This is a genomic window from Aeromonas sp. R1-2, from assembly GCF_040908505.1.
Classification (GTDB): domain Bacteria; phylum Pseudomonadota; class Gammaproteobacteria; order Enterobacterales; family Aeromonadaceae; genus Aeromonas; species Aeromonas veronii.
Window position 1 is genome coordinate 26,527 of the sequence record NZ_JBFODU010000008.1, and the last position, 45,922, is coordinate 72,448.

Annotated in this window: 45 protein-coding genes; 19 read left to right on the forward strand and 26 right to left on the reverse strand. The window is 60.4% G+C overall.

Annotated features, from left to right (window positions below; translation table 11 throughout):
* Together AB5Y76_RS01370 and AB5Y76_RS01375 are read left to right on the forward strand one after the other, a co-directional pair.
* Positions 1-566 (forward strand): Gfo/Idh/MocA family oxidoreductase (locus AB5Y76_RS01370; protein WP_368177652.1); only part of this gene is annotated, 566 nt, incomplete at its 5' end.
* 309 nt (positions 567-875) lie between these two features.
* A complete protein-coding gene (locus AB5Y76_RS01375; RefSeq protein WP_005340533.1) occupies positions 876-1,124 on the forward strand; it encodes a hypothetical protein in 249 nt (82 codons plus the stop codon).
* Positions 1,125-1,186: 62 nt separating this feature from the next.
* Here the strand turns inward: AB5Y76_RS01375 and rimJ are convergent, their stop codons facing one another.
* Together rimJ and AB5Y76_RS01385 are read right to left on the reverse strand one after the other, a co-directional pair.
* Positions 1,187-1,738, reverse strand: a complete 552-nt coding sequence (rimJ, locus tag AB5Y76_RS01380) for a ribosomal protein S5-alanine N-acetyltransferase (protein ID WP_107683760.1) — start codon at positions 1,736-1,738, stop codon at positions 1,187-1,189.
* Positions 1,738-2,292, reverse strand: a complete 555-nt coding sequence (locus tag AB5Y76_RS01385) for a GNAT family N-acetyltransferase (RefSeq protein WP_115522024.1) — start codon at positions 2,290-2,292, stop codon at positions 1,738-1,740. Before AB5Y76_RS01385 ends, rimJ begins: the two co-directional genes overlap by 1 nt.
* A 346-nt stretch (positions 2,293-2,638) precedes the next feature.
* On the opposite strand from AB5Y76_RS01385, the gene AB5Y76_RS01390 reads away from it, so the two are divergent.
* Positions 2,639-4,414, forward strand: coding sequence for a M4 family metallopeptidase (locus AB5Y76_RS01390; protein ID WP_263718842.1), 1,776 nt, complete (start codon positions 2,639-2,641; stop codon positions 4,412-4,414).
* A gap of 32 nt (positions 4,415-4,446) precedes the next feature.
* On the opposite strand, the gene AB5Y76_RS01395 is transcribed toward AB5Y76_RS01390, so the two are convergent.
* On the reverse strand, positions 4,447-5,340 hold the full coding sequence (locus tag AB5Y76_RS01395) for a LysR family transcriptional regulator (protein WP_236341687.1): 894 nt from the start codon (positions 5,338-5,340) through the stop codon (positions 4,447-4,449).
* A gap of 92 nt (positions 5,341-5,432) precedes the next feature.
* Between AB5Y76_RS01395 and mdtH the strand changes: the two genes are divergently transcribed.
* Positions 5,433-6,629 (forward strand): multidrug efflux MFS transporter MdtH, encoded by a 1,197-nt coding sequence (mdtH, locus tag AB5Y76_RS01400; protein ID WP_005340523.1) that lies wholly within the window; start codon positions 5,433-5,435, stop codon positions 6,627-6,629.
* 139 nt (positions 6,630-6,768) lie between these two features.
* On the forward strand, positions 6,769-7,683 hold the full coding sequence (locus AB5Y76_RS01405) for a bifunctional helix-turn-helix transcriptional regulator/GNAT family N-acetyltransferase (RefSeq protein WP_263718841.1): 915 nt from the start codon (positions 6,769-6,771) through the stop codon (positions 7,681-7,683).
* Positions 7,684-7,726: 43 nt separating this feature from the next.
* Here the strand turns inward: AB5Y76_RS01405 and AB5Y76_RS01410 are convergent, their stop codons facing one another.
* A complete protein-coding gene (locus tag AB5Y76_RS01410) occupies positions 7,727-8,203 on the reverse strand; it encodes an ASCH domain-containing protein (protein ID WP_263718840.1) in 477 nt (158 codons plus the stop codon).
* A gap of 57 nt (positions 8,204-8,260) precedes the next feature.
* Positions 8,261-9,850 (reverse strand): peptide chain release factor 3, encoded by a 1,590-nt coding sequence (gene prfC / locus AB5Y76_RS01415; protein WP_085942998.1) that lies wholly within the window; start codon positions 9,848-9,850, stop codon positions 8,261-8,263.
* Between the two features lie 429 nt (positions 9,851-10,279).
* Between prfC and AB5Y76_RS01420 the strand changes: the two genes are divergently transcribed.
* On the forward strand, positions 10,280-11,002 hold the full coding sequence (locus AB5Y76_RS01420; RefSeq protein ID WP_139741603.1) for an SDR family oxidoreductase: 723 nt from the start codon (positions 10,280-10,282) through the stop codon (positions 11,000-11,002).
* A 141-nt stretch (positions 11,003-11,143) separates the two neighbouring features.
* On the opposite strand, the gene AB5Y76_RS01425 is transcribed toward AB5Y76_RS01420, so the two are convergent.
* The 3 genes from AB5Y76_RS01425 to AB5Y76_RS01435 all read right to left on the reverse strand — a co-directional run bounded on the left by AB5Y76_RS01425 (position 11,144) and on the right by AB5Y76_RS01435 (position 16,295).
* Positions 11,144-12,991 (reverse strand): diguanylate cyclase, encoded by a 1,848-nt coding sequence (locus tag AB5Y76_RS01425; protein WP_263718839.1) that lies wholly within the window; start codon positions 12,989-12,991, stop codon positions 11,144-11,146.
* Positions 12,992-13,217: 226 nt separating this feature from the next.
* A complete protein-coding gene (gene viaA, locus AB5Y76_RS01430) occupies positions 13,218-14,672 on the reverse strand; it encodes an ATPase RavA stimulator ViaA (RefSeq protein WP_263718838.1) in 1,455 nt (484 codons plus the stop codon).
* 9 nt (positions 14,673-14,681) lie between these two features.
* Positions 14,682-16,295 carry an ATPase RavA domain-containing protein gene (locus AB5Y76_RS01435; RefSeq protein ID WP_129504730.1) on the reverse strand — a complete coding sequence of 538 codons (1,614 nt, stop codon included), beginning with the start codon at positions 16,293-16,295 and terminating at the stop codon, positions 14,682-14,684.
* Positions 16,296-16,609: 314 nt separating this feature from the next.
* Here AB5Y76_RS01435 and AB5Y76_RS01440 point away from each other — a divergent pair, with 314 nt between their 5' ends.
* Positions 16,610-17,044 carry a DNA polymerase III subunit psi gene (locus AB5Y76_RS01440; RefSeq protein ID WP_263718837.1) on the forward strand — a complete coding sequence of 145 codons (435 nt, stop codon included), beginning with the start codon at positions 16,610-16,612 and terminating at the stop codon, positions 17,042-17,044.
* 118 nt (positions 17,045-17,162) lie between these two features.
* A complete protein-coding gene (gene rimI, locus AB5Y76_RS01445) occupies positions 17,163-17,612 on the forward strand; it encodes a ribosomal protein S18-alanine N-acetyltransferase (RefSeq protein ID WP_263718836.1) in 450 nt (149 codons plus the stop codon).
* Positions 17,613-17,649: 37 nt separating this feature from the next.
* Here the strand turns inward: rimI and AB5Y76_RS01450 are convergent, their stop codons facing one another.
* Positions 17,650-18,195 (reverse strand): hypothetical protein, encoded by a 546-nt coding sequence (locus AB5Y76_RS01450; RefSeq protein ID WP_069554415.1) that lies wholly within the window; start codon positions 18,193-18,195, stop codon positions 17,650-17,652.
* Positions 18,196-18,380: 185 nt separating this feature from the next.
* Between AB5Y76_RS01450 and AB5Y76_RS01455 the strand changes: the two genes are divergently transcribed.
* Positions 18,381-20,171 (forward strand): long-chain fatty acid--CoA ligase, encoded by a 1,791-nt coding sequence (locus AB5Y76_RS01455; RefSeq protein WP_263718831.1) that lies wholly within the window; start codon positions 18,381-18,383, stop codon positions 20,169-20,171.
* 81 nt (positions 20,172-20,252) lie between these two features.
* Here the strand turns inward: AB5Y76_RS01455 and gshA are convergent, their stop codons facing one another.
* The 4 genes from gshA to AB5Y76_RS01475 all read right to left on the reverse strand — a co-directional run bounded on the left by gshA (position 20,253) and on the right by AB5Y76_RS01475 (position 26,165).
* The gene (gshA, locus tag AB5Y76_RS01460; protein ID WP_263718829.1) at positions 20,253-21,851 is read right to left on the reverse strand and encodes a glutamate--cysteine ligase; all 1,599 of its coding nucleotides are present in this window, start codon (positions 21,849-21,851) and stop codon (positions 20,253-20,255) included.
* A gap of 61 nt (positions 21,852-21,912) precedes the next feature.
* Complete coding sequence (locus AB5Y76_RS01465) at positions 21,913-24,726, reverse strand: pitrilysin family protein (RefSeq protein ID WP_263718827.1); 2,814 nt, start codon at positions 24,724-24,726, stop codon at positions 21,913-21,915.
* A 27-nt stretch (positions 24,727-24,753) separates the two neighbouring features.
* Entirely contained in the window at positions 24,754-25,191 is a 438-nt protein-coding gene (locus tag AB5Y76_RS01470; protein ID WP_005348990.1) for a YqaA family protein, read from the reverse strand.
* On the reverse strand, positions 25,188-26,165 hold the full coding sequence (locus AB5Y76_RS01475; protein WP_263718826.1) for an NADP-dependent oxidoreductase: 978 nt from the start codon (positions 26,163-26,165) through the stop codon (positions 25,188-25,190). The genes AB5Y76_RS01470 and AB5Y76_RS01475 overlap by 4 nt, the downstream gene beginning before the upstream one ends.
* Positions 26,166-26,221: 56 nt before the next feature.
* Here AB5Y76_RS01475 and AB5Y76_RS01480 point away from each other — a divergent pair, with 56 nt between their 5' ends.
* Entirely contained in the window at positions 26,222-26,389 is a 168-nt protein-coding gene (locus AB5Y76_RS01480; RefSeq protein WP_005308905.1) for a hypothetical protein, read from the forward strand.
* 54 nt (positions 26,390-26,443) lie between these two features.
* Here the strand turns inward: AB5Y76_RS01480 and AB5Y76_RS01485 are convergent, their stop codons facing one another.
* Positions 26,444-27,454 (reverse strand): Preprotein translocase subunit SecY, encoded by a 1,011-nt coding sequence (locus AB5Y76_RS01485; RefSeq protein WP_263718824.1) that lies wholly within the window; start codon positions 27,452-27,454, stop codon positions 26,444-26,446.
* A gap of 255 nt (positions 27,455-27,709) precedes the next feature.
* Between AB5Y76_RS01485 and AB5Y76_RS01490 the strand changes: the two genes are divergently transcribed.
* Positions 27,710-28,006, forward strand: coding sequence for a hypothetical protein (locus tag AB5Y76_RS01490; protein WP_021229026.1), 297 nt, complete (start codon positions 27,710-27,712; stop codon positions 28,004-28,006).
* A gap of 21 nt (positions 28,007-28,027) precedes the next feature.
* Complete coding sequence (locus AB5Y76_RS01495; RefSeq protein WP_190973210.1) at positions 28,028-28,378, forward strand: hypothetical protein; 351 nt, start codon at positions 28,028-28,030, stop codon at positions 28,376-28,378.
* A gap of 49 nt (positions 28,379-28,427) precedes the next feature.
* On the opposite strand, the gene AB5Y76_RS01500 is transcribed toward AB5Y76_RS01495, so the two are convergent.
* From AB5Y76_RS01500 to rpsF, 4 genes are all read right to left on the reverse strand, one after another.
* Entirely contained in the window at positions 28,428-29,168 is a 741-nt protein-coding gene (locus AB5Y76_RS01500) for a ferredoxin--NADP reductase (protein WP_263718820.1), read from the reverse strand.
* A 101-nt stretch (positions 29,169-29,269) separates the two neighbouring features.
* Complete coding sequence (rplI, locus tag AB5Y76_RS01505; RefSeq protein ID WP_005340490.1) at positions 29,270-29,716, reverse strand: 50S ribosomal protein L9; 447 nt, start codon at positions 29,714-29,716, stop codon at positions 29,270-29,272.
* A gap of 52 nt (positions 29,717-29,768) precedes the next feature.
* On the reverse strand, positions 29,769-29,999 hold the full coding sequence (rpsR, locus tag AB5Y76_RS01510; protein WP_005308890.1) for a 30S ribosomal protein S18: 231 nt from the start codon (positions 29,997-29,999) through the stop codon (positions 29,769-29,771).
* Positions 30,000-30,029: 30 nt separating this feature from the next.
* Positions 30,030-30,416 (reverse strand): 30S ribosomal protein S6, encoded by a 387-nt coding sequence (rpsF, locus tag AB5Y76_RS01515; protein WP_005308887.1) that lies wholly within the window; start codon positions 30,414-30,416, stop codon positions 30,030-30,032.
* A gap of 237 nt (positions 30,417-30,653) precedes the next feature.
* Here rpsF and AB5Y76_RS01520 point away from each other — a divergent pair, with 237 nt between their 5' ends.
* The 3 genes from AB5Y76_RS01520 (at position 30,654) to AB5Y76_RS01530 (ending at position 33,451) form a co-directional block, all read left to right on the forward strand.
* On the forward strand, positions 30,654-31,877 hold the full coding sequence (locus AB5Y76_RS01520; protein ID WP_005340487.1) for an Nramp family divalent metal transporter: 1,224 nt from the start codon (positions 30,654-30,656) through the stop codon (positions 31,875-31,877).
* A gap of 110 nt (positions 31,878-31,987) precedes the next feature.
* Positions 31,988-32,845: a hypothetical protein gene (locus AB5Y76_RS01525; RefSeq protein ID WP_263718816.1), complete on the forward strand. Its 858-nt coding sequence runs from the start codon at positions 31,988-31,990 to the stop codon at positions 32,843-32,845.
* 162 nt (positions 32,846-33,007) lie between these two features.
* Positions 33,008-33,451 carry a PACE efflux transporter gene (locus AB5Y76_RS01530; RefSeq protein ID WP_005358045.1) on the forward strand — a complete coding sequence of 148 codons (444 nt, stop codon included), beginning with the start codon at positions 33,008-33,010 and terminating at the stop codon, positions 33,449-33,451.
* 127 nt (positions 33,452-33,578) lie between these two features.
* On the opposite strand, the gene hupA is transcribed toward AB5Y76_RS01530, so the two are convergent.
* Positions 33,579-33,851 (reverse strand): nucleoid-associated protein HU-alpha, encoded by a 273-nt coding sequence (gene hupA, locus AB5Y76_RS01535; protein WP_005340484.1) that lies wholly within the window; start codon positions 33,849-33,851, stop codon positions 33,579-33,581.
* A gap of 337 nt (positions 33,852-34,188) precedes the next feature.
* Here hupA and AB5Y76_RS01540 point away from each other — a divergent pair, with 337 nt between their 5' ends.
* A complete protein-coding gene (locus tag AB5Y76_RS01540; RefSeq protein ID WP_005348975.1) occupies positions 34,189-34,671 on the forward strand; it encodes an Rsd/AlgQ family anti-sigma factor in 483 nt (160 codons plus the stop codon).
* A gap of 100 nt (positions 34,672-34,771) precedes the next feature.
* On the forward strand, positions 34,772-35,152 hold the full coding sequence (locus AB5Y76_RS01545) for a PilZ domain-containing protein (RefSeq protein WP_263718813.1): 381 nt from the start codon (positions 34,772-34,774) through the stop codon (positions 35,150-35,152).
* A gap of 80 nt (positions 35,153-35,232) precedes the next feature.
* On the opposite strand, the gene radA is transcribed toward AB5Y76_RS01545, so the two are convergent.
* Complete coding sequence (gene radA, locus AB5Y76_RS01550; RefSeq protein WP_005340481.1) at positions 35,233-36,600, reverse strand: DNA repair protein RadA; 1,368 nt, start codon at positions 36,598-36,600, stop codon at positions 35,233-35,235.
* Positions 36,601-36,700: 100 nt separating this feature from the next.
* On the opposite strand from radA, the gene AB5Y76_RS01555 reads away from it, so the two are divergent.
* Entirely contained in the window at positions 36,701-39,079 is a 2,379-nt protein-coding gene (locus tag AB5Y76_RS01555) for a PilZ domain-containing protein (RefSeq protein WP_263718808.1), read from the forward strand.
* Between the two features lie 54 nt (positions 39,080-39,133).
* Here the strand turns inward: AB5Y76_RS01555 and AB5Y76_RS01560 are convergent, their stop codons facing one another.
* The gene (locus AB5Y76_RS01560; protein WP_201906422.1) at positions 39,134-40,039 is read right to left on the reverse strand and encodes an alpha/beta fold hydrolase; all 906 of its coding nucleotides are present in this window, start codon (positions 40,037-40,039) and stop codon (positions 39,134-39,136) included.
* Between the two features lie 28 nt (positions 40,040-40,067).
* Complete coding sequence (serB, locus tag AB5Y76_RS01565) at positions 40,068-41,078, reverse strand: phosphoserine phosphatase SerB (protein ID WP_263718804.1); 1,011 nt, start codon at positions 41,076-41,078, stop codon at positions 40,068-40,070.
* A 120-nt stretch (positions 41,079-41,198) separates the two neighbouring features.
* Here serB and AB5Y76_RS01570 point away from each other — a divergent pair, with 120 nt between their 5' ends.
* Complete coding sequence (locus AB5Y76_RS01570) at positions 41,199-41,819, forward strand: YtjB family periplasmic protein (RefSeq protein ID WP_005348965.1); 621 nt, start codon at positions 41,199-41,201, stop codon at positions 41,817-41,819.
* A 67-nt stretch (positions 41,820-41,886) separates the two neighbouring features.
* On the opposite strand, the gene deoD is transcribed toward AB5Y76_RS01570, so the two are convergent.
* From deoD to deoC, 4 genes are all read right to left on the reverse strand, one after another.
* Positions 41,887-42,603, reverse strand: coding sequence for a purine-nucleoside phosphorylase (gene deoD / locus AB5Y76_RS01575; protein WP_005340471.1), 717 nt, complete (start codon positions 42,601-42,603; stop codon positions 41,887-41,889).
* A 76-nt stretch (positions 42,604-42,679) separates the two neighbouring features.
* Complete coding sequence (locus AB5Y76_RS01580) at positions 42,680-43,888, reverse strand: phosphopentomutase (protein WP_021230981.1); 1,209 nt, start codon at positions 43,886-43,888, stop codon at positions 42,680-42,682.
* A 14-nt stretch (positions 43,889-43,902) separates the two neighbouring features.
* A complete protein-coding gene (deoA, locus tag AB5Y76_RS01585; protein ID WP_368177653.1) occupies positions 43,903-45,234 on the reverse strand; it encodes a thymidine phosphorylase in 1,332 nt (443 codons plus the stop codon).
* A gap of 109 nt (positions 45,235-45,343) precedes the next feature.
* A partial coding sequence (gene deoC, locus AB5Y76_RS01590) for a deoxyribose-phosphate aldolase (RefSeq protein ID WP_263719296.1) occupies positions 45,344-45,922 on the reverse strand: 579 nt, incomplete at its 5' end.

Here is a 45,922-nt window from a genome sequence, read left to right on the forward strand (position 1 = left end):
GGCGCGAAGCGGGTGGCCCGGGTTCCGGCCTCTGGTTCGATCTCGGCCCCCACGTGCTGGATCAGGCACTGCAGCTGTTCGGCCAGCCGGACTGGTTGCAGGCCGATCTGGCCGAGCAGCGCCCCGACGCACTGGCGGACGACTACTTCCATGTGGTGCTGGGTTACGGTGCTCTGCGGGTTATTCTGCATGGCAGCTGTCTGGTCTCGGCCACCATGCCGCGTTTCATCGTCCACGGCAGCCAGGGCTCGTTCGTGAAATTCGGTATGGATGTGCAGGAAGATCAACTCAAGCAGGGCTTGCGGCCGCCGGCGGCGGATTGGGGCATGGATAGCGAACCCGGTCAGCTCAGCCGCATTGTCGATGGTCAGTTGCAGCAGCAGAGCGTGGTGGGTGAGGCGGGGGATTATGGCGCCTACTATCGCGGTGTTTGCGCCGCCATCAAGGGCGAGGGAAGCAACCCGGTGCCAGCAAGTGAAGCGCTGGCGGTGATGGCGCTGCTGGATCTGGCCCGTCAGAGCCACCTTGAGGGAAAACGGCTGCCCTGTCAGAAGCTGTCTGACTAAGGTGCGGGTCATAGGCCGCGCTTGACCAACCTTGACCTTGTTAAACCGCCACAAGATGGCAGCAAAGCGGTGTTTTATTGTGCAATCAGCGCTATTTGACGGCATCTTGTATTGATATCAGTCGTTGCAGTGGAGCTTTTTATCAACGGCACGAAAAAATGTCATTGTGATATCCGTTTTCATCGGTAACTAATGGGGCTATATTGCGCCCGCCTGCTGCCTCCCGGCTTCTTGTTTCAATACCGGGCAACGGTGGGCGCTGTGATGGTTGCACAGACCATCTCTCCATATTTATTTGAGGGAATGCACATGAACAAAGTACTGGTAGCCGGTATCCTGGGTCTGATGTTGACTGCTTGCGGTCAGAAAGAAGAAAAAGCTGCCGCTCCTGCTGCTGCTCCGGCCGCCGAAGTTGCTGCCACTGTAGAAAAAGCCGCTAGCGAAGCCACCTCTACCGTAGAGAAGGCCACCTCCGAAGCGACTGCAACCGTAGAAAAAGCTGCTACCGAAGCGGCTACCAAGGTTGAAGCTGCAGTGAGCGATGCCAAGGCCAACTAAGCCTGCACCTCATTCGAAGACGGGTCCGAAGGCAACTTCGGGCCCGTTTTTTTATCTGTCGTTCAGGGGGCCGGATTAATCAGCGAGGTGAGGATGTGATCCTCCCAGCGACCATTGATCATCAGATACGCCCGCGCGAATCCCTCCCGCTCGAAGCCGAGCCGCTCCAGCAAGGCGCCACTGCGCTGATTGGCTGGCATATAGCAAGCCATGATGCGATGCAGATCGTGCTCCCGAAACAGGTAGTCGATGGCGGCTGACAGCACCTCTCCCATCACCCCCTGCCCCTGATGCTGCTGGTCGATGGCATAGCCCAGATGACACGCCTTGAAGACCCCCATCAGGATATTGCTGAAGTTACAGGTGGCGATCACCCGCTCGCCAGCCGGATCGAGGGCCACCAGATTGACGCCGGTGCCGTTGAAGAACTGGCTGTAGCTGTCCTGCAGCCGGGCATGCCAGTAAGAGAGGGTGTAAAACTGCTCGTCCCGAAGCGGCTCCCAGGGGGCGAGATGGGCGCGGTTGCGCCGGTAGAAGTCGAGCATCATGGGGGCCCGATCCGGCGACAGTATGGTCAGGTGGGTGCGGGCCGTCTTGATATGTGGCAGCGCCATCAGGACTCCCTCTGTCTTAGCCACTCATCGCGCAGCAGGCTGTAGTGGACATGGTCCACAATCCGGTTGCCCAGCCGCTCTGCGCGCCGGGTCACCCCCTCCTGCTGCATCCCGAGCCGTTCACAAACAGCCCTGCTGGGCTCGTTATCGGTGGCGGCGCTGATCTCCACCTTCTCCATCCCCATCTCCTCGAAGGCGTGGTGGATCAGGGCCTGACAGGCCCGGGTGATGATGCCGTTACCCTGCCAGCGCTCCGCCAGCCAGTAGCCGATGACCACCTTGCCAAGGTCGTGATCGATGCTGTTGTAACCTATGACCCCCACCACCTCCCCCTGATACTCGATGGCGGTGGTGAGCCCCTCGCCGCGGGCGAACTTCTCGATGGCACTGCGAATGAAGAGGGCGCTGTCGACGGGGCGCTGGATCAGTGGCGGCCAGGGTAGCCACTGGGAGAGGTACTCCCGGTTGTCATTGCAGAGGGCAAACAGTTCGCTCGCCATATCGGGCTGCAAGAAGAGCAGCGCAAGCTCGTCGTCCAACTGCCATGAAAACATGGGATTCTCCTTTCAAATCAGTGATCAAATCGCGAACCAGCACCCAATGTAGCCAATCGCCACTGGCCGCGCCAGCCACTTTTACGGCCCTCCTCCGGCGGGCTTCGCAGAGGGTGACTGTGCACGTACTCTCCTCCCTCAAAAGAGGAGGGTGGGTGTCTGAAACCGGATAATGCTCTCCACATGGCGCCGACGAATACCCCCAAACGGCACTTTGGCAGATCCTGCTACCCCTTTGTACTGCGCTGTCACTTTTGACAGGGGGCACTTTCCCCCACCGGCACTAGCTTCAAAACGCCCGACCTTCGGTCGGTTTATCAACCTCATCGATTTAAGGAAAGAAGAGATGAATAAAATTTATCTGGCCGTTGCGCTGGCCTGCTGGGGAAGCGCCGCACTGGCGGCACAAGAGGTAGAGATCAACGTAACGGCAAACGGCATCCGGGCCATGACCGGCCTCAGTGCCGCGAGTGGTACCTTGCAGCTGGAAGATGGCGAGTTTCGTCAGGTGCGGGTGGTCAAGCTGCCCAACGGCCAGCAGCGGATCCGCTACGAGCAGGTCTGGAACGGCATCCCGGTAATGGGTCAGGTCATCGTGGCTGACAAGAGCCTGAACGGCCAGCTGCAACAGGCCAGCGGGCGCATGCTGCGCCAGATCGATCAGGATGTGGCAAGCCCGGCCGCCACCCTCTCGCCACAGGATGCCGCCAGCAAGGCCAAAGCGGGCAGCAAGGGGAGCAACGAGCAGGTCAAACTCTACGTGATGCAGGATGAGAATGGGCTGGCTCGGCTGGTTTATCAGGTCTCCTTCATCGCCGAAGGTGACAAGCCAAGCCGCCCCTTCGTCATACTTGATGCCCAGAGCGGTGAGGAGCTCAAACGCTGGGAGGGGATCAACCACAAGGACGCCAGCGGCCCGGGGGGCAACATCAAGACCGGCAAATACTTTTACGGCACCGACTTTGGCCCGCTCATCGTCGATGACAACTGCCGGATGACCAGCCCCAACGTCGATACCATCAACCTCAACCACGCCACCTCAGGCGGTGCCATCCACCAGTTCACCTGCCCGGAGAACCGGGTCAAGGAGATCAACGGCGCCTACTCGCCCCTCAACGACGCCCACTACTTCGGCAACGTGGTGTTCGACATGTACCGCAACTGGTACAACACAGCGCCATTGACCTTCAAGCTGAAGATGCGGGTTCACTACAGCAAGAATTACGAGAACGCCTTCTGGGATGGCAGCCAGATGACCTTCGGTGACGGCGCCACCACCTTCCACCCGCTGGTAAGCCTCGATGTGGCCGCCCACGAGGTGAGCCACGGCTTTACCGAACAGAACTCCGGGCTGGTCTACTCGGGACAATCCGGCGGCATCAACGAGGCCTTCTCCGATATGGCGGGGGAAGCGGCCGAGTTCTACATGAAGGGGAGCAACGACTGGCTGGTCGGCGCCCAGATCTTCAAGGGCAACGGCTCCCTGCGCTACTTCGAGGATCCGACCCGGGATGGCAGATCCATCGGCCATGCCGCGGATTATCAGGAGGGGATGGATGTACACCACAGCTCCGGGGTCTACAACCGCGCCTTCTACCTGCTTGCCACCAGCAGCGGCTGGAACACCCGCAAAGCATTTGAAGTGTTCTTGCTGGCCAACCGCCTCTACTGGGGCGCCAACACCAACTACCAGCAAGGGGCCTGCGGCGTCAGCCGGGCGACCGCCGACCTGGGTTACAGTCAGGCGGATGTGGCACGGGCCTTCCAGACCGTCGGGGTCGATGCCAGCTGCGGCACCACGCCGCCACCAAGCGACAACGTGCTGCAAAACGGCGTGCCGGTGAGCAACCTCGCCGCCAGCAAGGGTGGCAAGCTCAACTACACCCTGAACGTACCGGCTGGCACCAGGTCGCTGCAGATCAGCAGCAGCGGCGGTACCGGTGATGCCGACCTCTACGTCCGCTTTGGCAGCGCCCCCACCAGCAGCAGTTATGACTGCCGTCCCTACAAGGGTGGCAATAACGAAAGCTGCTCGTTCACCAATCCCAAGGCGGGCACCTGGCATGTGCAGCTGTCAGGGTTTGCAGCGTTCAGCGGTGTGACCCTCAAGGCCAGCTACTGATCCACCCGATGCGGGCCTTGTCCCGCATCGCTCTACTCATTGCGCCACCGTTTCGCCAGCGTGCGGGCGGTGGCCAACACAGTTTCCCTGGCCGGGTTGGGCCGCTTGCCACCACGCCACGCCATCATCACATCCCAATGCTCCTGCGGCAGATTGCGCACATCGAGCCTGACCAGCCGCCCCACCTCCAGATCCCGCTTGATGGCCAGCTCCGGCATCAGGGTGATAAACCCGTGTTCCAGCGCCAGATCCCGCGCTGCACTGGCGGGTTGCACCGCATGCAGGGGGCTGGCGGCCCGCCGCAGCCGCCGCAACTGCTGGATAAAGACGTCACACCCCGGCCCCCACACCTGAGGTGCCAGCCGCTGGTCGGCAATATCCTCCAGCGTGAGGCCGTGACAACCGGCCAGCGGATGCAATGGCGAGGCGATAGCGATAATGGGGGAGCAACAGAGCAGCTCCATCTGCAGGCCCGCAACCGGCGGGCGCTTGAGCACAAAGCCGATATCGGCCTCGCCGGTCAGCAGCGACTGCATGATCTCGCCGGAGTGATCCGTGGTACAGCGGATTTCGAACGGCTCGTCCACCAGCTCCATCAATAGCGAGCCAAACACCACCGAAGTGAGGGATGGCAGGCTGGAGAGACGGATACAAGGCAGCGCCGGCGCCCCCTGCAGTGCCAGCCGCCCTTCGCTCAGAGTGGCCAGCGCCGAGCGGGCCGATGGCAGAAACTCCTCGCAGGCACGGGTCGGCGTTACGCCACGCCGATGACGCTGAAACAGCGGCGCCCCGAGGCTCTCCTCCAACTGGGCAATCCGCTGGCTCACCAGCGGCTGTGACCAGCCACGAATGGCCGCCGCCTGACTGAAGCTGCCCAGCTCGGCCACATCCAGCAGCAGTTGCAGATCGTCCAGATCCATAGACATAAATAATCCTGATATGAAATATAGGTAGTTGTCGTCTACCACTATATCTAAACCCTCTCCAGAATGAAGGTATCTGTAAATGAGAGGGCGTTATGGTCGATAGGGCGAGGTTTTGGGGACGCTGGTTTCTGGCGCTGGATACCACACTGGTGATCCTGGGTTTCTTTGTAGTGATGCCGATGATCAGCCTGCGCTTCGTCGACCAGCTCGGCTGGGCGGCCGGTCTGGTGGGGCTGGCACTCGGCCTGCGCCAGCTGACCCAGCAGGGGCTGGGGATCTTCGGCGGCTCGCTGGCCGACCGCTTCGGCGCCCGCCCGCTCATCGTCACCGGCATGTTGCTGCGCGCCGTCGGCTTTGCCACCCTGGCCTGGGCCGACAGCGGCGCCATGCTGATTTTCTCCTGCTTCCTCTCGGGTCTGGGCGGTTGCCTGTTCGACCCGCCACGGGCGGCACTGGTGATAAAATTTACTCGCCCCCATGAGCGGGGCCGCTTTATCTCCCTGCTGATGATGCTAGAGAGCGCGGGAGCCGTCACCGGTGCGCTGCTCGGCAGCTGGCTGCTGCGCTTTGACTTCACCTACGTCTGTCTGCTGGGGGCCGGGCTCTTCACCCTGGCGGCTCTATGCAACTGGACCCTGCTGCCCGCCTACCGCCTCTCGGTCAAACCGACCCCGATGCGGGAAGGGTTGGGACAGGTGCTGGCGGATCGCGCCTTCTGCCGACTGGTACTGATCCTGAGCGGCTACTACATGCTGTGGGTACAGGTGATGCTGATTTTCCCCATTCTGGTCAAGCAGCTCTCCGGCACAACCACGGCAGTAGGCTGGATGTACAGCCTGGAAACGGCGCTGTCGCTGGCGCTGCTCTACCCTATCGCCCGTTTCAGCGAACGGCGCTATCGGCTGGAGAGCCGACTGATGGCAGGTATCCTGCTGATGACGGTGGGGATCGGGCTGGTCGCCTTTGTCAGCACCCTCTCCGGCATCTTCGTACTGCTGGCCTGCTTCTATCTGGGGATCATCATCTGTGAACCGGCCCGGGAGACCCTGATGACCCGGCTTGCCAACCCCACAGCCCGCGGCAGCTACATGGGCTTCAGCCGCCTCGGACTGGCGCTGGGGGGCATGACCGGCTACGTGGGCGGCGGCTCCCTCTATGACTTCTCGCTGCAACAGGGACAACCGGCCCTCCCCTGGCTGGTGCTCGGTACCATAGGCGTCGCCACCATGTTGCTGCTGGCCCGCTGCTTCTCCCGCCGCCCGGAGCTGGCTATCAGAGCCGCCGCCTGACGACCGCCCCACCTGCGGCAGCCCAATCAACGGGGCTGCCGCTCACCTCATATTCTGCAAGTCATCACAGCAAAAGGTTGCGAATTACAACTTTTACGCTATTTTAGTTGTCATGCACAACTAAAAAGGAACCCACGATATGGATCCCCGTCCCCTGCGCGCCCTGTCGCGCGATCTGGTTCGCGAACTCGGCATGCTCTCCCAGCAGTGCGGCAATCTGGCCCTCACCCCCATCGAGGCTCACCTGCTGATCGAGCTGGAAAACGCCCCGGCCACCAATCAGCAGCTGGCAGAAAAGCTGCACATCGACAAATCCAACGCCAGCCGTCCGCTGGCACGCCTCGCCGAGCGGGAGCTTATCAGCTGGCACCCGCACCCCTCCGACGGCCGCAGCAAGGAGGCCCGCCTCACCGTCAACGGTCAGGGGATGCTGCTGGAGTTGCACCGGGAGATGGACGGGGCGATGGAGGATATGCTGGCGCAGCTGAGCCTGCCCGAGCGGGAGCAGCTGTGGCAAGGGCTGCGGCTCTATCGCAGCGCCCTCTCGCGCGCCCGTCGCCAGCGGGGCTACCAGATCCGCGCCATCACGGCGGCGGACAATGCCCAGATCGCCTTGGTGATCCGCGCCGTCTCGGCCGAATATGGCCTCACCGCAGACAAGGGGTATGGGGTCTCGGATCCCAATCTCGATACCCTCTCCCAGAGCTATCAGGGGGAGAAGAGCCGCTACTGGGTTATCGAAGGGCCGGACGGTTCCATCCTCGGCGGTGGTGGTATCGCGCCATTAGCGGGAGAAGAGGGAGTCTGCGAGCTGCAGAAGATGTACTTTATGCCCGCCCTGCGCGGACTGGGCCTTGGCAAGCGGCTGGTGTTGCAAGCGCTGGATGCCGCTCGTGGTTTGGGCTATCGACGCTGTTATCTGGAAACTACCGAGGTCTTGCGCGAAGCCACCAGCCTCTATGAATCACTGGGCTTTGAACACCTGCCCGGCCCCCTTGGCTGCACCGGCCACGGGGATTGCGAGATCTGCATGGTGTTAGACCTGGCGCTCTAAAGTGATAGCGGCAAGCAGGAGTCTTCCCTGCTTGCCGCTTCGTTTACTGCGGCAGCGCCACTACCCGGAATCGCTCCAGCACCAGCGTGGCGTGCTCATCAAATTCGCCCCCTTCAGCCTTCATCTCGCGCTCGAAGAATGCCTTGTGCGCCTCGCGCCACCAAGCCAAAGAGCCATCTCCCTCCCCTTCCTCGGCGGCAAACGCAGCATCAATCTCATCGAATGGACACAAGGTGACTGACACCAGTTCAACAAGAGCCTTGGGCAGACCACTCCAGTCGGTCACCACCAGTAGGTCCCCCTGTTCCGGCATCCGCTCGCCCTTCTCCAGATACCAGTAAGCGAGGCTACAGGTTGCTCGCTTGCGGCCTGCTACTACCAGCGCGGCACAGAGGTTGGCATTGTGTGCATCAGCACAGAAGTAGTCCGCCGAGACATGACGAGCCCGTGCAGCCACCGGCAGGGATAACAGATAACCCTCAGCCAGGGCCGAGCAGGCAGGATTCATCGATTCAACCATCACCTCTCCTTGATGCATAAAAAAATCCCGCCATCTGGCGGGATTTGGTAAGCAGTATCAGTGCTCGCGAGTCTGGCGGAACTCAACGTCCGGGTGGCGCTCCTGAGCCAGGCGCAGGTTGACCATGGTCGGCGCGATATAGGTGAGGTTGTCACCGCCATCGAGGGCCAGGTTGACCTCGTTCTTGCGCTTGAACTCTTCGAACTTCTTGACGTCGGTCCCTTCCACCCAGCGGGCGGTGGAGACGTTGACCGCCTCGTAGATGGCCTCGACGTTGTACTCGCTCTTGAGGCGCGAAACCACCACGTCAAACTGCAGCACACCGACCGCACCAACGATGAGATCGTTGCTGATCAGCGGACGGAACACCTGCACCGCGCCCTCTTCGGAGAGCTGGACCAGCCCCTTGAGCAGCTGCTTCTGCTTGAGCGGATCGCGCAGGCGGATGCGGCGGAACAGTTCCGGTGCAAAGTTCGGGATACCGGTGAACTTGAGATCTTCACCCTGGGTGAAGGTGTCGCCGATCTGGATGGTGCCGTGGTTGTGCAGACCGATGATGTCACCGGCGAAGGCGTCTTCCGCCTGCTCCCGGTCACCGGCCATAAAGGTCACGGCGTCGGAGATGTTCACATCCTTGCCGATACGCACATGGCGCATCTTCATGCCCTTGCTGTAAGTACCTGACACGATACGCATAAAAGCGATACGGTCACGGTGCTTCGGATCCATGTTTGCCTGGATCTTGAACACGAAGCCGGAGAACTTCTCCTCGGTCGCTACCACTTCACGGCTCTCGGCCTTGCGCGGCATGGGAGACGGCGCCCAGTCAGTCAGGCCATCCAGCATGTGGTCAACACCGAAGTTACCCAGTGCAGTACCAAAGAAGACCGGGGTCATCTCGCCAGCGATAAAGGCATCGTGATCGAACTCGGGAGAGGCGCCCTGCACCAGCTCCAACTCGTCACGCAGCTGCTGGGCCAGATCTTCGCCGACGGCGGCATCCAGATCCGGGTTGTTCAGCCCCTTGACCACCCGCTTCTCCTGGATGGTGTGGCCCTGACCGCTCTGATAGAGATAGGTCTCATCCTTGTAGAGGTGATAGACCCCCTTGAAGGATTTGCCACAGCCGATGGGCCAGGTGATAGGGGCGCACATGATCTTCAGCTCGCGCTCCACCTCATCCATCACTTCCATCGGATCGCGCACTTCGCGATCCAGTTTGTTCATGAAGGTGAGGATGGGGGTATCACGCAGACGGGTGACTTCCATCAGCTTGCGAGTCCGGTCTTCAACACCCTTGGCGGCATCGATGACCATCAGGCAGCAGTCGACCGCGGTCAGGGTACGGTAGGTATCTTCAGAGAAATCCTCGTGACCCGGAGTGTCGAGCAGGTTGACCAGACAATCGGCATAGGGGAACTGCATCACCGAGGTGGTGATGGAGATACCACGCTGCTTCTCCATCTCCATCCAGTCGGATTTGGCGTGCTGGCCCGAGCCACGGCCCTTGACGGTACCGGCGCGCTGAATGGCCTGTCCGAACAGCAGTACTTTCTCGGTGATGGTGGTTTTACCCGCATCCGGGTGCGAAATGATCGCAAAAGTGCGTCTCTTGGAGACTTCACTCAGAAATTCAGCTGACATAATTCAACGTTCTTCTATTGAGCGGTGGCATCAACCACCGTGGGAATAAATCCGGAATGCCGCTCACGGCACATGTATACGCAACGAAAGCCACGCCAGCTGGCGTGTTGCCAACCTGGTGGAGAGAGGGAGGAGGGTTGCGTTACATGGGTCTTATCGCCTGAGTCAAAGCAAAATTGCGCGACATTATACCCGCGCGAGTGAAAAATACCCAGCCTGACAAGAGATGATAATTTGGCCGCACATCCGTTCCACGGGTTCCAACTGAACAGAAAATCAAACACTCCGAATCGGATGGCAGCATCCGGACCACGTGGAGTTGGCCCCCTCCCCATGCCAGCAACAACCACTCTTGATAAATTTTCATACTTGGACTTTCCCTACCCAGCTACAAATATGTAAATCGTATCTACATAATGGAGAGGTCATTACATGAAACATTCCACCCTGCACAATCAACAGATCGTCATTATCGGTGGTACCTCGGGTCTTGGCCTGGCCACCGCCCAGCAAGCGATCGAACAAGGCGCCAAGGTCATTATCGGCGGTTCCAGCCGTGAGCAACTTGCCACTGCACTGGCTGAACTGGGCCCAAGTGCCAGTGGCCATCAACTGGATATTCTCGACGTCGACTCCGTCAATCACTTTTTCAACCAGCTGGATTCGCTGGATCATCTCGTCATCACCGCCGCCGTCATGCGACCAGGCAGCTTTCTCACCTCTGCCATCGAGGATTTGAAAATCAACATGGACAGCCGCTTCTGGGGAAGTGTTCATGCGATCCGCGCCGCAGCACCCAAACTGACCGAACGCGGCTCCATCGTGCTCACGTCCGGGATGGTGACGCGCCGCCCACAACCGGGTAAGGCACTCCCTGCCGTTGCAGCTGGCGCGGTTGAAACGCTGGCTCACAGTCTGGTTACCGAGCTGACCCCCCGTCGGATCAACGTCATCAACCCGGGCCCCATGCGCACTCCCATGCTGCTTAAAGCGCTGGGCAATGACCCACAAAAAGTGGCTGCCGTGGCGCAAAGCCTGCCGTTGAAGCGCTTGGGAGAGGGAGAGGATTATGCACAGGCCGCACTGTTCCTGATGAGCAACAACAACATGAATGGTGAAGTGCTTCATCTCAATGGTGGCAGCGCCTGGGCATAACGCCCTTCTGACGGTCTTCTGCGCTCGCGCTTGCCAATCTGTCATCGCAGGCAAGAACGAGCGCAGGGGACGAGCATCATCGCCGTATCAGTGTGCTCCCCAATAGCGATGACACCCAGGTGAGTGACAATACCCAGCCCGTCACTCGTCTGTTTCCACCCGGTTGCGCCCCGCCTCTTTCGCACGATACAGTGCATTGTCGGCACGCTGGATCAAGGCCGCCAGATCCTGATCATCGTCTCGCAGAGAGGCACACCCGATACTGATGGTTACCGGGTACGACATGCCGGGCAGCGCCCGGTTGGCGACTGTGTAGCGGATCCGCTCAGCCACCCGGCACGCCTCTTCAAGGCTGGTATCCGGCAGCAGGATCAAGAACTCCTCTCCGCCGGTACGCCCCAACTGATCCTGGTGTCGCAGCTGACGATCTGCCGCCCGAGAGACCCATTGCAGCACCCTGTCTCCTTGATGATGTCCCTGGGTATCGTTGATCCGCTTGAAGTGATCGATATCGAACACCAGCAGACAAAATGGCGTGCCCTGCCTGCGAGCCAGCGCCAGCATATCGCTGCCCTGTCGCAGCACCCGACGGCGGTTGTTGATGCCGGTCAGCTCATCGGTAAAGGCCAGACGACGCATCCGACGGTTGCGATCAAGCAGCCACCCCATCGTCAGCAGCGCCAGTACCCCGCAAAGCACCATCACCACTAGCAGCCAGAAACGACGCTCCTTGACCTGCTCCAGCTCCTGCTGCTGCAGTTTCTGCTCGACTCGCAGTCGCTCATTCTCCCCCTCCTGACGGGCCAGTTCGAACTCGCCGCGAACCCAGGCCGTGCTCTGTTCCCGTAACAGCTGATCGAGCCGCTGCTCCTGCACCAGATGCTCCCGCAATGCAGCCAGCGCCGCCGGATAATCGCCTTGCAACTCGAGCGCCCGACTGCGTACCCAGTAGAGCTCGAGCAAAAAGCGTACGTGCCCTTCCACCTTCAAAATCGGCTCAATCTTCTCAAGCGCGCGCAAGGCTGGCGCCGGTTCCTGCTCTTCGACTCTCAACCTCGCCCGCACCAGCTCGAGATGCGCATGGAGGATGGGGTCAACGTCGGGAGAGAGCACCTTCGCCGCTTGTGCCAGCAAGCGTCCGGCATCAGCGGGGCGATCCAGCCCGAGCAGAGCCTCGGCCTGCATCACCATGCGTTCGGCATGCTCAATCAGATATTGAGGCTGATTATAAAAGGCCGCACTGCGTTCAAGCTCGCCCAGCGCATCCTGATAACGCCCGGTCTGCAGATAGACCATCGCCAGCTGATCACTTAGCCTTGCCGAGCCAAATCCATCGTGGCTCCTGGCAAAGTGTTCACTCAACTGGTTGAGGGTGGCGAGCGCTTCGGCATAGAGGCCCATCCGGCGAAATGCTGCCGCAATCTCGAGCTGCGCCTGGTGATACCAGGTGGGCAACCCCAGCTGTTCGTAAATATTGTGCGCCTTGGTGAGATCCATCAGCCCCTGGCCTGAGACCCCCTGAAAAGACAGCATGGCCCCCCGGCGGGCCAGCGCCAGCGCCTCCAGCTTTGGCAAGGCGGCCTCTCTTGCCAGCCGCAGCCCCTCATCGTAATCGTGACGAGCCTTCGCTACCTCGCCGAGCAGCTGATTGAACCAGCCGCGGCAAATCGTCAGCTCCGCCACGGCGGCGTCATTACCCTGTTCGCGCGCAATGGCCAGCATCCGCTCCGCATTGGCGATGGCGGTACGGGACTCCTGCATGTCATCGGCCGATTGGGCCCAGCAAGCCAGACGACTGATCCGCATCTGCTGCGACGGCGGATAGGCGTTGCCGTCCCGCTGCAAACGGGCAAGGCGCTCCCGCAGCAACTCGATCGGCTGATAGACCCGCTCCATCCCTCCCAGTTCATTTTCCAACTGCTCGGGGGACAAGGGTTTGGCTGCCAGCCCGAACGCCGCCAGCAACAGCAGCAAGGCAAGTCGGCTCATACACACTCCGGATCAATGGGAAAGATCATCGGGCAAGCCGATGCCGGAAAATCACCATCTTTCCCCTGTAACAATGGTTGTAAAGGCTATCACCCGGACAGAGAGCCCGAATGGCAGGCTAGTCACATTTTACTGCGATATCATCGCGTTGGAATAAAAGCGGGGACGCACAGCGAAAAAGAGGGGCCGGGATAACAACCCAAGAGGGGTTGCCCCCTCCCGGTCACTAGTGGTGCTGCCAGCGCCGCAGCAGTCGGCCGCGCAGGCCACAATCGAGTAGCCAGCTATTGTCAAAAATCCGCAGCAGCGCCTGCTTGGCGTGGCGGGACATGGCGACGGCGTGAAAACGGGTCTGACGCTGGCGATAGCGGTTCATCTGATCGAGCAGGGGATGGGGCAGGCTCTGGGCGATAAAGTCGGAGATGACCAGCACATCCGCCTTGGCAAAGGCGGGATCATCAAGCTTGGCCAGCGCTTTTTCCAGGCAGGGCACCAGGTCGGTACCGCCGTGAAAACTCATGGAGAGGAAGCGCTCCGCCTTGTCCAGCCCGGTATCTGCAGTGATCTCGAGGGTCGCCACCTCGGTGGAGAAGAGCATCAGGTAGCAGCCGCGCTTCTCATCCATCGCCACCTTGAGCAGCGCCAGAAAGAGTGCCTTGGCACACTCCTCGGGATAGCCCCCCATGGAACCGGAGGTATCGACGCAGACGATAAAGGGGCCTCGCTGCTGCAACTGCTGGCCACCCTGCTCCGGGGTGCGCAGCATGATGCGCTGGCGCGGCAAGGTGCCACGTGACTGATAGCTGAGCAGGCGCCGCTCCAGATAGCGGCGATAGAACTCCAGCTCCAGCTCCGGCAGCCCCAGCATCACAGCTTCACTTGGCAGCAGCCGCATCAGATCGTTCGCCTGATGGATGCCCACCAGATCGTCCGGCACATCGTCGCTGGGGGCTGGCTCCAGCTCCAGCACCTGAACCGGCGGCACAGGTTGCTCCTGCGCCCGCCGATCCCGCTCGCTGCGCCCGAGCAGACCGGCAATCTCCGCCAGCAAGGGCTCGCGCTGCAACATGCGGGCGTACTGCTTGACCAGCACCAGACTGCGCTTGTGCCAGTGCCCCTGAGCCAGATCCCACAAACCACCAGCGGAGATCTGGTTGGGGTCGAGGGCATCGGCCAGGGTGCGGCTCGCCAGCAGCTGATCTTCAATCTCCTGACGCTGCTTCTCCCGCTCCGCTTCGGCGATCTGCTGCTGCAATTGCAGCAGGCTCCCCACCAGACTGGCGCGCCACTTGTCGATAAAGAGCTGGCGCAGCCCCTCGGTGGGGTGGGCCGTCAGCTGGCGCACCAAGGAGCGGGCCTCACCGGCGAAGGGGCTGTACTGTTCCAGCGACTCCAGCAAGCCGGGCAGGCGACCAATCAGCTCGGTCATCGGTAGTTGCCGGTGCGCCTGATAGAGCAGGTACTCCTGCTCCAGCGCCACCGGCACCGGCTTGTGGCGGATCTCCTCACCAAGTTGATCACCCCAGCTCTGCAGGCGCTTTTTCAGCAGCTTGCCCTGTAGCGGGGAGCGTTTGATAAATTCCGAAATCTTGGGCGAGGCCGCCAGCAGGAGCGCCACCTCACCCGCAAGCTCCCCTTCGCCAATCAGCAGTCCCAGATCCAGCATGCCGATCTCAAGCATGAGCGCTCCTTACTCGTCCAGCCTTGGCAACCGCTCGCGCCACTGGGTCAGCTCGCTACGCAGCAGTTCGAGATCCCGGTTCAGCACGAAGAAGCTGTCCTCCACCTGCTGCAACCAGCGTGAGTCGATAAAGAGGTGTTGTTGGTGACGCTCGAACAGGCTGCGCTGCTGCTTGAGCATCTGCATCACCTTGCCGACCTGAACCAGCTGCTCGTCGAGCGACTGCAACCAGGGCGCCAGCACCACCTCGGGGATGGCGTTACGCTCCATCAGCACCAACGGGATCTGCTGGCGCTGGATATCGAGCACCTGCAGCCGCAGCTCATCGTCCAGCACCAGCTCGTAATGCCCCTCTTTCGGGTTGCCGAACTCATAACCCACCAGCGCCTCACCGGTGGGATGCCAATGGGAGAGCAGGGTGCGATCGAACACCAGGGTGCGGGTAAGACGTTCGGGATCGCTGCCATCCAGCGGCGCCGGGGTGAGCAGATGGAAGTGCACCTGCTTGCCAAAGGGTCTTGCATTGGCAAGCGGGATCTCGATACCCCGGGCCCGCCGGCCAAACCACTGCTTGCGTTGCCGGGCCTTTGTGCACAGGCGTTGGGCCACGCTCTGTTTGAGCTGTTTGAACTGATCCCGCAACGCCAGCAGCTGACGGGTCATCGCCAGTTGCTGATAGCCGTAAAGGCGGGAGAATTCGGTCATCATCTCCAGCAGGGCGGTGCGGGACTCCTCGTCATGCCAGAGACAATCCTTGAACAGCAGCAGATCTACCGGTGCGACCTCGTCACGGCCATTGAAGAAGGCGCTCGCCTTGATAAGCCGTACCGCCTTCTTCCAGCGACGATCCGACACATAGCAGCGATGGGCCAGCTGGCTGTCGAGCTGCTGGCGCAGCTGATAGATAAGCTCGAAACAGGCATCCGGCAAGCGCACCTGTTCAATCTGGCTCTGCCACTGCTCGTACTCATCCCCCCGGATCTGCAGGGATTCCGGCAAGTTCTGGTGGGCGTGGCCATCGCTGGCCAGCATGGATTGAAAGTTGGCTTTCTCCTGCACTCGATCCATCCAGATCCGCACCAGCATCCGGTCGTAGAGCGCTTCCAGCCCGCTGTCCGGTGCCGGCAGCTCGTTGGAGGCAGTCACCAGCAATCGCATCGGGATAGGGTGCTGGCTGTCGCCGTTGCGAAACTGCCGCTCGTTGATGGCGGTGAGCAGGGTGTTGAGGATGGCAGGGCCCGCCTTCCAGATCTCGTCGAGGAACACCACTTCGGCCTCAGGCAGATAACCTGTGGTGAGGCGCAGGTATTTGCCATCCTCTTTCAGTGCCTGAATGGATAGGGGGCCAAACACCTCCTCCGGCGTACTGAAGCGGGTCATCAGGTATTCAAAGTGGCGGGCGTCGTGAAAGGCCAGCTTGAGGCGGCGGGCAATCAGGCTCTTGGCAATACCGGGTGGCCCCAGCAAGAAGACACTCTCGCCACTGAGGGCCGCCAGCAGACCGAGGCGCAGGGCATCCTGCCGTTCGTAGAGCCCCTCACCGAGGGCGGCCAGCAGCCGGGGCAGCCGCTCCTGGATGGGAATAAGACGCGCAGGATTCTGGGCTTGAGCTAAAGACGACATAGAGAGTGTTCCGAAGCTGGGATGATGTTAGCCCCAAGGTGCGATATCCATTTGCTCGACCTTGGGTTTTGTCTTGTTATGATGTTTATTCTGGTATCTCTTGCCACACAATACCCGCCTCTGGCAGGGAAAAACGCAAGGTCGGCGTGATACCGTATCGGCAGCGTGCTGCGCCCATGCATAGCCAGTGTCGTGATGAGCACCATGCCCGCATGCGCCAGATGATGCGTTGCAAAGGGTGCAGCAAAAGCGGTTCGAGTGTACCCTGCGCAACACAATTTTCCCCAACGCAGATCAAGAGTGAGTCGCCTCAAATGCAAGATCCCGTTCGTCAGAGCATGTTGGCCCGCATGGGCATTCAAAGCTGGCAACTGCGTCGTCCGGCATTGCTGGGCGCAGCTCCCGCTCCCGACCTTGAGCAAAACGCCACACAGCCGGGCCAGACGGCACCGGCCACCCGCGCTCCGCTGCCCAGCGGCAAACTCTGGCTGCTGGCGCCTCAGCTGCCTGCCACCACGCTGCTGGCGGATATCTGCCAGTTGCTCGGCATGACCCCCGACGAGGTCTCACTGCTCAGCGAGCTGCCGCCTGCCGATCTGCAAACGGCGGGCGCCTCCCCTCTGCTCTGGCTGACGGAGGCCAACCCCGCGCGGCCAAATGCGCTGATCTGCCCGCTCACCCCCAGCGCAGCGCAAAAGCGCGCCCTGTGGCAACAGCTGCGCCAACACCTTGCAGCCAACGCGGCGTGATCCTGCATCATGCCGCCAAGACCCACTGTGATGCTGATCTTTTTACCTGATTTTACAAATGCCGCCTCTGCAACCTCTGCTAACCCCAGTGCCCAACATCTTGCCATCCGGAGCCCCCATGCCTGAGTTTCGTCCCCTGCTCGAGAGCGATTTCGACCTTGTCTACCCCATCGAGCAAGCCGCTCACAAGGAGCCGTGGAGTGAGGCCAACCTGCTCTCCTGCTTCGGCACTCGCTATCTCAACGGCTTGATGCTGGTCGATGGTTCCCCGGCGGGCTTCTATATCTCGGATCTGGTGGCCGGTGACAGCTCGCTGATGAATATCTGCGTGCATCCGGCGTTTCAGGGCAAGGGGTTGGGACGGGCGCTGTTGCAAGCCTATCTGGCGCGCAGCAAGCAAGCCGGGGCTGAGGCCTGGTTTCTCGAGGTGCGGGCCGGTAACCAGACCGCCATCAACCTCTACGAGAGCGCCGGTTTTGCCGAGTATTGCCGCCGCGCCGACTACTACGGCACCGGCAACGACAGGGAAGATGCGGTGTTGATGTCGCGACTGTTCGATTTCGGCTGATCCAGCCTGTTCGTCGCGCCCATACCTTTTGTCCCCCTCAATCGAGGGGGGCATTGTCCAGCGCCGGATCCTGCAAGGCCAGGGTGGTATGCACCACCGCCTCGAATCCGGCCCCGGAGAGCGGCATATAGAAGCCACGCTGCCAGGTTTTTCCCGGCATCCAGATCTGGTCGATATCCACCACTATCTTGATGGGCCTGAGAGGCTGGCCCGGCTGCTGGATATAGATGCCGGGCGGTGTGGCGACTTTGGGAAAGCGGCGCAGGATCTGCTCGCTGCCATCCCCCTTGCCCGGGTTGAGCCGCACCTTCACCAGCCGGGCAAGCGGGCCAGCCATCTCCTTGCTCTGCCAGAATTTCTTCTCCAGATCGCCGCAGCGGCGGCACTTGGGGGTCTCCAGCACATAGAGCAGCGGATAGCCCAACGCCAGCGCCTGTTGCTGCGCCTGCTGATACCCATCGGCCCCCTGATACCAGGGATTGGCGGGCCCCTGTGATGACGTTCCGGCAAAGAACCAAAACGCAGCGCCCCCCACCACCATCAGCCCGACCGCGGCCAACGCCCCTTTCACCCACAGATTCATATCGTTAACCCTCTCTCTGCCTCCTAGCAGTATCGGCCAGTCTGCGCAAAGGGAGAGCTATTTGCGCTCTTTGTGATCCAAGACAAACGGCGAACACTTGTAAGCTGTAATGTTGGAGTTTAAACTCTAGCCCGATTTTTAGTGCCCTCGCGGGCGTACAACTGTAATTAAAGGATGTTTAACTGATGCCGAAGCTTCATCTGGTTCGACTGATGCGTGAACGTATTGCCCAGCTTGGCAACAAGGCTGCCCTGCGGGTTCAGCAAGATGGCCAGTGGCGCGCCATCGGCTGGCGTACTCTGGGCCAGGCCATGGACTACTGCGCACAGGCGCTGATCCGTGCCGGCCACCAGCCAACCGAAATGGTCGGCATCTATGCCCGCAACATGCCGGAGTGGACTCAGGCCGATCTCGGCATCCTTGCCGCCCGCGGTGTCAGCGTCCCTATCTACCCCACCAGTACGCTCGATCAGCTGCGCTACATCGTCAAAGATGCCGGCATCAAGGTGCTGTTCGTTGGCGAACAACCCCAGTTCGATCAGGCGCTGCAACTGATTGAAAGCGGCGAGATCCGCCAGCTCATCGCCCTCGACGGCAGCGTCAATCTGCGCGGCTGCGAGCAGGCGAGTCACTTCCAGACATTTCTGGTCTCCGGCAACCATCAGCCCAGTGAGCAGGAACTGCGAGTACGGGAAACCCAGTACCGGATGGATGATCTGCTGACCCTGATCTACACCTCAGGCACCACCGGCGAGCCCAAGGGGGTCATGCTCGATTTTGCCAACATCGCCGCCTGTTTCGAGATGCACAACAGCCGCCTCGACCTCAATCAGCAAGATGTGTCGCTCTGCATGCTGCCGCTCAGCCACGTGTTCGAGCGGGCCTGGAGCTACTACGTGCTCTATTGCGGCGCCGAGAACGTCTATATCCGCGATCCGCAGAAGGTGATGGATGTGATTGGCGAGGTGCAGCCGACCGTAATGTGCGCCGTGCCGCGCCTCTACGAGAAGGCCTACGCCATGATCCAGGCCAAAGTCGCTCAGGCTCCGGCTCTGCGCCGCGCCCTGTTTGGCTGGGCGACCAAGGTCGGCAAGCAGATGGTTGCCACCCGTCAGGCGGGCAAGTCCGCTTCCCCGCTGCTCTACGGCCAGCTCTGGCTCGCCGAGCGACTGGTGTTTCGCAAGCTGCGCGCCCGCTTTGGCGGCCGCACCCGCTTCCTGCCGGTGGCGGGCGCCCGTCTGGCCGACGATGTGAACCTCTTCTTCCAGGCGATGGGACTCAACCTCAAGTATGGCTACGGCATGACCGAGACCACCGCCACCGTCTGCTGCTACGAAGACAGCCAGTTCAAGCTCGGCTCCATCGGCACGGCACTGAACGGCATCGAGGTGAAGCTGGGTGAGAACAACGAACTGCTGGTGCGCTCCCCCACCGTGATGCGCGGCTACTACAACAAGCCGGACGCGACCGCCGAGGTGATGACCGAGGAAGGCTTCCTGCGTACCGGCGATGCCGGTGAGCTCGACAGCCAGGGCAATATCTACTTCACCGAGCGCCTCAAGGAGCTGATGAAGACCTCCAACGGCAAGTACGTGGCTCCGCAACTGGTGGAAGGGACCATCGGCAAGGATCGCTTTATCGAGCAGATCGCCATCGTCGCCGATGCCCGCCACTTCGTCTCGGCGCTGATCGTCCCCTGCTTCGAGTCGCTGGAGGAGTACGCCCGCTCCATCAACCTGCAGTACCAGTGCAAGACCGAGCTGTTGCGCCACTCCCGGGTGATGGAGTTCTTCGAAGCCCGCATCGCCGACTTGCAAAAAGAGCTGGCCAAGTTCGAGCAGGTGAAGAAGTTCACCCTGCTGCCGAGCGCCTTCTCCATGGAGCTGGGTGAGCTGACCCCCACTATGAAGCTGCGCCGCAAGATCATCGAGGCAAAATACCAGAGCGAAATCGAGGCCATGTATAACCACGTCTGATATCGCTCAGGTTCAGAGAAATCAAAAAGCCGCTCACTCGAGCGGCTTTTTGTTGGCACTTTGGTCGGTACGAACACGCCTTCAGGCCGTGGTGGTACTGGTACCGAAGTAGTCGGCCAGGAAGTCATCGAACGACAGGCTGTCACTGCGCTCGCGTTCGCGCTGCTTGGCCAGCGAATCCTTCGCCTCACCGGCAAAGTAGGCCTCATCCCAATACTGCAGCTCCCCTGCCAGCAGCTCCTTGCGATAGCGGGTCGCCAGCTTGTCACCGTAGCAGCCGTTGTCCTTGCCGCTCTCCAGCAGCTCCTTGAGCATGCGGGCGGAGTAGGTGAGCTCGGGGTTGAGCAGCTTCTCGCGGTGCATCGCCAGCGTCTCGCGGTAGCGGTTGCGGCCACAGCAGCGATCCAGCAGATCGGCCACCTGAGCCAGCTCGTCGAACAGTTTGAGTCCGTACTCTTTGAGACCAATGGCGTTGCCCTGCTCATCTTCCAGCGTCAGGCCGGGACGACGCCCTTCCAGCACCACCTTGTTCTGGTTGCGGCGGTTGCGGGCAATCTCCTCGTCACTCAGCACCGGAGAGGGGCGCAGCAGGCACCAGACCAGGAACAGATCGAAGAAGCGGATCTGGTCGGCATCGATACCGAGCGGGGTGAAGGGATTGACGTCCACGGTGCGCAGCTCGATATATTCGATGCCGCGCTGATCCAGCGCATCCGAGGGCTTCTCGCCGCTGCGCGGGGTACGCTTGGGGCGGATTGGGGCGTAGAGCTCATTCTCCAGCTGCAACACGTTGTCGTTGAGCTGACGATACTCCCCATCCACCTTGACCCCGATCTTGGCAAAGTCGGGATTGTGGGTGTTGATGGCGCGGCGCAGGCTGCTGACATAGGCCGGTAGATTGTCGTGGCTGATCTTGAGCCCAGCTTGGGCGCTGTTGGTGTAACCGAGATCGGAGAGACGCAGCGCAGTGGCGTAAGGCAGATAGAGGGTTCCCTTGCCGGTCTTCTCGAACGGCAGGTTGCTCTTGCGCCCTTTGAGGAAGGATTCGCAGATGGCCGGGGAGGCACCAAACAGATAGGGTACCAGCCAGCCGAAGCGGTAGACGTTGCGAATAAGCCCCATGTACTTGTCGGAGATAAAGCGCTGGCTGCAGCACCCTTCGCACACCAGATCCTGCCACTCGCTCCAGAAGCTGTCGGGCATGGAGAAGTTGAAGTGCACCCCGGCGATCACCTGCATCAGGCTGCCGTAGCGGTTCTTCAAGCCCTGACGGTAGAGAGTCTTCATCTTGCCGATGTTGGAGCTGCCGTACTGGGCCAGCCGGATACTCTCTTCCCCGCCGACGAAGCAGGGCATGGAGAGCGGCCAAATCCGCTCGTCACCCAGATGCTGAATCACATGGTGATGGATGTCGCCGAGCTGCTCCATCAGGCTGTCGATGGAGTCGGTGGCCGGGGTGATGAACTCCAGCAGGCTCTCCGAGTAGTCGGTGGTGATATTGGGATGGGTCAGGGCCGAGCCCAGCGCCCGAGGATGGTCACTCTGTGCGAGTCGGCCATCCGGCGTGATGCGCAGGCATTCACGTTCGATCCCGCGCCGGATCCCCTTGAGCGCGGTGAGGCGCTCCGGTGATCCCAACGCATTCAGCAACTCGGTGAGCGACAAGCTTGTTGTAGTCATATTCACGGCTCATGTGAGGCCGCCCCATCCGGGGCGGCTCTTGATTTTTATAAAGCGTCAGTTACGGCAACTGCAGCGGATAGATGGGAAGATGAAGCTCCTTCAGGGGTTTTTCAAGCTTTTGCTTGTCTCCCACCACCACGATCACCATGTCGGCCGGATTGAGCCAACGGGCCGCACTGGCCTTCAGCGCCTCGGGCGACACCGTTTTGATCAGGTTGTTCTGGGCCTGCACATAGTCCGGCTTCAGGTCATACATCACCATCTGCAGCAGGAAGCCCGCCTTCTGGCCGAGGGTCTCATAGGAGAGGGCATCCTGCTGGGAAACCGCGCTGCGCATATAGGCCAGCTCGACCGGGGTCGGGCCGCTCTTGCGGTAGTTGTCCATCTCCTTGAGGAACTGGCGGATGGCATCCACAGTCGCATCGGCCCGCACATTGGCGCCGGTGGCGAAGGTGCCCACCTCGCGGTTGGCGGAGAAACCCGAGCTGGCGCCGTAGGTGTAACCCTTGTCTTCCCGCAGGTTGAGGTTGATGCGGCTGTTGAAGTTGCCACCCAGATTGAAGTTCATCAGCCCGGCGGTGAAGTAATCCCCCGTGGTATCGAACGGCATGGCGCGACGACCGATGCGGATCACCGACTGGGGCGCCCCCGGTTTGTCGACCAGATAGATGCCAGGCTTGGCCTGCTCACCATTGAGCTTGAGATCCCCCAGGGTCGGCGTGGCCCCCTTCCACTCGGTCAGGAAGCCAAGTTGCTCCTCGCTCTGCTTCTGGCCCACATCACCGACCACCACCACTTTGGCGTTGGTGGGGTTGTAGTAGGCCTGATAGAAGTGCTTCACGTCAGCCAGGGTCAGCTTGGCCACATCGGCCGCAACCCCGTCGGTAGGTTGACCGAGGCGGTTCTGCTTGCCGTAGACCAGCTCGCGGAACGCCTGCCCGGCCAGCCACTCGGGCTGTTGCTGGGCCTGTTGCATCCCTTGCAGCAGCTGCGCCTTGACCCGCTCGAAGTCCGCCTCCCGCATGCCCGGACGCTCCAGCACCTCGCGCACCAGCGCCAGGGTCTGGGGCAACTTGTCCGCCAGCGAGCTGACGGTGATCAGGTTGTTGTACTGGGCGCTGGAAACATCAATGCTTGAGCCCAGCTTTTGCAGCTCGTCGCTCAGCTGAGCCTCGGTCAGGCGCACCGTGCCCTGCCCCATCATGGCGGCGGTCAGATTGGCTAGCCCCAGTTGCCCCTTATCTTCGGCACGAATGCCGCCCGGCAGGGCAATCATGATGGAGACGGCCGGGATCTCGTCACTCTTGGTGCCGATGATCTCGATGTTCTTGTCGAGCTTGCCGTGCCAGATGGCGGGCACCTTGACGCTCACCGCCTCGCTCGCCTTGGGCTGCACGCTGCGATCGAAATTGTCTTTTACCGGTCGTTCGGCCAGCGCCTCGTCATGCTTGCTGTAATCCGGCAGCTCGCGCTTGGCGGGGGTAAAGTTCGGGGTGGCAACCTGCCACTCTGTCTTGCCCTTGGGCACCACGCTCAGCACCACCGCAGGCTTGCCGGCGATGAACTTGTCGTAGGCGGCCTTCACCTGCTCAGGTGTCACCTTGCCGATGGCATCCAGCGTCTTGAACACATAGTTGGGATCCTGGGCAAACACCTGACCCATGGCGAGCTGGCTCACCTTGCCGGAGACGCTGTCCAGACCCCAGATGGCGGAGGCGCGGTACTTGGCGATCGCCTTCTCCAGATCTTCCGGTTTGAGGCCGCGCTGGGCGAACTCGCCAATCACCTTGTCCACCTCCCCCTTGAGGGTCTTGAGGCTGCCATCCTGCGACGGATTGGGGTAGGCGTAGACGGTCAGGGTACAGGCCAGCTCTTCGCAGTAGTGGGACGCCCCCACATCGATCGCCTTGCCGGTTTTCACCAGCGACTGGTAGAGCATGGAGCTGGCGGAGCCGCCGAGTACGTCGGCAAACATGTCGAGCGCAGGCTCCTGCGGATCGCCAAGAGAGACGGTGGGGTAGCTGATATAGAGCAGCGGCAGGTGTACCTTGTCCTGCAGCGTCACGTAACGGGTCTCGGGCAGGGTCACCGGCTTTGGCGTCGGCTCGGCCACGTCCGGGCCGCGCGGGATGGAACCGAAGTACTTCTCGATCCATTCGAGGGCCTGCTTGCTGTCAAAGTCGCCGCCCAGAGTCAGGGTGGCGTTGTTGGGGCCATACCAGCGCAGGAAGAACTGCTTGAGGTCGTTCACATCGACCCGGTCGAGATCTTCCACGTAACCGATGGGCTGCCAGGAGTAGGGGTGAGTACGCGGATAGAGCGCCTCCCCTACCTTTTCGCTCACCAGCCCGTACGGCTGGTTGTCGACCCGCTGGGCCCGCTCGTTCTTGACGGTGGCGCGCTGGATCTCGAACTTCTTCTGGCTCACCGCATCGAGCAGGAAGCCCATCCGGTCCGCCTCCAGCCAGAGCACTTTTTCCAGCTGGTTGGCCGGCACAGTCTCGTAGTAGTTGGTGCGGTCCTTGTTGGTGGTGCCATTCATGTCGCCACCGGCTTCGTTGATGATCCGCATATGCTCCTGATCACCTACGTGTTTCGAGCCCTGGAACATCATGTGCTCGAAGAAGTGGGCGAAGCCGGACTTGCCGACCGTCTCGCGGGATGAGCCGACGTGATAGGTCACATCGAGGTGCACCAGCGGATCGGAGCGGTCGGGCGCCAGGATCACGGTCAGGCCGTTGTCCAGCTTGTACATCTGGTAGGGGATGGCGAGCTTGCCCTCCTCCTTGCCCTGTTCGGCGATCAGGGTCGGTGCCGCCAGCACCGGCAGGGTGAAGCCCAGCAGAATCGTTAAAGGTATGACTTTGTTCACGGTAACCTCGTGAGTGACAAAAACAGGCTAGAAAATATGACTGGCCAGCAGAAAAACCAGGGCATAACGGAACAATTTGCCGAGCCCGATCAGAATGAGAGAGCGCCAGAAGGAGAGGCGCAGCCAACCGGCCAACAGACAGAGACCATCACCGACCACCGGCGTCCAGGCAAGCAGCAGACACCAGTGGCCATGTTGTTTGAGCCAGCCGAGGGCTTTTTGTTCCCCACGGCCTTGAAAATCTTCCGGTTTTTTCTTGAAGGTGGCGAGCCAGCCGAGCCACCAGGTGGTCATGGATCCGAGGGTATTGCCCAGCGTCGCCCACAGCAGCAGGCTCGCCATGCTCCACTCCCCCTTGGCCGCCATGGCCCCCAACAGCACTTCGGAGCTACCTGGCAGCAGGGTGGCGGAGGTGAATGCGCTTAAAAAGAGCCACCCCAGCCCCATCTCCATCATCTCGCTCATCCGGGCAGGCCATCGGCCGCAGGCATGCGCAGCAGCAGCTTGCCGCGTACATGGCCCCCTTCGATGCCCTGGTGGGCCAGCGCCCCCTCGGCCAGGGGGAATTCACCGGCGAGGGTAACCTTCACCTCACCCTGACGCAGCAGCATCAACATCTGCCCCAGCTGCTTCTGGTCGGGGTGAACCAGCATGCCGACCACCTCGATACCCGCCGCAGCCCCAGCATCCTTGATCAACTGGGCAGTGATGGTGGGTACCGTCACCAAGCGGCCACCCGGCTTGACGCAGGCGAGCGCCGCCTTGCCGCTCTCGCCGCCTACCAGATCCAGCACCAGATCGACCTGGCCGACCTCTGCCACCACCCGTGCTGGCCAGTTCGCATCGTGGTAATCCACCATCCAGCGCGCCCCCAAAGCATGGAGGAAGCCATGGTTGTCCGGGCTGGCGGTAGCCACCACCTCGGCGCCATAGGCGTTGGCAAACTGCAACGCCAGATGGCCGACACCACCGGCACCGGCGAGGATCAAGACCCGCTGGCCGCTCTGGAGGGCGCCGTGCTCAAACAGCCCCTGCCAAGCGGTGAGACCGGCCAGCGGCAACGCGGCCCCCTGCTGCAGGCTCACCCCGTCGAGCTTGACCAGCTCGTTTTCGCTTGCCACCACAGACTCCCCGTAGCCACCGGCAGCGAGGGGAAAACCGACCATGCCGCACACCAAATCCCCCTCGACCAGCGAGGTCACGCCGGGGCCCAGCTTCTCCACCACGCCGGAGACGTCATAACCCGGTGTCCAGGGCAGCTTGCCCTTGTTCTGGGCCGCCGCCCAGCCAAGACCGGCGCGAGTTTTGGCATCGATGGGATTGACCCCCGCAAAGCAGATGCGTACCCGCACTTCGCCATCGGCTGGCACCTTATCGAGGGAAGGGTTGAGCTTGAGTACCGAGGGGTCACCGAATGCGGTAATCTGTAGTTGCGTCATTGCACAATCCATCCTGTTGATTGATCAAGGGTCAACAGAATAACAGCGAGGACACCATGGCTCGAATGTTTCTTATTCCTCTGTTGCTGGCACTGGGGTGGTGGGCGTTTCTGCTCTACTTCCGCATCCCGCTCAAACAGGGGGCCAAGGGGTTTTACTGGATCATCGGCATCGGTGGCGGACTGGCCGCCTTCCTCAGCCTGATGATGGTGCTGACTCACTGAATTCCACAGCCACTCGATAACGAAAAAGGCCACCGCGTTCCGGTGGCCTTCTCACTATCCGGGTTGCTGCTCCAGCGCCGGATTGAGGTAGTAGTGGCGATTGCTCCCCTGCCCCAACACCCCTTGCGACAGCAGATGGTGGAACACCCGATCCACCTCCTCCAGCGAGAGTGACAAAGCCTGCGCCACCGAGCGCTTGCTGCACTTGAGCTCACCGCTCACCAGCGCACCGCGCACCTGCGCCAGCACCTCGGGGGCGGGCTCGGGCGGCAGCATGGGCTCGGGCTGGGCTGCCATCGCCAACGCTGCTTGCGCCTCTCTGTGAGCTTGATCCTGCTGCCAGCGCCACATCCGGCGAAAGCGGTTCTCCTCGCCGATCAGGCTGACGAAGAAGGCACCGAACACGTCGAGCAGCACCGAGAGGAAGCAGACCAGCAGGAACTGCACCTGACTGATGCTCATCCCTACCCCGTCCGCCAGACTGCTCATCAGCCCCAGCATGGAGGATTGTTCGTTGACCGGCTTGGCATCGCGCTGCTGACGCAGCTCATCCTGCTGCAAGCGCAGCTTGGTGTTGGCATGCTGCAACGAGGAGACGCCACTGGAGATGCGCTCCAGCTCGATATATTTGCGGGCTGCCTCCTCGTTGAGCTGGATCTGCCGCTCGATGCTGGCGATCTGCTCGTCGAAACGGGCAAGCTCCCGCTCGTGGCGCGCCTGCTGGCTCAGTACCGTATTGGTGGCGCTGTTGATGCCACCAATACTGCCGCCGATGGAGATGGCCGCCAGCACGCTGTAAAACAGCAGCGACCAGAAAGCACCACTCAAATCCCGTCGCGCCTTGCGCTCGCCGTACTCGTACCAGACGTAAAACTTGCCCAGCTCGAAGATGATGGCCAAGCCGCCGAACAGCCACTTCATCAGCGGGTTGTCGTCGATGGAGAGGAACAGCAGCAGGGAGAAGATAATGGAAGCCAGAATGGCCAACCCGGTGAAACTGTATACCGTCGTCAGAGCAAACCACCCCTTGGGGTAGCGCAGTGTGGAGGAGTCCTGTGTGGTCATGATGAAGGGGTGTGCTGTGCAGGAAAAGTTGGCTGCCGATTATAGTCGCCAGACTCGCCCAGAGAAGGGCAAATGACTGAATTCCTTGAGATTGGCAACCAGCTGCCCAGAGTGCGACCAAAACGGACAAATCGGCAGCAGAAAAGCGATACAATCCCTCCCTGACTTGATCATGTAGTGAGATGGGGAACAGTTCCGCCCGGGTTCAGCTCCGGTCTGTACACTCATCCACCGTTGCAATTATCCGAGGCCATCATGAACAGTAAGACCACTTTGCTACTCTCCCTTCTTCTGGTTACCGGCAGCGCCGCAGCGACCCAGCAATATCAAGAGAGCAGTGGCTCCGAATTCTCAGTCGATGAGCTTAAATTCAACCTGGACTGGGATGACAAGCAGTTCGGCTGGACCCAGAACGACTGTCTCGACTTGGGGGTCGGCGAAACCGCCCCGGCCGACTGCAGGGCGGTCAAATTCAATCTGGAAGATGAAGAGAACCGCAACCAGCCGCCGCAAACCAACCAGATCCCTGCCAACTCGCAGAGTGGCCAATAACGACAGGAGAGTACCCTTGCGATGACCCAAGCCAAACACAACCCTGTTATCCGGCGCGGCGCCCTGCTGCTCTCCCTGCTGATGGCACATGGCACCGCGGTTGCGGCGCCGCCAAGCAAAAACAGCGATGGCATCAAGATCTCCGGTGATGACATCAAGATCAATCTCGACTGGGATGACAAAGAGTACGACTGGTGGCAGGACAACTGTCTGGATCTTGGCATTGGCGACAGCCGGATCAAACTCAACTGCGACAAGATGGATGGCAAGTACCGGGATCACTACAACCGCAGCATCCACAGCGGCAATAACCCCGGGCAAGGTCACGACAAACAGAAAGATAAAAACAAAGGCAACGGCAAGAAGAACTGAACGCCCTCTCCTGATGCAGCAGGGGCCTGGCGCCCCTGTGCTGATTTTTTTACCAATAATTCTCCGCACTGATATTGCCCGGCGCACGCCGCAGATTCTTGGCCAACCCCAGCGCCAGCAAGGTCTGCTGGGTCTCTTTCACCATCTCCGGATTGCCGCAGATCAGCACCTGACTCAGCTCGGGTGAGAACTCCAACCCCACTCGATCCTGCAACTGACCATTGGCAATCGCCGCCGGGATCCGCCCTGCCATTGCATCGGGCCAGGGCTCGCGGCTGACAAAGGGGACATAGCGAAAGCGCGCGCCATATTGCTCGGCAAAGCTGGCGATCAAATCCTGATAGCTCAGCTCCTCGCCTTTACGTACCCCATGCACCAGCACCAGATTCTCGAAACGGTTGAAGGCTTCCCCATCGGCCAGCATGGAGAGGAAGGGGCCGATGGCAGTGCCGGTCGAGAGCAACCAGAGATCGCGCCCGGCGGGCAACTCATCCAGCGTCAGAAAGCCGGTGGCCTGGGATTGCACCTGCAGGGTATCGCCTGCTTGCAGCGAGCCGAGGGACGGAGTCAGCTCACCGCTCGGGATCTCGACCAGATAGAACTCGTGGTATGGCGAAGAGGGGGGATTGACGAAGGAGTAGGCGCGCTGAATGCGGCGATCGCCCTGCTCGAGGGCCAGCTTGGTGAATTGGCCTGCCTTGTAGGGAGCCAGCTCGGCCGCTACCCGCAGGGAGAACAGAGTGGGTGTCCATTCGATGCGTTCGATGACGCGACCTTCTACCCAAGCCATAGGGATCTCCTCCAGTGGAACAGACCTTCACTCTACCCCCGGGCCGGAAAATAAAAAACCCGCGCAAAAGCGCGGGTTTTCTCTGCAAAAGCGAATCGCTATTACAGGGCAACAACCTGGATCTGTACGGTTGCTTTAACGTCAGCGTGCAGCTGAACAGCAACTTCGTAGTCACCGGTGTTACGCAGAACGTTGCCCATGCGGACTTCGCTCTTGGCAACGGCTACGCCGGCAGCAGTGATGGCTTCAGCCACGTCACGGGTACCGATGGAACCGAACAGCTTGCCTTCGTCGCCAGACTTGGAAGCGATAACCACGGTAGCCAGTTCGGCCAGCTTGGCAGCACGCTCTTCAGCAGCAGCTTTGTTGGCAGCCAGTTTGGCTTCCAGCTCAGCGCGACGAGCACCGAAAGCTTCGATGTTGGCCTTGGTGGCCATAACAGCTTTGCCTTGCGGGATCAGGTAGTTACGGGCATAACCAGATTTCACGGAAACTTGGTCACCCAGACCGCCCAGTTTGGCGATTTTGTCGAGCAGGATAACTTGCATTACCTTTCCTCTATAAATTTCGTTGAGTTAGGCTTAAGTGCCGGGCCGATTCTTACTTGTTGTGCAGATCGGTGTACGGCAGCAGAGCCAGGTAACGAGCACGCTTGATGGCGCGTGCCAGCTGACGCTGATACTTGGCGCGGGTACCGGTGATACGGCTCGGTACGATCTTGCCAGATTCAGTGATGTAGTTTTTCAGAGTAACGATATCTTTGTAGTCGATCTCGGTAACGTTCTCGGCGGTGAAGCGGCAGAACTTACGACGACGGAAATAACGTGCCATGGCCTTTATCCTCTAGTCAGTGATCCAGAATTACTCTTCGGAAGCAGCTTCAGTAGCTTCTTCGCGGCGCTCGTCGTCACGACGGGTGAAGCGCTCTTCTTTGGCCTTGGCCATCGGAGAAACTTCAGTCACGGCGTGCTTGGTGCGCATGATCATGTTGCGGATAACGGCATCGTTGAAGCGGAAGTTGGTTTCCAGCTCATCGATAACGGCTTGCTCTGCTTCTACGTTCATCAGAACGTAGTGGGCTTTGTGCAGTTTGTCGATCGGGTAAGCCAGCTGACGGCGGCCCCAATCTTCCAGGCGATGAATGGTACCACCGGAGGTGGTGATGGCGCCGGTGTAACGCTCGATCATGCCGGGAACTTGCTCGCTCTGGTCCGGATGAACCATGAAGACGATTTCGTAATGACGCATTTTAGCTCCTTACGGATTAATTCAGCCTCCGCCCAGGTGCAGCCAGACCTCGGAGGCAAGGAACATAAAGGTGTTTAGTCGCTGCTTTTCTAGGGCGGCGTATTGTACGAAATCACATCCCTCACTGCAACTGACCGCCTTAAATGTTTTTCCCGATGGAAATCATCAGAAACAACAATTGATAATGATTATCACTTAGATCTATTCTCTCTCCATATCCTTATGGAGGGTGATGCCATGCAACCCGCACTGACGACTACGATTCCAGCCCGCAAATTCAAACTGACCCTGCTCGGGCCTGCCTTTATCGCCGCCATCGGCTATATCGACCCGGGCAACTTCGCCACCAATATTCAGGCGGGCTCTACCTTTGGCTACCAACTGCTCTGGGTGGTGGTATGGGCCAATCTGATGGCCATGCTGGTGCAGACCCTCTCGGCCAAACTTGGTATCGTCACCGGCAAGAATCTGGCGGAGCACATCCGCGACCGACTGCCGAAACCGGCGGTCTGGGCCTACTGGGTGCAGGCAGAGATCATCGCCATGGCCACCGATCTCGCCGAATTTATCGGCGCCGCCGTCGGCTTCAAGCTGCTGCTTGGCGTGACCTTGCTTGAAGGAGCCTGTATCACCGCCGTGGTGACCTGGGGGATCCTGATGTTGCAATCCCGTGGCCAGAAACCGCTGGAGTTCGTGGTCGGTGGCCTGCTGCTGTTTGTCGCGGCGGCCTACATCGTCGAGCTGATCTTCTCCCGCCCCCATCTGCCCAGCCTGCTGGAAGGGGCTCTCTTCCCCGGTCTGCCCAACAGCGATGCCGTCTATCTGGCCGCCGGTGTGCTCGGTGCTACCGTGATGCCCCACGTTATCTATCTGCACTCGGCACTGACCCAGCACACGCAGGATCAGGGCTCGGTCAGCCAGCGGCTGCACACCACCCGGGTCGATGTGGCGATTGCCATGACCATCGCCGGTTTCGTCAATCTGGCGATGATGGCGATGGCGGCCGCCGCGTTCCACAGCTCGGGCCACCAGCAGGTAGCGGAGCTGGAATCCGCCTACCAGACCCTCACTCCGCTGCTGGGTCAGGCTGCCGCCACCCTGTTTGGCCTCTCGCTGGTCGCATCCGGCATCAGCTCTACCGTGGTGGGCACCCTGGCCGGGCAAGTGGTGATGCAGGGCTTTGTCCGCTTTACCATCCCGCTCTGGCTGCGTCGCGCCATCACCATGGCTCCCGCCTTCGTGGTAATCGCCATGGGACTCAACACCACCGAAATTCTGGTGTTGAGTCAGGTGATCCTGAGCTTTGGCATCGCGCTGGCCCTGATCCCGCTGTTGATGCTAACCGGCGATCGGGCGCTGATGGGGCAACATCGCAACCATCCGGTCACACAAGCCGTCGGCCGCCTTATCGTTGCGCTGGTGATCGGGCTCAATGCCTATCTGCTGGTCGCCATGATCTAGCGAACCTAAAACCGAGAAGAGAGGCTCATTAACTCCGGTTAATGAGCCTCTTCGCACTTTGGCGTATGCTGCCGCTTTCTCTTCTCATTTATCGTTGCGGGAGCCTTGCCATGGAACATACCCGAGCCAGCTTCGTACTGGGCCATCATCAAGAGCAGGCCAGCGTGGTCTGCTGCCAGCGCGGTGACACCACGCTGCTGGTCACCGACCTCACCCCCTTTCATCCCCAGAGCCACCTCTGGCCCGATCAGCCGGGGGATGTAGGCCATGTTCGCTGGGAAGGGGGCGAAGCCACCATTGGCCCTTGCCGAATGGGGGCCATCAGCCCGGATGGCGAGCTGTTCGTCGATACTGCCATTCCGGTCAAACGGGGCGCTGAGGGGTGGCGTTTCGTGGTGGTCCATCCGCTGACCGGTGACCATGAGCTGGCCGTTGGCAGCCAGGTCGAATTGCAAGTAGATAGCGCTGCCCGTCACGCCCTGAGTCTGGGCCATAGCGGCTGCCATCTGGCCGCGATGGCGCTCAATCGAGTACTCACCCCCTACTGGCGCAAGGATGTAAGCGAGCGCGATGCACTGGGCCAGCCCGACTTCGACCGCCTGGCTATTCAAAGCTCTCGGGTCGAGCCTTGTGGATCGCGAGAGCAGTACCGCATCGGCAAGAGCCTGCGCAAGAAGGGGGTCAACAGCGAGGCGCTGCTGGCAGATCTGGCGCTGATTGAAGAGAAGGTCAACCAGCAACTGGCCGACTGGATCGCAGCCGGAGGCGAGATCCGCCGTAGCCGCGCTGGCGAGGCGATCATCGATTCCCGTTACTGGCACTGCATGCTGGAAGGCCAAGAGGTGACCATTCCCTGTGGTGGCACCCATGTTGCCTCGCTCGCCGAGTTGGGAGAGGTCAAGGTACAGCTCACTCAAGTGGAAGAGGGCTTTGCCATGCTGACCCGGGTCACGCCAACCGGCGCCTGAGTCGCAGACTTGACCACTCAGGGCTAACGCCCAAATTGGCAATAGAGACGTATCGCAAAGAGGGGGCATCATCATGCCCCTCAACGCCAGTCACGACGGGCCGATGCTTCTCTTTTAACCACTCCCTGATTAGAATGCGCCTCCCACAGGAGGCATATCCCCATGAGTAGTACTCAACTTCGCACCACCCCTGATCGACTTCGTTATCTGGTTCTCTACGAAGGCATCGGGCTGGCACTGGTCGCACCGCTGATCAGCCAGCTGTTCGGTCAGGGCGTCGCCGAGGTCGGTTCGCTGGCCATCTTCTTCTCCATCGTCGCCACCGCCTGGACCTATGGCTGGAACCTGTTGTTCGACAAGGGGTTGCTCAAACTTTGCGGGCGCACCAACAAGCGACCACTGGACCGCTTCCTGCACGCGTTTGGCTATGAGGCGAGCTTTATGATGCTCTCCCTCCCCTGCGTCATGTTCTGGCTCGATTTGGGAGTGTGGGACGCCCTGATGCTGGATCTCGGCTTCGTCGCCTTCTACCTCGTCTACATCATGGTCTTTACCTGGGCCTATGAGCGGATCTGGCCGCTGCCATCCAACCCGCAAACGGCATAAGGCCACAGCCGCAACGAGGCTGACAGAAGGAATTGTCAGGAAGGACTAATAGGAAGGATGGGAGAATCCCATAAAAACAATGCCAGTCAGCAAGCCGACTGGCATTGGACAAAACAGACTTTAGGACTTACTTGACTGCGTCTTTCAGAGCCTTGCCAGCCACGAATGAAGGCACGTTGGCAGCAGCAATCTGGATCTCTTTACCAGTTTGCGGGTTACGACCGGTGCGGCCTGCGCGGTGGGTGACCTTGAAGGTGCCAAAACCGACCAGTTGCACAGCATCGCCTTCTTTCAAGCTCTGGGTAATACCATTGATGATCTCTTCCAGAGCCACTTTGGCCTGAGCTTTGCTCAGATCTGCTTTGGCGGCAATCGCATCGACAAGTTGAGCTTTGTTCATAACATTTCCTTTATGATCGGGCATTTAGCGCTGGGTCACTCTATGCAAAAAAAAACGCACAGGCAAAGCCTTTATCGAGCCGAACGCGTCAAACGCTGGGGTTTTCATCAAGATCTGCGGAAATAGTCACATTCCACACGCGAAAAACCGTGAGTAGGCCTGAAACCTGCTAGCACGCAGACACAATCTGCTGACTATTTCTTCGCCACTTAACATTATCCCCCCATGGCTATTGACGCTTGCCCAGATTTTCCCTAGTTATAGGTTGTGTCACTGCTCAAACGGCTCGGAATACCGAACAATCGGCCAGCCTTTGCCCCACGGAGGGATAGGGATTATGTTGACGAAACTGGAACAGACCAAGCAGGCGCTGGCAGGCAAGCATAAAGCTATCGACGACTGGCTGGATGCAAGGCAAGCATTGCTGGTTGGATACATGCAGCTGGCAGGCCTCACTCCGGCGCGGACCAAGCAACGCAGCCTGCCCAAAACAGAAGAGCTGCATCAGTTTTGCGACCGCCTGGTCGACTATGTCAGTGCAGGCCATTTCGAGATCTACCACCACGTCGTCACCGCCTTCGAGCAAGCCAGCGGCGAAACACTGGAGCTGGCCAAACGCATCTATCCCCATATTCGCAACAGCACTGAATTCGCCCTCGAGTTCAACGACAAATACAGTGATGCCGACGAGGCCCAATTGCTGCTACTGGATGATGATCTCAACGAGTTGGGTCCGGTTCTTGAAGAGCGGTTCAAACAGGAAGATCGCCTGGTCAAGGCGCTTCATGTGGTGGAATCCTTGAGTACCCAGCAAGCCTGAATGCCATTTTCGGAGCAAGTTCAAGATACTGGCAACCAAGGTGGATTACACTCAGAGCTATGACCCTAGCGTCCACACTTATTGCATACAGGAGATGAGCATGTCTGAGCGCCGCCGTTTTGCACGGATCCTCTACTTGACCATGGCAGAACTCACCCAGGGGGAACAGAAGTGGCAGACCCAGCTTGTCGACGTCTCCTTGCAGGGGGCCCTGCTGATCCGCCCCGACGACTGGGAGAGCCGTGACAACAAGGAATACCAGCTCAGCTTTATCCTGAGCGGTAGCGATATCAAGATCAAAATGCAGGTCGAGCTGACCCACGAAGCCAGCAAAAAACTGGGGTTCTACTGCCACCACATCGATATCGACAGCGCCACCCACCTCAAGCGGATGATCGAGCTCAACGTCGGCGACGAAGAGCTGCTCCACCGCGAGCTGGAACAACTGCTGAGCGAACATCTGGAACATAGCCAGCCCTGATGGCAGGTACAGCCCATAAAAAAGAGCGCCGAGGCGCTCTTTTTCCGTTGTGCTCTTGTATCGATTGCAATGCTGAGAGATTACAGCGCCTCGAGTGCCTCAGACAGCTTCTTGACCGGCACCACTTCCATCCCTTCGATGGGATGCTTGGGGGCATTGGCGTGCGGCACGATGGCACGACGAAAACCGTGTTTGGCCGCCTCCTGCAACCGCTCCTGGCCGGACGGCACAGGGCGAATTTCACCGGAAAGACCCACTTCGCCGAACACCACCAGATCCTTGGGCAGCGCCTGATCCCGGAAGCTGGAGACCATCGCCAACAGCAGCGCCAGATCCGCACTGGTCTCCTCGACCTTGACTCCGCCGACCACGTTGATGAAGACATCCTGATCCGCCATCTGTAGCCCGCCGTGACGGTGCAGCACCGCCAGCAACATGGCGAGCCGGTTGTGATCCATCCCCACCGCCACCCGCCGCGGGTTGGAGAGCTGGGAGTAGTCCACCAGCGCCTGCAACTCCACCAGCAGCGGCCGGGTGCCCTCCCAGATCACCATGACGATGGAACCAGGCGCCTGCTCCTGCCCCCGGCTGAGGAAGATGGCGGAGGGGTTGCTCACCTCGCGCATCCCCTGTTCGGTCATGGCAAAGACCCCCAGCTCGTTGACCGCACCGAAGCGGTTCTTGTGAGAGCGCAGGGTACGAAAACGGGAGTCATGGCCACCATCAAGCAGCACAGAGCAGTCGATGCAGTGCTCCAGCACCTTGGGGCCCGCCAGACTGCCATCCTTGGTCACATGGCCCACCATGAAGATGGCCACATGATTCTGCTTGGCGTAGCGGGTCAGCAACGCAGCCGCTTCGCGCACCTGAGAGACTGAACCGGGGGACGATTGTACATCCGCCACATGCATCACCTGAATGGAGTCGATCACCATGATCTGCGGCTGCTCCTGCTGGGCAATCAGGCAGATCTGCTCGACGCTGGTCTCGGAGAGCATCCGCAGCTTGTCGGTAGGCAACCCAAGGCGGTTGGCCCGCATCGCCACCTGCTGCAGCGACTCCTCACCCGTGACATAGAGGGTCTTCATCCGCTCAGCCAGACCACACATAGTCTGTAGCAGCAGGGTCGACTTGCCCGCTCCCGGGTTGCCGCCGATCAGAATGGCCGAGCCGGGCACCACACCACCGCCAAGCACCCGATCCAGCTCCTTGAAACCTGAGGTAAAACGGGGAATTTCGGTGGTGGCGATCTCTGCCAGTGTCTGTACCTGACTGCCGACCGCGCCGGCATAACCGGTGTAACGGGCACTCTTGCCAGCGGGGCTCACCGAGCCGAGGCGCACCTCGGTGATGGTATTCCACTCCTTGCACTCGCTGCATTGACCTTGCCAGCGTGTGAAGTCGGCACCACATTCGGAACAAACATAAGCAGTTTTATTTTTGGCCATTGATAACTCGGGGACAGGATGAATTCCTGCTTGATATACTTGTTTGCGACCGACAGATCAAACCCAGAATCGGAAAAGTGACTTTCCGTGGCAGGAACAAATGGATTCAGAACACCAGCAACATCTGATTGAACAACTCGTCCCCTTGCTGCGGGAGAAAGATTTCGAGGAGATCTTCAACCGCATGACTCAGGAGGAAAACAGCAACAGCCGTTTTCTGATCAAGATGGAGCTCAAGCGCAAGTGCTCCCCCTGCCGCAGGGTCATCGACATGCGCGATGAGCTGGAGGATGAGTGCCTGGTGCATGAGTTCGACGGCATCACTCACTTCATGCCCGCCGATGCGATTGCCCTGTTCCAGTCCCAGTGCTATCTCTACCGCGATATCTATACCCTCGGCGTCTACGAGGCGCTGCAACAGTGGCAAAAACAGCACCACAACGCCCGCGTGGATGGTCAGCTGTCGCCGCCGGCCAGCCCCTTCCGGCAATATGATGTCAACACCATTGCCTTTGCCAGCTACTACGGCCGCCGTCAGGAGCGGATGCACTTCAGCTCGCCGGTGCTGATCAAGTTTCAGGACGGGGAAAAGTTGTTCGCCAAGAGTTCCGATCTCTCGCTGGGTGGCATGCGGGTCTCGGTTCCCTATCTGCCGAACTATCACACCGGCGCCCAGGTGGAGGTCTTCTTTACCGGACTGGAGCGGGATACCCCCAATCCGGTGCTGCACCAGCCGGTCGGCTATCAGATCCTTGGCGAAGAGAGCAAAGAGGGGAAATACTGGCTGCGGCTGGTGCGATCCGGCGAACAGCCAGCCTTTGATGCCTTCCTCAGCGACTTTATCGATGCCAACAAGATCCGCTATCGGGTCAGCGTCGACTATCTGCTCTCCGCCGCCATCATCAAAGGGTATGAGCAGTTCTACCTGCCGCGGATGACCGGTATGCCGCTCTTCTTCGGCACCGGCGACAGCCCCAATCTCGAGATAGCCCTGCGTACCGAGAACAACCAGCACCTGCTGGAGTATTGGCGCGATGAAAAAAACCGCGATGCCCTCGCGGGCCTTTTCAGCGCAGAGCGGATGAAACGGCTCTGCCCGGCCCCCGGCACCACCACCGAGACCATCATCTACTGCTTTACCCACACGGTGCGCAGCCACATCTACTTCTTCTCCGCCACCGCCGAGGAGCTGCGCCAGAGTGGCCTCACCGCCCTCTTCTTCCAGGTAGGCTCCCGCCGCCCCAGCTGGCGAGTCTACAAGTTCACGCTGGAGGCGTGCGATCTGATCGAAGCAGATGTGGGACAACTGCAGGGGCAGGACAACCCGCAGTTACAAGACATCCTGCTGCTCGAGCGGCTCAAGCAGATCGGCTATTGCGGCCTGCTGCAGGAGATCGGCCAGGAGTCCCAGCGGGAAGAGTTCCATCAGGAAGGGGTCAGCAACAACGCCAACGAGCTGCAACGCTTTGGTCACGAACAGGGAGTTGCCCCGTTCGAGATCGAGACCCTGCACTATGTTCAGCTGCGCAAGGAGTCGCGCTACATCCACAAGACGGCGGTCGCCATCCATCACAACGGCAAATCCTGGATCGGCTGGACCCGCGACATCTCGACTCACGGCCTGCAAATCGAGCTGGAAGATGCCTTTATCGGCGAGAAGAACGATGTGGTGACCATCGCCCTGCCCCGCTTGCAGGAGCTCTCCAAGAGCATGGATCTGCAGCGCCTCTCCTACCGGCTGGTCAGCCTCAACATGACCCGCACCGTGCTGCACCTCTGCATCGAAGGGGATTCGGATCGCCATACCGGCCGCCAATTCTTCAGCCTGCTGATCGAGAGCAACCAGAACAAGCTCAAGGCAGCGCAGGAGCAGCGCCGCTATCGCGGGCTGGCGCGGGCCCTGCGCAACATCTATACCCACCACCTGTTCAACTCACCGGTCTACGTCAACAAGCTGAAAGGCGCGCCCAAACCGGCCTCCATCGGCAAGTCTCTGCAACCGCGCAGTCTGCAGCGGCTGCTGCAAGCCTGTGCCGAGCTGCCGGAGCAGGAGAACCTCTACCCGCTGTTTCAGGGGGAGCTGCTCAAGGAGCTGCTGATGAACCCGCTGCGTGCCATCGAGCGGGAGGACAAACCGAGAGAGGACGAGGTCTATATCGCCAGCATCCAGACCAAGGCCGGCCTGCCCATCTTCAGCAGCCGGCTGGCCAGCAGCTTTGCCAACCTCAAAGAGAAGCGTCAGTTCATCGAGCTGGCGCAGCAGCAGGGGGAGTTCTACTCGGTGCTGGTCGGCATCTCCCGTACCGGACGGCCCGACACCAACTTCATCGCCAACGAGCTGGACTACATCGCCAAGTTCGCCATCCACAAGGCGCGCAAGCTGGAAGAGGAGCTGTGGAGCGTGGTGGGGGTGGGCGAACTGACCGATACCACCCAGGCCACCCTGTTCCGCTTTGGCATCACGCCGCCGCTGAACTGATGATCCGGAAACAGACAAAAATGAAACAGGGCGCTCGAGGCGCCCTGTTTTTTGTCATACCGCCTGCGGATTGAGCAACCAGTCGAGGATCTGGGGAAAGTGATCCTCCTGGGCCTGCGGGGCGGTCAGCATATTGATGTGGTCATAATCGAGGCGGTTGCCGTTGTCCCGCCCCAATCGGGTGTGACGTGTGGCCGAACCCATCTCGTCGCTGAAGCGGCGCACATCGGTCGGGTGACCCAGCACCTTGTCCGCTTTGGCCGAAATCATCCAGAGCGGTGGCCAGTTGACCCGTGCCGCCGCCTCGTCATAGGCAAAACCGTCGTGAGGATCCTGCCAGGGGCCGCACTTGACCCAGGGGATGGTCTCCTGCAGATAGCGCAGCGGCTCGTCGTCAGCACCGATCTTCAGAGTACGAGCCGCCAGAAAACCACGGCGGCGAGCCAGCCAGGGGGCCAGCCGATTCCAGATCAGATCCACCTTCAGCCAGCGTTCGGGATTGTGCACCGACACACCGCGCTTGGTGCCAAAAAACAGCAGGCTGGCCACCTGATCCGCCAGCTCGGGAAAGCGCACCAGGGTCGAGGCCATGATGACACCGCCCCAGGAGTGGGCCACCCAGTGCACCTTGAAGCCATGATGGCGCTCGGCAATCCAGCGGTGCAGGGCGGGCAGATCCTCGGTAATCAGCTCATGCTGACCGTGCTCCGCCTGCTCGGCGATGGCAGGAGTGCTGAGCCCCCGCCCCCGCAAATCAGCCACATAGACCTGATAACCGTGGCGGGCCAGAAAGCAGGCCAACCCCTTGCCCGATTCGGTATAGAAGATCCGCCCGTTCTCGATGGCGCCGTGCACCATCAGTATCGGCTCGCCATGCACGGCGACCCGGGGTTTGATGTGGCGAACATGCAATTGATGGCCACCACAGGGGATAAACAGAGACTGCTGCAACAATTCCATTTTTATTAGTTTCCTCCTTGAAACACTGTCAGCGCTTGTCCCAACGTTGCTCGCTGCAGGCCCGCGCCGCCAGCAGGCAGATCACCCCCTCCAGATCGTGATGATTGAGGGTGGCCGCCGCCTGCGCCCGCACCAGCGGCTTGGCGTGAATGGCGATGCCAAGGCCCGCGCTCCCCATCATTTTGAGATCGTTGGCACCATCGCCGATGGCCACGGTCTGGGCGGCAGCAATGCCGTACTCCTGAGCAAGCTGCTGCAACACCTCGGCCTTGACGCTGGCATCAACAATGCGCCCGCTCACCTTGCCGGTCAGCTGACCCCCTTCCACCGCCAGCTCGTTGGCGAAGATGGCGTCGAGCCCCAGATCGCGCTGCAACTGGCCAGCAAAACGGGTAAAACCGCCGGAGGCGATGGCAACACGCCACCCCGCCTGTTTGAGGGTATCGACCATCAGCTGCAAGCCCGGCATCCAGGGCATCCATGCCGCCACCTCGTCGAGAATGGTGACCGGCGCGCCTGCCAGAAGGGCCACCCGATTGCGCAGGCTGTCGGAAAACTCCAGCTTGCCCTGCATCGCCGCGGCCGTCACTGCCGCCACCTGCTCGCCAACCCCGGCAAGGCGGGCTATCTCGTCTATACACTCGATGCGGATCGCGGTGGAGTCCATATCCATCACCAGCAGGCCGGGCTCGTTCAGGGTCGGTAGCGCGGGCAGATGGCAGAGATCGATCTCCCACTCACCGCTCTTGAGCTCGGCCACCAGCTCGGCAGAGAAGCGATCGCAGCCAAGCAGCAGCAGCGGTACGCCCGCCACCTCGGTGGGAGGATAGAGGGTGGCCGCCAACTCCTGTGCAGCCAACAGTGGCGACAGACGCGCCAGATGGGAGGCGCCCAGCCCCTTGCCAAACAGCACCAACCAGCCGCCAGCCAGCGGAGTCTCTGTCGGTTGCAACGCATCTGCACTGAGCTGCCAACAGGGTGAGCCGGACAACAACGCGGGCCAATAGGATAACAGAGGGGGGAGCCGGGACAACAACATAAGGGATACGCCTTCCTTGGTGATCAGGGGGTTAACAATGCTGGCCCAGAGTAGCGTATTGCTTTTTGTACAGGCAAGCGCCAAGATCCCGCCACTCCTTGTTACCATGAGGTCTCGCGCTTGCAGCGTCATCTTCCCATCAAACGTGTTCTCAGCCTGGGTGCCGGTATCCTGCTCGGATGCTGGGTGCTCGGTGTGCTCATCCATATGCAGGGTGAAAGCCAGGCCTCGCTGCACAGCGAAGCGCGCAACCGGGCACAGGCGCTGGTCGCCTATGCTGCCCGCGACATGAAACGCTGGATCAAGGAGGAGAAGAGCAGCGAGCTGGAGCGGCTGGCGCGGGATCTGGCGGCGGAGCCGGAGATCCTCGATGCCACCCTCTACGACGGACGCGGCATTCCCCTCGCCCAATCGGAGCAGGCGGTGCCGCTGGAGAGCCTGCTGCCCATCGGCAGCGATAACAAGTCACTGCCGGAGCAGGGCAAGGGGCGGATCCAGTTCGTGCAGGAGATCCGGGATGGCGAGCAGACCATCGGCTTCCTGCGTATCACCCTGGAAGAGCAGCAGATGCTGGCAGACAAGGACACCCGGCTCAAGGTGGTGCAGGAGAAACAGCGCCTGATGTTGCTGGTCGCCCTGCTGGCCGGGGTGCTCATCTCCTACGGCGTGCGCCGCAACTACATGCGGGTGCGCAAGCACAAGAAAAAGAGTACGCCCCCCGCGCCACCTCCGGAAAATTGATGGCGCAACCAGTGAGCAGATACAAAAACGGCGGCCAGAAGGCCGCCGTTTGTTATTCGCAAGGGAATTACTTGTCGCCCAGCAGGACGGAATCCAGTGCGATTTCGATCATGTCGTTGAAGGTCAGCTGACGCTCTTCAGAGGTGGTCTGCTCACCGGTACGGATATGGTCAGAGACGGTGCAGATGGTCAGCGCCTTGGCACCGTACTCTGCGGCCACGCCGTAGATACCGGCGGCTTCCATCTCGACACCCAGGATGCCGTATTTTTCCATGACGTCGAACATGGAGGGGTCCGGAGTGTAGAACAGGTCGGCGGAGAAGATGTTACCCACACGCACGGCAACGCCCTTGTTCTTGGCGGCCTGTACGGCATTGGCAACCAGGTCGAAGTCGGCGATGGCAGCGAAGTCGTGATCCTTGAAGCGCAGACGGTTTACTTTGGAGTCGGTGCAGGCACCCATACCGATCACCACGTCACGCAGTTTCACGTCTTCACGCACTGCGCCACAGGAGCCCACGCGGATCAGGGTCTTCACACCGTAATCGGTGATCAGCTCTTTGGCGTAGATGGAGCAGGACGGAATACCCATGCCATGACCCATGACGGAGATACGACGGCCCTTGTAGGTACCGGTAAAGCCGAACATGTTGCGCACGTCGCAGATCTGCTCAACGTTCTCCAGGAAAGTTTCAGCGATGTACTTGGCACGCAGGGGGTCGCCCGGCATCAGCACGGTATCAGCAAAGGCGCCATCTTTCGCATTGATATGAGGAGTTGCCATTCTCTTGATTCCTTCACACTAGGTTGAGTTTTATTGTTTTATAAATTGCCCGCCGCCGAAGTGGCGGGCGGGTAAATTACAGGAAGCTGGTACCGTACGCCAGTTTCGGCAGGCCGTGGTAAGCCGCGATGCTCTGGCCGATATCAGCAAAGGTCTCGCGACGACCGACGGAGCCAGCCTTGACCGGCTTGCCGAAGAACAGCACCGGAATGTATTCGCGGGTGTGGTCGGTACCACCCCAGGTCGGGTCACAGCCGTGGTCGGCAGTCAGCACCACTACGTCGCCATCTTGCAGCAGCTCAAACAGCTCCGGCAGGCGGGAATCGAAATACTCCAGCGCACCGGCATAACCGGCAACATCACGGCGGTGGCCGTAGGAGGAGTCGAAGTCGACGAAGTTGGTGAAGACGATGGTGTTGTCACCGGCCGCTTTCACCTCTTCCAGCGTGCGATCCCACAACTCGGTCAGACCGGTCCCTTTCACCTGCTTGGTGATGCCCTGCTGGGCATAGATGTCGGCGATCTTGCCGATGGAGACCACCTGACCACCCGCATCTTTCATGTAATCCAGCACGGTCGGCGCCGGCGGCAGCACTGAGTAGTCGTGACGGTTGCCGGTGCGCTTGAAGTTGCCCTTGCCAGTACCTACGAACGGACGCGCAATCACGCGGCCGATGTTGTAAGGCTCCAGCAGCTCGCGCACGATGTGGCACAGCTCATAGAGCTTCTCGAGGCCATAGGTCTCTTCGTGGCAGGCAATCTGGAACACGGAGTCGGCAGAGGTGTAGAGGATCGGCTTGCCGGTCTTCATGTGCTCTTCGCCCAGATCGTCCAGCACCTGGGTACCGGAAGCGTGGCAGTTGCCCAGATAGCCAGGCAGACCAGCCTTCTCGACGATGGCGTCCAGCAGCTCCTGCGGGAAGCTGTTGTGGTGATCCTTGAAGTAGCCCCACTCGAACAGCACGGGCACGCCGGCGATCTCCCAGTGACCGGACGGGGTATCCTTGCCGGAGGAGAGTTCCTGCGCAAAGCCGTAGGCACCGACCACCTCGATATCTTTCTTCAGCCCTTCCGGGAAGTAGCCGGAAGCCTGCTCGCAGGCGTGGCCCAGACCCAGCTTGTTGAGGTTGGGCAGATTGAGGGCACCACGGCCTTCAATTTCACCTGCCGCACACGCCTTGGCGATATGGCCAAGGGTGTTGGCGCCCACATCTCCGAACTTGTCGGCGTCGGCAGCAGCGCCAATACCGAAAGAGTCCATCATCAGAATAAAGGTACGTTTCATGGGTCTTCCCCTTGTTACAAATCGACCAGGGTGATACGGCGGTACACTTCAGGCAGTGCTTCCGGCCGCTCGCCACCAATCCGGACAGCCGCCTGCACCATGCTGGCAGCCTGAGCATATTGCTCTTCAGTCTGAGCGTGGATCATCGCGATCGGCTTGTCAGCATCGACGCTTTGACCCAGGCGGATAAAGTCGGTCAGACCGACCGCATAATCAAGTTTGTCACCGGCAGCGCGGCGACCACCGCCCATGGCGACCACGGCCAGACCCAGCTCGCGGGTATCCATGGCGGTCACGAAACCGCTGTTGGCCGCGAAGACCGGGCGCACGATGGCGGCTTTGGGCAGGTAAGCGTCGTAACGCTCCATAAAATCGGCCGGGCCACCGAGACCAGTCACCATGCGACCGAAGATCTCGGCCGCCTTGCCATTATCCAGCACCGCTTGCAGCTTGGTGCGGGCATCGCGCTCGTCGCTGGCAAGACCGGCGGAGATCAGCATCTCGGCACACAGCGCCATGGTCACTTCGTGGATCCGCGGGTTGCGGTATTCACCGGTCAGGTAGCGCACAGCTTCACGCACTTCCACCGCGTTACCGGCGCTGGAGGCTAGCACCTGGTTCATATCGGTCAAGAGCGCAGAGGTGCGGCAACCGGCACCGTTGGCCACGGCCACAATGCTCTTGGCCAGCTCTTCGGACGCTTCGAAGGTCGGCATAAAGGCGCCGGAGCCCACTTTCACATCCATCACCAACGCTTCGAGCCCGGAGGCGAGCTTCTTGGAGAGGATGGAGCCGGTGATCATCGCGATCGATTCGACGGTGGCGGTGATGTCCCGTACTGCATAGATACGCTTGTCAGCCGGGGCGAGATCGCCGGTCTGACCGATGATGGCCACGCCAGCCTCTTTCACCACTTTCAGGAAACGATCGTTGTCGACCGAGGTCTGGTAGCCGGGAATGGCGTCCAGCTTGTCGAGAGTACCGCCGGTGTGGCCCAGGCCACGGCCGGAGATCATCGGCACGAAACCGCCGCAGGCAGCGACCATCGGGCCAAGCATCAGGGAAACCACATCACCCACACCGCCGGTGGAGTGCTTGTCGACAATCGGGCCGCCCAGATTGAGGTGATCCCAAGTCAGCACCATGCCGGAGTCGCGCATGGCGCAGGTCAGGGCGACCCGCTCATCCATTGTCATGTCTTTGAAGTAGACCGCCATCGCCAGCGCGGCAATCTGCCCCTCGCCGATGGTGTTATTGGTAATGCCCTGAACGAAGAATTGAATTTCTTGGGTACTGAGCGCTTCACCGTTGCGCTTCTTGCGAATAATTTCTTGAGGCAAAAACATCTTTCATTCCCTCCGCCATTGCTGGCGTTACACAAGCCTGAATCCTTGCCCGCACACCGCATGGTGGGGGCTAACAGGGCGGACAGCAGTCCGCCCTCTCATCAACCTATTAGTAACCGCTGGTGTTGGCCGGCTTGTCGCCATGCCCCAGAGTGGCCAGCAGACTGGCCAGCAGGCTGGATGCACCAAAGCGGAAGGTACGGGCGGATACCCAGTCATTGCCGAGGATCTCTTCGGCCATGGCCAGGTACTGACCGGCAACGGCGGCATCTTTCACGCCACCAGCTGGCTTGAAGCCGACTTTCGGATTCTTGGCCTTGATCACTTCCATCATGATGCGTGCCGCTTCCGGGGTCGCATTGACCGGCACCTTGCCGGTGGAGGTCTTGATGAAGTCGGCACCGGCATCGATACAGATTTCGGAAGCGCGACGGATCAGCGCCTCTTCTTTCAGCTCGCCGGTCTCGATGATCACTTTCAGCAGCACGTTGGCACCGCAGGCCTCTTTACAGGCTTTGACCAGATCAAAACCGATCTGTTCATTGCCAGCCATGAAGGCGCGATACGGGAACACCACGTCCACTTCGTCAGCACCGTAGGCGACAGCGGCACGGGTCTCGGCCACGGCGATCTCGATGTCGTCGTTGCCGTGCGGGAAGTTGGTCACGGTCGCAATGCGTACGTCGGC

Excerpts from the sequence above, each read along its gene's own strand:
- serB (WP_263718804.1), bottom strand. The coding sequence starts at position 41,078 with ATGTTGTTGTCCCGGCTCCCCCCTCTGTTATCCTATTGGCCCGCGTTG.
- rimI (WP_263718836.1), top strand. The coding sequence starts at position 17,163 with ATGCCTGAGTTTCGTCCCCTGCTCGAGAGCGATTTCGACCTTGTCTAC.
- AB5Y76_RS01470 (WP_005348990.1), bottom strand. The coding sequence starts at position 25,191 with ATGAGCGAGATGATGGAGATGGGGCTGGGGTGGCTCTTTTTAAGCGCA.
- AB5Y76_RS01545 (WP_263718813.1), top strand. The coding sequence starts at position 34,772 with ATGTCTGAGCGCCGCCGTTTTGCACGGATCCTCTACTTGACCATGGCA.
- AB5Y76_RS01405 (WP_263718841.1), top strand. The coding sequence starts at position 6,769 with ATGGATCCCCGTCCCCTGCGCGCCCTGTCGCGCGATCTGGTTCGCGAA.
- AB5Y76_RS01560 (WP_201906422.1), bottom strand. The coding sequence starts at position 40,039 with ATGGAATTGTTGCAGCAGTCTCTGTTTATCCCCTGTGGTGGCCATCAA.
- AB5Y76_RS01495 (WP_190973210.1), top strand. The coding sequence starts at position 28,028 with ATGACCCAAGCCAAACACAACCCTGTTATCCGGCGCGGCGCCCTGCTG.
- viaA (WP_263718838.1), bottom strand. The coding sequence starts at position 14,672 with ATGCTTGAGATCGGCATGCTGGATCTGGGACTGCTGATTGGCGAAGGG.
- AB5Y76_RS01485 (WP_263718824.1), bottom strand. The coding sequence starts at position 27,454 with ATGACCACACAGGACTCCTCCACACTGCGCTACCCCAAGGGGTGGTTT.
- AB5Y76_RS01390 (WP_263718842.1), top strand. The coding sequence starts at position 2,639 with ATGAATAAAATTTATCTGGCCGTTGCGCTGGCCTGCTGGGGAAGCGCC.
- AB5Y76_RS01455 (WP_263718831.1), top strand. The coding sequence starts at position 18,381 with ATGCCGAAGCTTCATCTGGTTCGACTGATGCGTGAACGTATTGCCCAG.
- hupA (WP_005340484.1), bottom strand. The coding sequence starts at position 33,851 with ATGAACAAAGCTCAACTTGTCGATGCGATTGCCGCCAAAGCAGATCTG.
- AB5Y76_RS01480 (WP_005308905.1), top strand. The coding sequence starts at position 26,222 with ATGGCTCGAATGTTTCTTATTCCTCTGTTGCTGGCACTGGGGTGGTGG.
- rimJ (WP_107683760.1), bottom strand. The coding sequence starts at position 1,738 with ATGGCGCTGCCACATATCAAGACGGCCCGCACCCACCTGACCATACTG.
- AB5Y76_RS01420 (WP_139741603.1), top strand. The coding sequence starts at position 10,280 with ATGAAACATTCCACCCTGCACAATCAACAGATCGTCATTATCGGTGGT.
- AB5Y76_RS01410 (WP_263718840.1), bottom strand. The coding sequence starts at position 8,203 with ATGGTTGAATCGATGAATCCTGCCTGCTCGGCCCTGGCTGAGGGTTAT.
- AB5Y76_RS01530 (WP_005358045.1), top strand. The coding sequence starts at position 33,008 with ATGAGTAGTACTCAACTTCGCACCACCCCTGATCGACTTCGTTATCTG.
- AB5Y76_RS01580 (WP_021230981.1), bottom strand. The coding sequence starts at position 43,888 with ATGAAACGTACCTTTATTCTGATGATGGACTCTTTCGGTATTGGCGCT.
- AB5Y76_RS01500 (WP_263718820.1), bottom strand. The coding sequence starts at position 29,168 with ATGGCTTGGGTAGAAGGTCGCGTCATCGAACGCATCGAATGGACACCC.
- AB5Y76_RS01490 (WP_021229026.1), top strand. The coding sequence starts at position 27,710 with ATGAACAGTAAGACCACTTTGCTACTCTCCCTTCTTCTGGTTACCGGC.
- AB5Y76_RS01450 (WP_069554415.1), bottom strand. The coding sequence starts at position 18,195 with ATGAATCTGTGGGTGAAAGGGGCGTTGGCCGCGGTCGGGCTGATGGTG.
- AB5Y76_RS01385 (WP_115522024.1), bottom strand. The coding sequence starts at position 2,292 with ATGTTTTCATGGCAGTTGGACGACGAGCTTGCGCTGCTCTTCTTGCAG.
- AB5Y76_RS01525 (WP_263718816.1), top strand. The coding sequence starts at position 31,988 with ATGGAACATACCCGAGCCAGCTTCGTACTGGGCCATCATCAAGAGCAG.
- AB5Y76_RS01440 (WP_263718837.1), top strand. The coding sequence starts at position 16,610 with ATGCAAGATCCCGTTCGTCAGAGCATGTTGGCCCGCATGGGCATTCAA.
- rpsF (WP_005308887.1), bottom strand. The coding sequence starts at position 30,416 with ATGCGTCATTACGAAATCGTCTTCATGGTTCATCCGGACCAGAGCGAG.
- AB5Y76_RS01375 (WP_005340533.1), top strand. The coding sequence starts at position 876 with ATGAACAAAGTACTGGTAGCCGGTATCCTGGGTCTGATGTTGACTGCT.
- deoA (WP_368177653.1), bottom strand. The coding sequence starts at position 45,234 with ATGTTTTTGCCTCAAGAAATTATTCGCAAGAAGCGCAACGGTGAAGCG.
- deoD (WP_005340471.1), bottom strand. The coding sequence starts at position 42,603 with ATGGCAACTCCTCATATCAATGCGAAAGATGGCGCCTTTGCTGATACC.
- rplI (WP_005340490.1), bottom strand. The coding sequence starts at position 29,716 with ATGCAAGTTATCCTGCTCGACAAAATCGCCAAACTGGGCGGTCTGGGT.
- AB5Y76_RS01435 (WP_129504730.1), bottom strand. The coding sequence starts at position 16,295 with ATGTCGTCTTTAGCTCAAGCCCAGAATCCTGCGCGTCTTATTCCCATC.
- AB5Y76_RS01540 (WP_005348975.1), top strand. The coding sequence starts at position 34,189 with ATGTTGACGAAACTGGAACAGACCAAGCAGGCGCTGGCAGGCAAGCAT.
- AB5Y76_RS01520 (WP_005340487.1), top strand. The coding sequence starts at position 30,654 with ATGCAACCCGCACTGACGACTACGATTCCAGCCCGCAAATTCAAACTG.
- AB5Y76_RS01395 (WP_236341687.1), bottom strand. The coding sequence starts at position 5,340 with ATGTCTATGGATCTGGACGATCTGCAACTGCTGCTGGATGTGGCCGAG.
- radA (WP_005340481.1), bottom strand. The coding sequence starts at position 36,600 with ATGGCCAAAAATAAAACTGCTTATGTTTGTTCCGAATGTGGTGCCGAC.
- AB5Y76_RS01555 (WP_263718808.1), top strand. The coding sequence starts at position 36,701 with ATGGATTCAGAACACCAGCAACATCTGATTGAACAACTCGTCCCCTTG.
- AB5Y76_RS01475 (WP_263718826.1), bottom strand. The coding sequence starts at position 26,165 with ATGACGCAACTACAGATTACCGCATTCGGTGACCCCTCGGTACTCAAG.
- mdtH (WP_005340523.1), top strand. The coding sequence starts at position 5,433 with ATGGTCGATAGGGCGAGGTTTTGGGGACGCTGGTTTCTGGCGCTGGAT.
- rpsR (WP_005308890.1), bottom strand. The coding sequence starts at position 29,999 with ATGGCACGTTATTTCCGTCGTCGTAAGTTCTGCCGCTTCACCGCCGAG.
- gshA (WP_263718829.1), bottom strand. The coding sequence starts at position 21,851 with ATGACTACAACAAGCTTGTCGCTCACCGAGTTGCTGAATGCGTTGGGA.
- AB5Y76_RS01425 (WP_263718839.1), bottom strand. The coding sequence starts at position 12,991 with ATGAGCCGACTTGCCTTGCTGCTGTTGCTGGCGGCGTTCGGGCTGGCA.